Raw genomic sequence first — 57671 nt, 5'->3', positions numbered from 1 at the left:
CGACAAAGATAGGTCTGACAGGCACCATCGCAGCACTCACGCATAACAAGACAAGTAAACAGATTGATCACTAGCCAAACCAAGCCCATCATGCCGACAGAAACACAAATCGAGCAACACCGTGTCGTCCAGGCTGCCGCCAAGGCAGTACTGGAACGTCTGGCAGGCATGATCACCGCCAAAGATACCGAGCAAAGCATCGCCGATAAAGCCTATGCCATGTTGTGTGAATGCGGCTATGCAGACACCTGGTACCACCAGTGCCCGGCCCTGGTGCTACTGGGGTCACGCAGTTGCGTTTCGATTTCTGGCCGCGATTATCAGCCCGGCACTGAACCGGTCGGCAGCGCCAATCTGATTACGGTTGATCTTAGTCCCACCAATGAACAATACTGGGGTGATTGCGCCCGCTCCTTCCCCGTCGAAGGTGGCAAGGTCACGCATGCACCGCAGATGCTGGAATTTCGCAACGGGCTGAGCTTTCTGAATCACCTGCATGCGCAAATGCCAGAGATGGTGACGCCAAAAACCACTTTCGGCCAGTTATTTGACTGGGCCAACCTGCGCATACGCCAAAACGGCTTCGTGAATCTGGATTACCGCAATAATGTCGGCCACAGCATCGTCACCAACAAGGACGACCGAGAATACATACAGTCAGACAACAAGATAGAACTGGGCGAAGTCCCGTTTTTCAGCTTCGAGCCCTTCATACGCCTGAAAGGCGGCAAATGGGGCTTCAAGCATGAAGGCATTTTCTATTTCAACGCCCAGGGCCGCCTGGAAGAATTGTAAGCTGCCCATCTTCTACCCCAGCTTAACACTGACGCTGCACACTGACACTGCATACAGACACACTCTTCTCACAGCTTTTCGCTGCTCCATAAAAAAATACAGCCATGCATATGCATGGCTGTATTTCGTTTACTTCTACACTTCATTTGCCTGCACAGATGCAGGCAAATGCCGCATCAGCTCTTGGCGCAAGTCACCGTGATATTGGCAGCAGCGGCAGCATTATTGAAATCAATAATACCGGTGCCATTGGCAACCTTACAGGTCTGGCCGCTAGGCTGGGTATCCACTGCGGCGACATACGACACGCCATTGAGCAGACTCCAGTTAAAGCCATATGTACCATCCAGCGTGACCGAGAACTTGTCGGCATAGGCATTGGCTGTATTGACCATGGTCAGTATCGTGCCCGCCGTCAGGCCTGTCACGGTAAACTTGACCGGCACCGCAGGCACACAGGTCACCACCGATGTCAGAGCAGCTGCCGTGTTGAGGATGTTGGCCGTACCTGTGCCATTGGCAACCGTACAGTATTGTGCTGCTGGCGGAATACCTACAGCAATCGTATAAGCACTACCGTTGACAACATAATTACCGAACAGGAAAGTACCATTGGACGATACAGTCGTTGACAAGCCAGTATTATTATTCACCAATACCAGCGAAGTGCTGTCTGCCAGGCCAGACAAGGTACCGCCGATAGGTACATTTGGAACGCAAGTCACGATAATATTCTTGACAGCTGCTTCGCTGCTCATCTTGCCCGTGCCATTGACTACGGTACAGTTCACTGTATTTGGTTGTGTCAGGACACTGATCGCATAGCTACCATTACTGGCAACGTTGAAAGAAAACGTGCCATCAGCAGTCAGGGTCTGGGTGTAATTGGCGTCATTACGCAATACAAGGGTATCACCCGAAGTGAGTCCCGTTACAGTACCACCCACTGTGGTATACACAAAGCCACCACAACCAGCAAGGATAAGTACCAGGCAAGTTATAATTCCTAAAAGTTTCGATTTATTCAAGATATTCGTCCGGATTGATAGAATTTTTCCAAAAGCAGCGCCCCACTAATACAGAGCGCACTATAATGCGCCCACTATTATACGAGCTAGCGTTGCCAAAGGAGACAATTCTTCATTGTGATTACATTCTGTTACGGCGCATATTACCATTAAACCAATGTTCATTCTGCATGGCGCAGGTAAATCGGGGTAAATGCGCACAGGACTATCACGACGAACTTTGCATGCGGCAGAATTTGTGGGCTTCGTCACAGTTTGCTAGCATTACAGCTTTTTGGCCATGTTTGGCTGTGTTTGGCCATGTTTGGCCATGTTTGACTATAGCAGCCTCCCTTTAACCAGATTTGCCCTGAACAATTCAGACTACCCCCGACTATCCAGCATGTCTCCAGACGAATATTGCCAGCAAAAAGCTGCACAAAGTGGTTCCAGCTTTTATTACAGTTTCCTGTTTTTGCCAGTTGCAAGGCGCCGCGCCATTACTGCGCTGTACGCCTTTTGCCGCGAGGTCGATGACGTGGTGGACGAAAGCACAGATGACATGGTGGCACGCAGCAAGCTGGGCTGGTGGCGCAAGGAAATCCAGGCCATGCTGGCGCAGCAACCCACCCACCCGGTGACCAAGGCATTGTTGCCGCACATGGCAGAGTATCAGCTGGACGGCGCGCACCTGCAAGCCATCATTGATGGCATGGAAATGGATTTGAATCAGACCCGTTATCTGGATTTTGCAGCCCTGCAAAAATACTGCTGGCATGTGGCCGGCGTGGTCGGCATCTTGTCTGCCAGTATTTTTGGCATCAAAAATCCACAAACGCGTGAATTTGCCGAAAAACTCGGCCTGGCTTTTCAGATGACCAATATCATTCGCGATGTCGGCGAAGATGCGCGCAAAGGCCGCATCTACCTGCCAGTGAATGAGTTACAGCAGTTTGCCGTCACCGCAGCCGACATTTTGAACGCCCGCCACAGTAACCAGTTTGAAAGCCTGATGCAATTCCAGTACGAACGTGCGCAGCGTCTGTACGATGAAGCCTTTGCCCTGCTGCCACCGGAAGACCGCAAGGCGCAAAGAACGGGCCTGATCATGGCAGCCATTTATCGCGCCCTGCTGGTAGAGATACAGCACGACGGTTTCCATGTTCTCAACCAGCGCATTTCACTGACGCCTATACGCAAGCTGTGGCTGGCCTGGAAAACCTACGTCCGTGGCTAAGTTGACCAGCACCCCGGCCAAATCAGTCGCCATCATCGGTGCCGGCTGGGCCGGTTGCGCCGCCGCTGTTGAACTGGCACAAGCCGGTGCCCGCATCACTCTGATAGAAGCAGGACGCCAGCTTGGCGGTCGCGCCCGTGGCGTCAGGCTGCATGGACATCAGCTAGACAATGGCCAGCACATCTTGCTGGGCGCGTATAGCGAAAGCCTGCGCCTGATGCGCAAGGCTGGTGTCGACCTGGACCAGGCATTATTGAAATTGCCGCTGCAAATGGTCTACCCCCAGCATGAAGATGGCATGTCTTTCATTGCCCCCAGGTTACCAGCGCCCCTGCATATGCTGGTGGCATTATGGAAAACCACAGGATTGAGTTTTGCCGACAAACAGGCTTTGGCGCGTTTTTCTACCACGGCACGCTGGATGAGCTGGCGGCTGCATGAAGATTGCAGCGTCACCGAATTGCTGGAACGTTTTGACCAGACAGAACGGCTATGCCGACTGATGTGGAACCCACTCTGCATCGCTGCCCTGAACACCCCGCCAGAACGCGCATCGGCCCAGGTATTCCTGAACGTGCTGCGCGATAGTCTGGGTGCCAGCCGCGCCGCCTCTGATATGCTGTTGCCACGCGTGGACCTGTCTGCACTGTTCCCCGACAAAGCCGCTGCTTTGGTGAGCAAACATGGCGGCCAGGTCTTGATGGGGCATACTGTCCAGGCCCTGCATCAGAATGCAGATGGCAAATGGCAGCTGGACATCAAACACAGCGAAGCCAACACTACCGACATGGCACCATTTGACAGCGTCATACTGGCCAGCGATTTCGCCAATGCAGGACGGCTGATGCAGCCATTGCCAGACCATACCGGCAACATGCCCGCCTTCGCCTACGAATCCATCACCACCTGCTATCTGCAATATGAGCAGACCGTACGCTTGCCGCGCCCCATGCTGGCCCTGCTGGACGACCCGGCACACAGCAAATGGGGGCAATATGTATTTGACCGTGGTCAACTGCATGACACGCAGGCGGGCCTGCTGGCAGTGGTGGTCAGCGCATCTGAACAGGCATGCGCGCTGGATCAGCAGCAACTGGCGCAAGAGATAGCAGCACAATTGGCCCACAGCCTGGGCATGCCCACCGTGCTGCAACCGCTATGGCATAAATGTATTTCAGAAAAACGTGCCACCTTCAGTTGCACACCCGCGTTGGAAAGGCCAGACAATCAAACGTCCAGCCCCGGCCTGTTTCTGGCAGGTGATTACACCAAAGGCGATTATCCGGCGACGCTGGAAGGTGCAGTGCGCAGTGGCGTTGCTGCCAGCAAGGCGGCGCTGGCATTTTTAAAAGCCAAATAAGGTTTCTTAACTGGCATCATCCACCTCACGTATCTTGGTCAACGCTTCTTCGATACGGTCCACACCAATAATGGTCAAGCCTTCGATTTTCTGTTTGGGCGCATTCGACTTGGGAATCATGGCGATGGAAAAGCCCAGCTTGGCTGCTTCACGCAAACGTTCCTGCCCGCGTGGTGCGGGCCGTATCTCTCCAGCCAGACCAACCTCGCCAAACACCACCAGCCCGCGCGGCAAGGGTTTGTTGCGCATGGAAGAATTAATCGCCAGCAACACCGCCAGATCGGCAGCAGGCTCGGCAATCTTGACACCACCCACGGCATTGATGAAGACATCCTGATCAAATGCTGCCACACCCGCATGGCGATGCAATACCGCCAGCAACATGGCCAGACGATTTTGCTCCAGCCCGACGGACAGGCGGCGCGCATTCGGCGCATGCGAGCTGTCAACCAGGGCCTGAATTTCAACCAGCAAGGGCCGCGTGCCTTCTTGCGTAACCATGACACAAGAGCCGGCGACCTGGGTATCATGTTGCGATAAAAACAGGGCCGAAGGATTCGATACCCCCTTCAGGCCTTTTTCTGTCATGGCAAACACGCCCAGCTCATTGACGGCACCAAAACGGTTCTTGATGGCCCGCACCAGGCGGAAGCTGGAATGCGTATCACCCTCAAAATACAAGACCGTATCCACAATATGTTCCAGCACCCTTGGCCCGGCCAGCGCCCCCTCTTTGGTGACATGGCCGACCAGTATCATGGTGATGTCCATGGTCTTGGCAACACGGGTCAGTTGCGCTGCACATTCACGCACCTGGGCAACGGAACCCGGTGCCGAACTCAGCGCATCCGAATACATGGTTTGTATGGAATCAATGACCACCACCTGCGGCTTGTGTTCTGCCAGGGTATTGAGGATTTTTTCCAACTGTATCTCGGCCTGTAATTGCAGGTCTTTGGCATCCAGCGACAGGCGTTTGGCACGTAGCGCAATTTGCGCACCGGATTCTTCGCCGCTGACATACAGCACTTTTTTGATACGCGCCATATTTGCCAGCGCCTGCAACAGCAGCGTTGATTTACCGATGCCGGGGTCACCACCGATCAACACCACGCCCCCCGGCACCAGGCCACCGCCCAGCACCCGGTCAAATTCATCAATGCCGGTACCAAAGCGCGGCACATCAATGGCTTCAATTTCAGCCAGGTTCAATACTGGCGCAGATTGCGCCAGGCCCTGTGGCTTGACAGAAAAACGATTGCCGACAGATTCGACGATGGTTTCAACCAGGGTATTCCACTGCCCGCAGGCCGGGCACTGACCAGCCCATTTATTGACGACCCCACCACATTCGGTGCAGGTGAAATTGGTTTTTGCTTTTGCCATTTTGCGCGCTAAAAAGTTGTGTGAATGCCATATCAGCATGACAGGTGAAACCTGCTGTTGACATTTGCTGCCTGAAAACATGTCAACGCAAACACTGATATTTTAACCAGTATTCATGATTTAGCTTGCCCTATTTCACAAATTCGCCGCAATTTTCATGGTATAAAGCATGCCAGTGACATTTTGTAGCAGGTAAATATCAAGCATGAATAAAGCATGAAGAGCGGTTTTTACACCATCATGGCGGCACAGTTTTTTTCATCACTGGCCGACAATGCCTTACTGATAGCCGCAATGGCACTGCTGGCGTCCATGCATTCGCCAACCTGGATGCCGCCGCTGTTGAAGTTATTCTTTGTTTTGTCTTACGTTTTGCTGGCCGCTTTCGTTGGTGCCTTTGCTGATTCGCTGCCCAAGGGCAAAGTCATGCTGATGACCAACATGATCAAGGTCGGGGGCTGCGCGCTGATGTTCTTCAACGTCCATCCTTTACTTGCGTATGCGGTAGTGGGCTTTGGCGCTGCTGCCTATTCACCAGCAAAATACGGCATATTGACTGAATTGCTGCCACCAGAAAAACTGGTTGCTGCCAATGGCTGGATAGAAGGCCTGACAGTCTCATCCATCATCCTGGGTACAGTATTGGGCGGCGCACTGGTGAACCCGCAGATATCCAGTGCCTTGCTGAACTTTGATTTCCCTGTACTTGATTTCAATATCACGACACCATCTGAAGCTGCATTGTGCGTTATCACCGCCTGTTATGGACTGGCAGCCCTGTTCAATATGCGGATTCCCGATACCGGTGCACGCTACGAACACCAGCAACGCAACCCCATCAAGCTGATCGTCGATTTTGCTGGCTGCTTTACAGTCTTGTGGAAAGACAAACTGGGCCAGATTTCTCTGTCAGTCACCACACTGTTCTGGGGTGCCGGTGCAACCTTGCAATTTATCGTCCTGAAATGGGCAGAAAAATCCCTGAACATGCAACTCGACCGGGCTGCCATCCTGCAAGGCGTGGTAGCAGTTGGCATTGCCCTTGGTGCGGTAGCTGCAGCCCGTTTTGTGCCCCTGAAAAAATCATTGAGCGTCATGCCGCTGGGTATCGCCATGGGCCTGGTCGTGACCACTATGGTGTTTGTACATAATGTTTGGATTGCTTACCCATTGCTGATACTGGTAGGTGCGCTGGCGGGTTATTTTGTGGTGCCAATGAATGCATTGTTGCAACATCGCGGCCATGTACTGATGAGCGCGGGCCACTCCATCGCCGTACAAAACTTCAATGAAAACCTGTCGGTCCTGACCATGCTGGCGCTGTATGCGCTGATGGTGTCACTGAACCTGGATATTCTGGTCGTCATCGTACTGTTTGGCATGTTCGTTGCCAGCACCATGTATCTGGTCATGCGCAAGCATGCAGCCAATCAGCGCGAATTTGATTCGCTGGCGCTGATAGGTGAACACAAACACTGAGCACAAACACTGAACACAAGCACTGATCTCAGTTACCAAGACGCGCCTGAGCGGCGCGTCAACTTCAAGTCCGCTTGATCTCCGCAGCACGCATGAACCAGTCAGCAGGCACGACCATACCGCGTCGGTATTCCTGCATCAAGCCCTCATTTTCCTGCATCAGAGCCAGCATGACCGGGGTTCCGGTCACATCAAAACTGGCCGCTATGGCCGCCATTACCTGGGCATTGCCCTGTGTCTGACCGGGCAATGCCTGCGCCGGCGCCAGCCAATCCAGCCTGTCGAGTATCAGCGCCTGGTCAATATCCAGCGACTGCAGGTCTTCCTGCGTCCAGATCAAGCCAAGGCAATGGCTGGCGTTCAATCCTGGCAAACCAGGCAGGTCAGACAGTTGCAGCGGCAAATCCTGCTCACGATAAAACAGCCAGCCCAGCACCAGCGCCTGTGCGGCACTTACTGCCTGTGGCAACAAGGGCTGAGCCAGCGGATGGCGTGACAACTGTAATTGCTGATCAATAATCTTGCTGATTTTTGCACCCAGGCTATCCGCCAGGTTAGGCCCCAAAAAATCATACAGAACGGCAGGCTCACCCGCTGCCACGGCAAGTTCAGTCCTGTGAAACAGATAAAACTTGGTTGCCAGTTCCAGATGTTGCAAGCTGCCATCCCTCTGCAGCAAAAAATCAAATTCACCTATGGTATTGGCCCCCTTGTTATTTACCTGCAAGCCATGGGCATGCAGCAGGCCGTGGGCTTGCAGATAAAATTCAAACAGGGTTTCGGCATACAGGCCAAGACGGCGATGTGCATGCCGTCCCAGCAATGTCAGCAAAGCAGCCGGATCATGATCCAGCGCTTGCAGCCAAGGTCGTAAAGCTGCTACATCGCTGACCGGTGGCCGGGCGATGGCCGCATGCCATAAGGGTGATTGTGCATCCAGCAAACCCGGCGCAGTCAGCATCCATGCCAGCGCACGCACATGGGGGTTGTGCAGATGTTGCCACTGCTGATGGAAATCAGCCTGACAAGCATCTACATTTTGCCTGCGTGACACGTGTGATATCCCTGGCATGTAATCAGGTAACAGGCATGGCCTGCATGGCCATGCACAAATCCACCCATGCCTTGCTTTTATCTGCCGGTTTGCGCAGCAGGTAAGCCGGATGGTAGGTCACCACCAGCGGGATATCATTGAAGTGATGCAAACGCCCCCTGAGCTGCCCTACCGGAGTTTCCAGATCCATGCCCAGCAGCGATACTGCCGCCGTCTTGCCCAGGGCAACAATCACCTGCGGCTGTATCAGCGCAATCTGTCTGTGCAGATACGGCAGGCAGGTAGCGATTTCATCGGCAGTAGGTGGTCTATCCTTGCCGTTTTCATCGGTAGGACGGCATTTGACGATGTTGGCAATATACGTCTGATCACCACGCGCCAGACCCAGGGCTTTCAGCATATTGTCGAGCAATTGTCCGGCAGCCCCGACAAAAGGCAGACCTTGCAAATTCTCGTTGTAGCCAGGGCCTTCGCCCACAAACAGCCATTTGGCGCGCTGATCGCCGGTACCAAACACTGATTTTGATCTACCCTTGCACAGGCCACAGGCACGACAGTTTTCTACCAATGGCTGCAATACTTCCCACGACATGCCGGATATTGGCGATGCGTCGGCATTTGTTTCTGTCTCTGCTTTTAACTGTATTACTGGCTTCGCTTCTGCCTGCGTTGCAACTTGTGGCGGCATGGCCTCTTCTTGCGACAATACTTGCGGGCGCAGTGACGGCATTTCGGGCTTGGTGACATCGACTTGTGGCTGTGACGGTGGATGTGCACGCTGCTCGCTGATCACAGGTTCTGCAAGCTTCGCGACCGGTGATGCATTCAATTCAACCGCTGCTATTTGCTGTGCTTGCACGTCAACAACATTAACCGGTGCATGCGCCACAACAGGCACCGGTGCTTCGGCTGGCATATCGGCACGGTGTCGCAATTGCCAGACCGGACCTATACCCAGTTCCTGCAACATGTGATGGCGATGTTGATCAAATGTAGACATCAGCAAGCCCTCCGCATGACAATGGCATCTTCGCGCTGTTCATCATGCGCGGGGTAATAGCCCTTGCGTACGCCAATGGCAGCAAAGCCCGCGCTTTCATACACGGCGATGGCACGCGCATTGCTGCGCCGGACTTCCAGCAAGATGGATACATAAAGGCGTTCATTCGCATAATCGAACAATTTATCGAGTAATAACTTACCCTTGCCCTGCCCCTGATGCGGCAAGTCCACAGCAAAATTCAAGAGATGCAATTCATCCAGAATCGGCATCACCACAAAATAGGCGAACAGCTCTTGCTCCGCATCGCACAAGCCATAAGCTTCATAGCCACTTAACAGCGAATCGGTAAAATTACCCCGCGTCCACGGATGGGTGTACACCCGTTCTTCTATCGTCAATATTCTGTCTATGTCGGCATAGCCAAGCTTGCACAAATCAGGCAATCCTGCCTGGACGGGCAAGCTGGATAAGGTAGGCGTCAAATTCATCACTCTCAACAATCTTTTAAACCAGTGCTTTTGCCTGTTCCCGCTCGGCCGTGGTCAGTGCAATTTTGTTGCGCAAATACAGAGGCTGCGCCTGCTCGGGCGGCAATTGCAAGCCAGCCTGCAATCCAACAAGACCCAGTGTTACCACCTGCGCCGCATGCGGCATGCACGCCAAACTGTCTGCACTGGCCGCAATCGCTTCCGGCAAGACGACACCATGGCCCAATACATAGGTGGGCGTCACAAAACCGACCAGCGGAAAGACATCATCAAGACGCGCCAGCGCTGGTGCCGATACCACTTCCCAGGCATTGCCGATAAAGCGATACTGCGCCCAATAGACTTCATTCATGCGTGCATCCAGTATGCAGACAAATTCGGCCAGATTTTTCTCACCCCTGGCAGACTCTGCCATTGCCTGCAAGCTCACCACAGGCAAAACTGGCAGGTCTGCGCCATAAGCCAACCCCTGCACAATGCCGCAAGCCGTGCGTATTCCTGTGAATGCGCCTGGCCCACAACCAAAGGCTATGGCAGCGCAATCCTGCAAGGCAACGCCAGCTTCTTTCAACAGCGCCTGAATAGCAGGCAAAATCCCTTGGGAATGCGTTTGCACGCCAGAAAGCTCACGCAGATACAGGCGCCCGTCCACCAGCACGGCTGCCGTCGCCAGTTCGGTAGAAGTTTCAATTGCTAATAAAATAGTCATGCCCGTATTTTACCGTGTTCCATTCAATTCAATGCTGGCTTTTGCCAGTCGCACCCGGTCGCCCAGTTCGGTTAAAATTGTCATATGAATGCAATCACGAATACCGAACACATCCCCTCCATCAAGGCAGAACTGGCAAACAAGGACTGGCTCATCGCCTGCCTGTGCGCCGCATGGTGCGACACCTGCAATGCTTATCGCACGGCGTTTGATAGCCTGGTACAACAGCACACCGACAAATGCTTTGCCTGGATAGACATCGAAGACCAGGCCTATCTGGTGGATGAAGTGGATATTCAGGACTTCCCTACCATCCTGATTCAATACCGTGACCAGGTCATCTTCCTGGGCACCGTACTGCCAGATCAGATGCAATTGCAAAGATTAGTCGCATCCATGACAGAACACACACCAGGCCCTGACATCAAACGCAGCGCAGTGAATCAGGATGCCCCGCAAGGCTGGAATATACGACAACTGATCCTGGCAAGCTGACAAAGCAGCCACAAGGCCGATAACTATGACCAACGGCCACAAGCCACACCATAGACAATAGCCATTTCGAAGGATGTTTCGACGCTGGAAAGACAAAAGGGACTAGATTTTCATCTAGTCCCTTTAAATCTGGTGCGGCTGGCAGGAATCGAACCCACGACCCCTTGGTTCGTAGCCAAGTACTCTATCCAGCTGAGCTACAGCCGCGAAAAACGAGAGTATAGCACGGGTAATCTGGAAATAAAAAGCCCTTTGGGCGAAATATTTTGGAAATTTGTAGGCCAAACGCTGGCCCCGAAGCTTCATGCCTCTCGATTATCGTCGAAACAGAAGCCAAATCTCAACGACATTTCTGCCATTATCCGAACCCATTCGAAGTGTCCAATATCCCCTAATTGAGACGAGAGACGAAATAAATACGAACCATCGAACGCTAAACAGCCTGGCCAGCCTTAGCTTTTAATTCTGAACGCAACCCCAACTAAAGTTGCGACCAAATAAGATATCGCAATAGCGGCACCCCCATACAAAACCACATCCCAAGTATTCGATATTAAGGTGCCAATGCCAAAAAATAACGAAATAGCAATTAAAGAAAACCAGATTACAAGCTCAACTCCCAATCCCATAGAAATAGCGTGCGCTTCGGTATACTCATTTGCCTCGGAACTATGCAAGGTACTCTCCGAAATATAAACTATTGCCACATTCCACAGTAATTTAAGACAAAATAAGCTCATCAAAATAAATAAAATAAAATTAAGAATCACTATTTACCTCGGCGGAAAAATCGTTTCTATTTTTTTAATATTTCTATCATCGTCGCCACAATTCTATTCAGCTTTGTGGAGTACTGCCCCCTGCCACTCAATCCAATTATTTCGTCAACCGTCCAGTCGCCAATAAATAATTCTTCCTGGCTTTTCGCCTAAGGTCTAATGGAGCTCGCTCAAGCTTTTGGTAAAGTTCGGCAGCCTCCTTAAACCTTCTTTGATCAAATAATGCGTTAGCCAGATTAAACAACACCCGGCATGCTTGCTCTTCGTCTGATTCACTCAAATCAAGGGCACGTCTGAAATAGCGCTCTGCAAGCTTTGGTCTTTTCAATTCGTCGTAGCAATTTCCGATCGCCATTAAGGCCTCCACATCATCAGGGTGGGTTCGCAAGGATTTTTGAAATGCAGATATTGCCTCTTGAAATTTATGCTGCCTGAAGAAAATGTCGCCCGCTGTGTACCAAGCGTGATTTCTATCACTTAAAAATTTTTCATTGATTTGACCAGTCTCAGGACTATACAAAAGATTCAATGCAGCAGATAAACTACCTCCTCGCAACAGGTTATGGATTTTTACAAATGGATTTTTAGTCGCCTCATTCATATGAAGTTTATTTATTGCACAGGCATCACAAATCCGGATGAACAATCAACGGCAAATCGAGCGCATCCGCAATTGCCCGCCCAAGCGCGAGCAGCCAACTACTATCACAAAGCAAATCCACGTCAACAATGTGATCAATCATCACTAGAAAAGTAATTATCCAAAAACAGCGGCACACCAAAATCAGCAAGCTTTCTAAACAGATCAGGTGAAAATCTTGGCCCTCCGTCAAAGCTTTGTTGAAAATGACCACACCACCAATATTTTTTACATTCCGCGAATTTAAAATCGATTAAATCTTTTTTTATAAACAGATCTCCAAGTACATGAAGGAGTCCATCTTCCAGCGAATCCCATTCAATTTGTGGTGTAGAACCGCCGTAAGACCAGAGTGAATTACGCCCATTATAATTTTCGTCCGAAGGATGCACCCAAACATGAGAAGGCTGCAAGCCCAATATGTCGCTTACCTCTGACGGGACTAAAAATCTGCCTTCAATCCTGAACGCAACGGTGTATTTATGCATTACCCACCTTTGATACAAGCAAGAACATCAGTATTCCAAGAAACTATTTGGCCGTAAAAAAAGAGCGCTTTTTACGTAGGTAAAATTTGGCACGCAATACGAAAAATACACTCAGCCCCATGGGCAGCAATACAAATAGGCAAGCGAACAGCAACGAAGAACATATGTAAAAAATGGTAGCCAATACCAAACTACTTATTGTCACCTGCCCCAAAACAAGAGCAATATTTTCATGACAAGCAAGACTTCGATTACAAGCCTTGCAACGCACCGGCAATCCAAATAAAACGGCCAGCGTTTTACCTGTTCGCGAGCAAGCGGTTCCGCCGCATTTGGGACAGGTCAATATAAACATGTTTTTGATTATCTATTGAACGTTCATCTGAACATTGATTGATTTTTCTGCCAATGACAGTGTTTACCTCGACAGCGATACGCATGCTTTAAGTACTGCTCGCGATTTTAGTCCGGCGAAAATAATTAATAAGGTGACTATATTAAGATAAAAAAACTGCAATTATTTTATTTTTTGAATTACATCAACATTTTGAATGTTCAACGCAGATCATCAGCTGTAAAGGCAGTCAAAAACCGTTTTCCCAAAGACAAAAGGGACTAGATTTTCATCTAGTCCCTTTAAATCTGGTGCGGCTGGCAGGAATCGAACCCACGACCCCTTGGTTCGTAGCCAAGTACTCTATCCAGCTGAGCTACAGCCGCGAAAGACCAAGATTATAGCATAGGCATTTTCAATTGATAAGCCCCCGCTGCCATTTTTTAGATTTCCACCTGTGAACCCACCTCAATGACACGGTTGCTGGGGATCTGATAGTAGTCGGCAGCATCACGGGCGATGCGGGACATGGCGACGAAAACGCTCTCGCGCCACATGGCCATACCGCTGCCAGGACTGGAAATAATGGTCTGGCGCGAAATGAAGTACGAAGTTTCCATTGCTTCAAAAGTCAGGCCATATTGTTCACACAATGCCAGCGCTGCCGGGATATCGGGTTCGTTCTTGAAACCGTAGAACACGTCGATCTGGAAGCAGGCATTACCCAAATCCGTCACCTTGACGCGGTTAGCGTATGGCACCCAGGGGATTTCCTTATTGTGCAATGTCAGGAAGACGACACGCTCATGCAGTATCTTGTTATGCGACAGATTATGCAGCAAGGCATGCGGTACACCGTCGGCTTCGCCACGCAGGAAGATAGCTGTGCCCGCTACCCTGACCGGTGGTGAAACGAACAGGGATTCCAGGAAATCTTCCAGCGGAATAGCATGTTTTTTAAGGTTGTCGAACACCAATTCGCGCCCACGCTTCCAGGTCATCATCAAAGTGAATATGACGATACCCAGCACGACCGGGAACCAGCCGCCATGGAAAAACTTCAGCACGTTGGCAGAGAACAGTGAGACGTCGATAAACAGGAAGAAACCGGTCGCTGCAAAACACAGCAGGGGATTGTATTTCCAACCGTAGCGAATCACAAAGAAGGTCAGCAAGGATGTTACGAGCATGGTGCCGGTAACTGCAATACCGTAGGCAGAAGCCAGGCTGGATGAAGAACCAAAGCCAATCACCGCTGCGACCACGACGGCCAGTTGCAACCAGTTCACGGCAGGGATATAAATCTGCCCGATTTCATGGGTTGAAGTATGTACGATTTCCATTCTTGGCATGATGCCCAGAGCGATGGCCTGTTTGGTCATGGAGAAGGTACCGGAGATGGTCGCCTGCGAGGCAATCACGGTTGCCACGGTAGACAAGATCACCAGCGGATATACGCTCCACGCACCCAGTTGCTGGTAGAAAGGATTGCCTACGGCTGCCGGGTTACCCAGCAGGAGTGCGCCCTGCCCCAGATAATTCAGTGCCAGCGAGGGGAAGACAATCATGAACCAGGCTGAACGGATAGGCTTGCTGCCAAAGTGGCCCATGTCTGCATACAGCGCTTCAGCCCCGGTGAATGCCAGTACCACAGCACCCAGCGCCAGGAAGGCCAGCAACTTTTGTTCAACCAGGAAACCAATGGCGTGACCAGGGTTGAGCGCCCACAAAATGCCGGGCACTTTGATGATGTTATAGATGCCCATGCCAGCCAGCACCAGAAACCAGATGACCATGATGGGACCAAACCATTTACCTATGCCGGCTGTACCCTTGTATTGCACTGAATACAATAACAACAGCACCACCAGGGTAATCGGTACGACGTAGGGGGTAAAAGCAGGCGTTGCCACTTCCAGCCCTTCAATCGCCGACAAGACTGAAATGGCGGGTGTTATAACACCATCGCCATAAAACAGTGATGCCCCGAACAAGCCCAGGACCAGCAGTGTGAAATGCCATTTGGAAGATTTACCGACCGATTCCAGCGCCAGCGCTGTCAGGGCCATGATACCGCCTTCACCGCGATTATCTGCACGCAAGATCAGGGTGACATACTTGATTGCGACAATAATCAGCAGCCCCCACAGTATCAGCGAAACTACGCCGAAAATATTCGCTTCATTGAGTGGCAGGCCATGTTCTTTTGAAAACACCTCTTTCATCGTGTAAAGAGGGCTTGTTCCTATATCGCCATATACGATGCCGACAGCAGCCAGCGTTAACCCTGTGAGGCTGCTTTTTGTGTGTTGATTAGCCAATTGTGTACCTTGTTATTATTGGTGCATTGCACAATAGGTGATTCCGTCATTATTTTCAAGTAAGTGCAACAAAAAAACGGTGCTTGACAAGCATCAAATTCAGGAGTTCTTTTTACAAAAAATTTACACGAATCAATGTCTATTTACTACTTCTCTCTACAGGATAGCCAGGCTGCGGTACCGCAATCAAACTGTGAGTGGCAAATCCAGGAAGAAACTGGTACCTGCACCTACACTGCTTTTGACGCTTAACTGACCATGCAATATAGAAGTTGCAATGTTATAGCAAATATTCAGACCCAGACCGCTACCTCCTTGCCCCAGTTTAGTCGTAAAAAAGGGATCGAAAATACGTTTTTGATTTTCTTCGGGTATGCCCGCCCCGTCGTCTGAAAAACCGATCAGTACGCGTTGCTCGTCCACTATGGATACGTCGATACGCATGTGGCCGGATTCGACGTGATCAAAGGCATGCAGGATGGAATTTTCCACCAGGTTGCTGATCACCTGGCCCAGCGACCCGGGGTAACTGTCCATATGGATGTTATAGGGCACGTTGAGCTCTATCGTATGACCTGTCTGGGTGATGCGTATGTTCAGTGTGGCAATGATATCGTGCAAGACCTGGCGCAAATCAAAGCTGCGTCTTTGCTCTGAAGTGCGGTCCACCGCCACCTGCTTGAAACTGCTGACCAGGGTGGCTGCACTGCTCAGGCCCCGCATCAGTATCTCGGAAGAGGTTTTGACTTCTTCACAAAAGTTGTTCAGGTCAGAACGACGCAGGGTCTGGCCTTGCAGCTTGCTGTGCAGGACCTTGCTGCTATCCTGCAAGGTGCTGGCGACCAGCAGGCAATTGCCTATTGGTGTATTGAGTTCATGTGCGACACCGGCTACCAGTGAGCCCAGGGCTGCCAATTTTTCTTGTGCCAGCAAATGTTCCTGGGTTTGTTTCAGGCGCAGATAGGCATCGGCATTACCCAGCGCAATTGCGCCATAGGCACACAGCGAGCGGAAAATCATTTTCTCGCGTGCGCCATACACAAGCTGGCGGGAAGACTGTATGGTCATGGCGCCCAACACACGCTCGCCGATAATCAAGGGCGCAAACAGCATGCTATGTACTTTTTCTGTACCGGGTATCAGGCCGGGCAGATCGTCTTCGCCGGCCAGCTCGATGGAAATCTCGCTTCTTTCTTTTACACAGCGCACTGAATTAGAGACTTCGCTTTGCATGTAGACGGTATCCGGTTCTATTGGCACGCCGTTTTCCACACCAAAGGCAGAAGTCATGCTTTGCTGGTCATCATTCATGAGGTAAATGACAAAGGCGGTAACATGCAGTAAATCATGCACATGACGGTTGAGTGCATCGAAGACGGCCTCGGCATCCAGGCTACCGGTAATTTCCTGCCCTATCGCGCCCAGTTTTTCCAGCACGGCGCTGGTCTGTTGCAAGACTTCGGCGCGCTCTGCCTCGGCAGCGGCCAGTTGGCGAAGGTGTTCGCTTTCTGCCTTCATGAGTTCAGTCTGCTGATTCAACTGCATGGCATTGACGCGATGTGCTGCATCCTGGTTATGAATTTTTTCTCGCGCAGCAATCGCTTCGCGATTGTATTCATAAGCTTCTTTAAAGCTGCCGACAGCAGCATAGGCATTTGCCAGTTCCTGATACAGTTCGCCCGGCACAGCAAAGCCGCCAATATGGCTGGCAATATCCATAGCCATGCCAAGATAATACAGCGGCGCGCTGGCTGCCTGCATGTCGGCAGGGGGTGGCAAAAAATGCCGTGCATGCAAAGCCGCCAGCACCCGCAAGACTTCAATATGGCGATAACTGTCCTTGCTGTGACGCACCAGCTCCAACGCATCCAGCGCGGCCAATTGCGCTTCTTGCGCCTGCCCCAGTTGCGACAAGGCCGCCGCATAACCACGGCGCGAACCTATCCTAAAATCAAGATGGTCTTTATTGTCAGCCCAAAATATCAGTTCAGAAAAACTCTTCAGCGCGACATCAAAATCACCACGATCCAGCGACAAATCGCCCAGGTAGCGCAAGGCCAATAAATGTGAGCGTGAACCGACGACATTGTTCAGAATGGGAAAGGCGCTTTCCAGCATTTCCTTGGCGCTATCAAGTCGCCCCAGACGGCGCAGAGTTTCTGACATCTGGATGAGGCAACTGGCGATACTGTTGGGCCAGCCAGCTTCGCGGGCAAGATTCAAGCCTTCCTGTATCCAGCGCAAGGCGGCCTGATGATCCCGCATGATGTTGAACGAATCCCCAACATTGCTGGCGATACTGATCATGCGTCTTTTTTGGCCGTATTGCCGGGCGAATTCAAATACCTGTATGCCACGTGCAGCCGATTGTGCAAAATCACTGCTGACGGAAGAGGTATAAATCTGGAATTCGTTGGCGTAACTGTTGACGAACGGGTCGTCCACTGCCGTCGCTGGATCATGGCTGGCGTTCCAGCGTTCGATAGCGCGTGGCAGGTTGCGCAATACCATCTGGTTGACCAGTAAAGATTCGGCCACGACTTCTCGCATGCCGTCCTGGGCCTGGCGTGCAAACAGGATGGCCCGTTCGACTTCCACCTCCATCACCTGCATCTCGCCTTTCAGCAAACCAACACAGGCCAGCAGGTAATGTGCATCTGCTGCCAACATGGCTGTGTGGCGCGTTCTTTCATGCTCAGACAGTTGCAGACTCATTTCTGTCATTTGCTGCGCATTATCAAACTCACCAAACAACCAGGCGACTTCGGCCCTGACCAGCATCAGCCTGGCAAGTATAAGGTCAGATTGAGGATTGTTTTTTGACGTGACGGCAGGCAGCGACAATTCTTGCAGCAACTGTTCTGCGGCATCCGCCAACTTTAGCGCCCTGCCCGTGTCACGCTGACGTAAATGCCAGGCCAACCTGATCATCACGTTCAGTAATTCTTGTCCCTGCAAACACGGCAACTCGCATTCCCATTGTTTTACTTCGTCATCAGTAACGAACATGTCCATGGGATAAACGCTGATCTCAAGAGGCTAAGGTGGCTGGAATAAGTCCTGTTTCAGAAATAGTATCAGATGAATGGAAAAAAGTTCACTTTATCCCATATCAGTTCAACATCATTTTAATAATGTTAACAAAAAGCTGCCATACATAAGCATGGCAAGCCTGGTGTAAGCAAGCCATGTTAATACTAAGACACAACTTCAGATCCAGACTATGCAATTGCACCGCCTTTTTTAGCAACCAATGTCAAAATGTCATAGGACGCGACCAGTTCATTATCTTGATTGGTCACTTCCACATCCCAGGCCACTACGCCCTGCCCCACGCCTTTGGCATCTTTCTTTTGTCGGTCTATCTTGCGCTTGCAAGTCAGACGCGCGCGTATGGTGTCACCTATGCCTACCGGTTTGATGAAACGCAGGGTATCGAGACCATAGTTTGCCAGGACGGGGCCAGGCGCGGGTGACACGAATAAACCGGCAGCAGCCGACAACACAAAGTAGCCATGCGCAATACGCTTGCCGAAAGGACTTTCTTTGGCAGCGATCTCATCAAAATGCATGTAGAAAAAATCGCCGGACAAACCACCAAAGCCAACAATATCAGCTTCACTGACAGTGCGTCTGTGCGTCAGCAAGGACATACCGATCTGCAAATCTTCAAAATAACGGCGGAAAGGATGAACATCGGATTCGAGCACGGCCGCGCCACGCACATGTTCTGCCGTCACTGCCGCCAACATGGAGGGGGAACCCTGTACGGCAGCTCTTTGCAAATAATGTTTGACGGCGCGGCTGCCACCCAGTTCTTCACCACCACCAGCACGGCCAGGGCCGCCATGCTTTAATTGCGGCAAGGGGGAGCCATGGCCGGTTGATTCTGGTGCAGATTCAGCATTCAAGATCATCACGCGACCATGCCGTGCCGCCATATGTGGTATCGCCATGGCCGCAATATGCGGGTCTTTGGTGACCAAGGTAGCCACCAGGCTGCCGCAACCTTTTGCGGCCAGCGTCAATGCTTCCTGCATGTCCTGATAAGGCATCAGGGTCGTCACTGGGCCAAAGGCTTCAATCTCATGCACCGCTGAATTTTCCATAGGCTGACGACAGACGATCAGGGTTGGTGAAACGAAAGCTCCCTGCTCCAGCCCGTCACCCTGCAATTGCGTGGGCACAGTGCCACCGCAGATGATTTGATTGCCTGCTGCCAGTTGTTGAATGCTGGCGAGTACATCGTGCTGCTGGGCGCGGCTGGCCAGTGGCCCCATGCGTACGCCTTCAAGACGAGGGTCACCTACAATTGTTTTCTCCAGCCTGGCGCGTATCTTTTCGGCCACGGCATCCAGTTGTGAAGCAGGCACCATGGCTCTGCGTATGGCCGTGCATTTTTGCCCTGCCTTGGCCGTCATTTCACGCACCACTTCTTTGACATACAGATCCAGTTCTTCATCACCAGCAACTACATCCGGCCCGAGTATTGCGCAATTCAGTGAATCAGCTTCGGCGTTGAAGGGGATGGAACGGCGCACGATATTTGGATGTACCTTCAATTGTGCTGCGGTGGCCGCAGAACCGGTGAAGGTGACGACATCGGTTTCTTCCAGCAAATCAAGCAGGTTGCCAGTGGAACCGATGACCAGTTGCAGGCTGCCCTCCGGCAGCAAGCCACTGGTATGAATTTGCCTGACCAGTGCCTCGGTCAGATACGATGTTGCAGTCGCCGGTTTGACGATGCATGGCATGCCCGCCAAAAAGCTGGGAGCAAATTTTTCCAGCAAACCCCAGACCGGAAAATTGAAGGCATTAATATGCACAGCCACACCCTGGCGCGGCACCAGGATATGCGTGCCGGAGAAGTGTCCCTGTTTGCCTAAAGGCATGGCCGGGCCTTCGTGCACCACATTCCCGGACGGGAATTCATTCGTGCCTATGCTGGCGTAGGCAAATACGGTACCTGCGCCACCTTCTATATCTATCCAGCTATCGCTACGCGTCGCACCGGTGTGGGATGAAATGGCGTATAGCTCTTCCTTGTGTTCAGTCAGGTATTTGGCCAGGGCGCGCAGGATGGCGGCACGCTGCTGGAAATCCAGCGCCAGCAAGTTTTTCAGGCCCACCTGTCTCGCATAAGCCAGCGCTGCGCCAAAGTCCAGGGCTTCGACATGGCTGGCGTAAATCGCGCTGCCATCAATGGCGCTATGCAGGATTTGTTGTGGCTCTGTACCTGTCCATACACCGGCTATCCAGCTTTGCAAAATTTTCATGGATTACTCTCTTAAATAATCAGATATTCAGATACGCAGATCAGGACTTGGTGCCATCAGGTCTTAGTACTATATGTTGGCAAGCCTGCTGCCAGCGCAATGCGCGGGCGATTTTCTTCGACTGCAGTCAGCGCTTCCACTTCCTGCATACTGGCGAGTGAGCGCCTGGTCAGTGCATGATATTGCGCCGTGCCTTCGGTCTTCCAGGCGATTTCTTCATCACGCAAGACACGCGCAATGCGTGCCGGTGCGCCCATGACCAGGCTGCATGGCGGTACGTCCATACCGGCTTTGACAAAGGACATGGCAGCGACGATCGACGATTCACCAATGAAAGCCTTGTCCATGACCACGGCATTCATGCCCACCATGGCATTTTTGCCTATATGACAGCCATGCAGGACAGCTCCATGACCGATATGCCCGTCCTGCTCCACCACCGTATCGCTATCGGGGAAACCGTGGATAACACAGGTATCCTGCACATTCGCGCCGTCTTCCAGAACGATACGGCCAAAATCACCACGCAGGCTGGCAGACGGGCCGATATAACAGCCAGGCCCGACGATCACATCGCCTATCAGCGTGGCACTGGGGTGTACATAGGCTGTAGGGTGCACCACCGGGATCAGGCCGTCGATTGCGTAGATAGTCATGCCATATCCTTGGCTTCAGGCACGTTCGATGATGAGGGCGATACCCTGACCTACACCTATGCACATGGTGCACAGTGCGTAACGGCCATTGATGCGCTCCAGCTGGTTCAGTGCGGTCGTTACCAGACGTGCACCAGATGCACCCAATGGATGGCCTATCGCGATTGCGCCACCATTTGGATTGACATGTGCCGCATCATCCGCCAGACCAAGATCACGCGTGACTGCCAGGCCCTGTGCAGCAAAGGCTTCGTTAAGTTCGATGACGTCCATCTGCGCCAGGCTCAAGCCAGTTTGCGCCAGCAGTTTACGGGTTGCCGGCGAAGGGCCAAACCCCATGATGCGTGGCGCCAGACCTGCCGTCGCCATACCGACGATACGGGCACGTGCTGTCAGGCCATGCTGCTTTACCGCAGCATCGGAAGCCAGCAACAAGGCGCAGGCACCGTCATTCACGCCAGATGCATTGCCAGCAGTGACTGTGCCGTCTGGCTTTACCACGCCTTTAAGGCGAGTCAGCACGGCGAGATCTGTATCGGGCCGTGGGTGTTCATCTGTACTGAACAGGATGGCTTCGCCCTTCTTTTGCGGGATACTGACGGGAATAATTTCCCCGGCAAAAAAACCGGCAGCGTTGGCGGCAGCCCAGCGTTGCTGGCTGCGCAGAGCAAAGGCATCCTGGTCAGCGCGATTAATGCCAAATTGTTCGGCAACGTTTTCTGCGGTTTCCGGCATGGAATCGATGCCGTATTTTGCCTTCATCAAGGCATTCACAAAACGCCAGCCTATGGTCGTATCTTCTATTTTTGCTGCACGTGAAAAAGCACTGTCGGCCTTGGCCATGACAAAGGGTGCACGCGTCATGCTTTCTACACCACCGGCAATGATCAGCGAGGCTTCACCCGATTTGATGGCACGCCCGCCTATGCCTATGGCATCCAGACTGGAACCGCACAGGCGGTTAATAGTGTTTGCAGGAACATCCACCGGCAAGCCTGCCAGCAGTGCCGCCATGCGACCTACATTGCGATTATCTTCGCCAGCCTGATTGGCGCATCCATAGTACACATCGTCCACCAGTTTCCAGTCGACACCGGCATTACGTTCTATCAATGCCTTGACCGGCAGGGCTGCCAGGTCATCGGTACGTATATTGGCCATGGCACCGCCGTAACGGGCGAATGGGGTTCTGACGGCATCACATATCCATGCTTCCATAATCTTTATCCTGGTCTCTTATAGGTTAGTATTTTTTCTTCATGCCTTAGGGCGCTTGTCTACGACGCGTCTGGCTTTGCCAACCAGGGTGCGTTCTATGCTGTTGGCTGGCAATATGCTGACCTTACAGCTGACACCGATAAAGGTTTTGATATGGTGTTCAAGCTGTAGGCGCAGTTGCTGAACATCCTGCTCTGACAAGGTACCAGATATTTCGGGGCGCAGTTCAGCTACGATGTCGAGCTTGTCCATGTGCCCATCACGCGCCACCACCAGTTGATATTGCGGCGCCAGTTGCGGATGTTTGAGTATCAGTTCTTCTACTTGCGTGGGAAATAAATTTACACCACGTATGATGAGCATGTCATCAGAACGCCCGGTGATTTTTCCCATGCGGCGCATGGAGCGTGAAGTCGGCGGCAGTAAGCGCGTCAGGTCGCGGGTACGGTAGCGTATGACGGGGAAAGCTTCCTTGCTCAACGAAGTAAATACCAGTTCACCCTCTTCGCCATCAGGTACCACCTCCCCGGTATCCGGGTTGATGATTTCCGGGTAAAAATGGTCTTCCCAGATCACCGGACCATCTTTGCTTTCTATACATTCACTGGCAACACCCGGACCCATCACTTCTGACAATCCATAGATATCAACGGCGTCGATACCGGCACGCATTTCGATTTCACTGCGCATGGCATCGGTCCATGGCTCGGCACCGAAGATGCCAATTCGCAGCGAGGTGTTGGCAGCATCTATACCCTGGCGCGTCATTTCTTCTATGATATTGAGCATATAAGAAGGCGTGACCATGATGATGGATGGCTGGAAATCCTGTATCAGTTGCACCTGTTTTTCTGTCTGCCCGCCAGACATGGGGATGACTGTACACCCCAGTCGCTCTGCCCCATAATGCGCACCCAGGCCACCGGTGAACAGGCCATAGCCATATGAAATCTGCACGATATCGCCTGCACGCCCACCAGCAGCGCGTATCGAACGTGCTACCAGGCTTGCCCAGGTATCAATATCTTTTTGTGTGTAACCGACTACGGTCGGTTTGCCTGTGGTACCACTGGAAGCATGCACCCTCACCACTTTTTCACGCGGTACGGCAAACATGCCGAAGGGATAGTTGTCGCGCAAATCCTTCTTGCCGGTGAATGGAAATTTCGCCAGGTCGGCCAGGGTTTTCAAATCATCGGGATGCACGCCCGCCGCATCAAAACTGGCGCGGTAATGCGCGACATTGTTGTACACATGCTGCAAGGTCCATTTCAGTCGCTGCAATTGCAGGGCCTGGAGTTCATCCTTGCTGGCGGTTTCTATTGCGTCCAGGCCTGTAGCTTTTTTTCTGTCTGTGTTGTCTGCCATGTTTTGTCTCCCGCTCACTTATCCTGATTTCGTTTCTATGATTGATGGCTAAACACAAGGTCAATTTGGAATTGCGTTTTCTTGCAATACCAGACCTGGTACAACTTCCGCGTTCAGCTTATGTGATTTGCCACGGAACAGCGCGATCAATTGGCCATGTTGATTAGTCAGGCGCGCATCGTAAATGCCGGTGCGGCCAGTCAGTGATTGCTCTGTCGCAGTCGCGGTGATGACATCACCTTCGCGCCCTGGTGACAGAAATTCTATGCTGCATCCGGCAGCGACAGTGACATGGTTGCGGCTATTGCAGGCAAAGGCAAAAGCGCTGTCAGCCAAGGTAAACAAATAACCACCGTGGCAGGTTTTATGCCCGTTCAGCATGTCAGGCCTGATCAACATGCTGAGTGTCGCCGTACCTTCGGCCACATGAGCTAACTGCATATTCAGCCCGCGCGTTGCGGCATCGCTGGCGAACATGGCGGCAGCAGTCAGTTCTGCCATGTGCTGACTGTCTTTGGCAAATTGCGTGGTTTCTGTGCTCATTTATGCTTTTCCTCGGGCAGATCAAACTTATAGAACTTACGCAAAACCGCCCCAAAGCGTTGTAGCGCCTAGTCGTACTAAAGTACTGCCTTCGTCGCTGACGGTGTAGTCGGGGTTTCAGGCAACATGTTGCCTGCCGACGAAACGAACCTCCCCTGAAAGGGAGGTTTCCTAAAAGCGATAGCCTTGTTGGGACAATTTTGCGAAAGTCCAAACTTACTTGCCAACAAACTTGGGCGTGCGCTTCTCTACAAAGGCAGCCACACCTTCGCGATAATCTTCGCTTTGCCCCAGTTCACGCATCATATTGGTTTCCAATATCAGTTGCTGTTCCAGGGTGTGCTGCGGGCTGGCGTAGATTGCCTGCTTGGTGAAGGCCAGGCCCTTGGTCGGGGCAGATGCAAAATGCGTGGCCATAGCCATGGTTTCAGCCTGCAACTGATCATCATCCACACATTTCCAGATCAGCCCCCATTGCTCTGCCTGTTCGGCACTGATTTTGCCACCCAGCATGGCTGCCCCCATGGCTCTGGCTGTGCCCAGGGCGCGTGGCAGAAAGTATGTGCCACCGGTATCCGGTATCAGGCCCAGCTTGCAAAAAACTTCAACAAAACTGGCAGAACGTGCTGCCAATACGATGTCGCAGGCCAGTGGCAGGTTGGCACCCGCACCGGCTGCCACACCATTCACAGCACAAATAACCGGGATGGGTAAAGCACGTAAGGCCAGCACCAGCGGTGCATAGTATTTTTCAACTGACGCACCCAGGTCTGGTGGCGCTGCATCGGCCGCATTATCTCCTTTCACGGCGCGATCAGATAAATCCTGGCCTGCACAAAAGCCGCGTCCGGCGCCAGTCAGCACCATGACCCGTATAGAGGCGTCGGCCCGCAAGGTGGCCAGCGCATCCTGTATTTCCAGATGCATGGCAACGTTGAAACTATTAAGCTTTTCCGGGCGGTTCAGGGTCAGGTGGGCAATGCCGTCACTGATGTGAAACAGGATGTGGGAATAGTCCATTCAATTCTCGCTATCAAAATCCAGGGTCAGGGTATCGCTGACCGGGAAGCTCTGGCAGGTCAGCACGAATCCGCGTGCCACTTCGTAATCTTCAAGGGCATAATTCCTGTCCATATCGACCTTACCCTCCACCACTTTGGAGCGGCAGGTCGAACACACGCCACCCTTGCAAGAATAACGCATATCATGCCCCAGCTTCAGGGCTGCATCCAGTACAGATTCCTTATCTTTTTCCATATCGAAATGGGTGTGATGACCATCCATGATAATCGTCACGGCGCAAGACGATTTGCCAGGCAAAGGCTTGACGCTGGCGACATGCCGGTGCGCCGGTATGCTGGCAGCAAACAACTCGACCTTGATCTGCTCTTTGGGCATGCCGCGCTGTTGCAGCGCAGCGCTGACGGCATGCATCATGTCTTCCGGCCCGCAGATGAAGGCGGCATCCATGTCGTCTATGCGTATCCATTGATCAAACAGGTTCATGCATTTTTCTGCACTGATGCGGCCATTGAACAAGTCTATATCCTGTTGCTCGCGGCTCATGATGTAGATCAGGTTCAGGCGCTGCAGGTAACTGTCTTTCAATGCTGCCAGTTCTTCCTTGAACATGACAGTCGATGATGCGCGATTGCCATATACCAGGGTAAATTTGCTGCGTGGCTCTGCTTGCAGCGTGGTTTTGATGATGGATAACAAGGGGGTGATGCCACTACCCGCTGCAAATGCCAGATAGTGTTTCTCGTGTTCAGCAGCCAGGGGAAGATTGAAATGCCCCATGGCAGGCATGACATCGATAGCCATTCCTGCACGCAGGCTGTCGTGCACCCAGTTGGAAAATACGCCGCCCTGCACGCGCTTGATGGCGACCCGCAATTGTGCATCCTGCACGGCAGAACAAATCGAGTACGAACGCCGTATATCTTCACCAGCGATTTGTGCACGCAGGGTCAGGTGTTGGCCTTCACGATAGATAAACTGTTGTTGCAAGTTGGCCGGCACGGCAAAACTCAACACTACGGCATCGCGGGTTTCTGGCCGTATCTGACTGACTGTCAGCGGATAAAATTTGCTCATGTATTGTCGTCTCCTTTTATTTTTATTATTCGCTCAGTGCGGTTTGAAGTAATCAAAAGGTTCCAGACAACCCTTACATTTATACAGGGCCTTGCAGGCAGTTGATCCAAACTGGCTGACCAGTTGAGTATCGACAGAACCACATTGTGGGCAAGCAATGGCTGGCTGCACTTCGCGATAACGTTGTATGGATGAGATATCCACCACCTGTTGCTGTGGCGGTGCGATACCATAGCCGCTTAGCTTTTGTTTGCCTGCTTCCGTCATCCAGTCTGTATTCCAGGCAGGCGACAGTTGATACACGATGCTGGGTGTGTTGATGCCGTGCGACTGTAATGCCTTGCCGATTTCCTCGGCAATCACATCCATGGCCGGGCAACCAGAATAGGTGGGCGTAATCGTGATCACACATTCTGTGCCCCGCCATTCTACCGCACGGATAATGCCCAGGTCCGTCACTGAAATAACCGGAATTTCCGGGTCACTGACTTCACCCAGCCATTGCCAGATCTGCCCTGTGCTGGCAGGCGGATAATTCACATCTGCTGTAGCGTTGCTTACCATTGCGCCCCCGGATAGGCACGCTGCAAGAACTGCATTTCTGCCAGCAGGTAACCCATGTGTTCAGTATGCACACCTTGCTTGCCACCCTTTTGCATCCAGCTATTGGCATCCGGCAGGTGCAAGGTGGCAGCATGCATGACATCAGCCAGATGAATATCCCAGGCTGACTTCAATTGTGAAGGCAAGGGAGCGATACCTGCTTCATGCATAGCGACATCAACATCATCATCCATGAACATTTCACCAGTGAAGCGCCACAATTCGTCCAGCGCCGCCTGCATCATTTTCTGACTCAATTCGGTACCATCACCAAGCCGGACCACTAGATCGCTGCTGCGGCGCAAATGGTAGGTGACTTCTTTCAGGGATTTTTCTGCAATGGCAGCGATCTGCTGATCGGTAGATAGCTGCAATGCATGCAGATAGTGGTAATGCCAGGTATCAAACAGAAATTGCCGCATCAGGGTATCGGCATAAGTGCCGTTCGGCTGTTCGAGCAACAAGAAATTATGGAAGTCGTGGGCGTCACGCAAGAATGCCAGATCGTCTTCTGTACGGCCCTTGCCTTCCAGTTCCGCTGCGTAGCTATACCAGAGCCTGGCCTGGCCTATCAGGTCAAGGGCAACATTAGTCAGTGCCATGTCTTCTTCCAGCGCTGGCCCCTTGCCACACCATTGCGACAGGCGCTGGCTCAAGATAATGGCATGATCAGCCAGGCGCAAAACATGGCTGAACTTGTCATTGTGCTTGTGATTGAACTTATCCTCTGACATCTCAATTCTCCAGAATTATTTAGCTATGATGTATAGACGCAGTTCAATCAAAGATTCTTGACTTCATCCGGCATGGGGAAGAAAGTCGGATGACGATAGACCTTGCTGTTCGATGGTTCAAACAGGGCATCCTTGTCGCCGGGGCTGCTGGCAAAGATATCGCCGGCCCGCGCCACCCAGATGCTGACGCCTTCATTGCGGCGCGTGTACACGTCGCGCGCATGGTTGATCGCCATTTCTGCATCCGGTGCATGCAGACTGCCTACATGCTTGTGCGCCAGACCGTGCTGGCTGCGGATGAATACTTCCCACAGGGGCCATTCTTTGCTCATGATCGGTCTCCAGTATTTTTATTAGGACTTACGCAAAATTGTCCCAGCAAGGCTATCGCTTTTAGGAAACCTCCCTAGCAAGGGAGGTTCGTTACGTCGGCAGACAACATGTTGTCTGAAACCCCGACTGCACCGTAGCGACGAAGACAGTACGAATAGCACGGCCAGGCGCTGCAACGCAGCTGGGGCGGTTTTGCGTAAGTCCTATTTATGCAATTTTTTTATTGTCTTGCTGCCTGTCTGCATGCGCCTGCAAGGCATCACGGAACCAGGCACCATCTTCATAAGCCTTGACACGGGTGCGCAGGCGTTCACGGTTGCAGGGGCCATTGCCTTTCAAGACCTGGTAAAACTCATCCCAGTTGATGTCACCAAAATCATAATGGCCACGTTCTTCATTCCACTTGATGGCGGGGTCGGGCAGTTGCAAGCCCAGATATTCAATTTGTGGCACGGTCTGGTCGACCATACGCTGACGCAACTCGTCATTCGAAAAAAGCTTGATACGCCATTGCGCCGATTGCGCGCTGTTCACCGATGCCGCATCTGAGGGGCCAAACATCATCAGCGCTGGCCACCAGTAACGATTCAATGCATCCTGCGCCATGGCTTTTTGTTCTGCTGTGCCACGGCACAGTGCCATCATGATGTCGTAACCCTGGCGCGCATGGAAGGATTCTTCCTTGCAGACGCGTATCATGGCGCGTGAATAAGGACCGTAAGAGCAGCGGCACAGCGGTATCTGATTGATGATGGCAGACCCGTCGACCAGCCAGCCTATGGCACCCATGTCAGCCCAGCTCAGAGTTGGGTAATTGAAAATGCTCGAATATTTGGCTTTGCCGGAATGCAGGTCAGCCAGCAGCTCATCACGTGATACCCCAAGGGTTTCAGCAGCGCTGTACAGGTACAGGCCATGCCCTGCTTCATCCTGGATTTTGGCCAGCAGGATGGCTTTGCGCTTCAGGGTAGGTGCACGGGTTACCCAGTTCCCTTCAGGCAACTGACCGACGATTTCGGAATGCGCATGCTGCGAAATTTGCCTTATAAGGGTTTTTCTATAGGCATCAGGCATCCAGTCTTTGGCTTCAATGCGGATACCGGCATCGATTCTGTCCTGGAAGGCGCGCTCTGCATCACTTAATTCTTCGGACGTGCGGACTTTTGAAAGACCTGTTTCCACTAATTGTGCATACATGACAACATCCCCTTCTGAGTACTTTGTAAAGATACAAAAACTTGATCTGCCTCAAACAAATTATATGATACAGTTTTTATTGACGTTAGTGTTTTTTTGTATCATTTAATTTAAACAGGCATTTCCCCATGACAATAGCAGGATGTAAATCTGCGTGTGCAGAGCCAGGCTTGGGTAAAATCTGTCTGACATCATCTGGGCTCTAACCTAAAAGTATCGTATGCGAAATGAAGCAAAAATCCAGGACTGGATAGAACTAAGCATCGCCAGGGATCCGCCACGCGCCAAATCATTGGTGATGACGGTGTTTGGCGATGCCATCGCGCCGCATGGCGGCAGTATCTGGCTGGGGGAGCTGATCACGCTGATGGGCCATTTCGGCATCAGTGACCGCCTGGTGCGCACCAGCGTCTTCAGACTGACTGACGAAGGTTGGCTGGAAGCGCAGCGCGATGGCCGTCGCAGCAGCTATCAACTGGCAACGGCCACTTATGCCCGCTTCCAGCATGCGTATAAAAGGGTGTACACACAGCAATCACCAGTCTGGGACAAACACTGGACGCTACTGATTGCCAGTAATAGCGATGCAGGCACCGGCAATAAAAACCAGTTGAAGAAAGAATTAAGCTGGGAAGGCTTCCGCCAGATCAATACCGGCGTCTTTGCTCACCCACAGGCAGACAGTGTGGCCTTGCAGGACATTCTGGATCGCACAGGTTACCGCAATCAATTGCTGATCTGTAGCGCCAGGGATGATGAACAGTTACTCGGCCTGCCCCTGCATTCACTGATCAAGTCACACTGGCAACTGGATGAAGTCAATGCCAGCTACCAGAAATTCATCGACAACTTTTCCCCTCTGTTGAAATTAATCAGCAACCAGGATTTGCAAGCACCTGCCGCCTTCGTCATACGCAGTCTGCTGATCCACAATTTCCGTCGCACGCAATTGCATGATCCGCACCTGCCGACAGAATTACGCCCGGCTGACTGGGCTGGCAGCAAGGCCTATCAGTTGTGCCGCGCTGTGTATCAATGCTGCTATCAACAGGCAGAACAATTGCTATCTGAAGCGCTGGACGGCAGCAGCAGCGGCAGCACCGGCCCCGCTACGCCCGATCTGCAACAGCGCTTTGCCGACTGACAGGCACAAGCGACAAAATAAAAACGCGGACCAGCTATAAACTAGTCCGCGTTTTTTAATCTGCCACTATCAGGCCAGCATTCTATTTATGATGATCAGATCTCTTCATACAAAGGCAGAGTCAAAAATTCAGCAAAATTTTCTGAAGTCGACATCTCTTCAAAAATTTGCGCTGCGCGGTCATAAGTTGCACCTGTGCCAGCGACTTCCTTGACCTTGACCAGTTCTTCCGGAATCATGGCACGCACCATGTCGGCAGTGACCTTGCGGCCGTCTTCCAGATTACCTTTGGCCGAGCGTATCCATTGCCAGACCTGGGAACGGCTGATTTCTGCCGTTGCCGCATCTTCCATCAGGTTATGGATAGGCACGCAACCATTGCCAGCCAGCCATGCCCCCAGGTAATGAATACCAACGTTGATGTTGTAACGCAGGCCTGCTTCGGTGATTGGTGTTTCTGGCTGGAAGTTCAGCAAGTCCTTGGCGCTGACTTCGATATCCGGGCGCTGTTTGGAAATCTGGTTCGGTGCGTCGCCCAGGACCTTTTTGAATTCTGTCATGGCCAGTTCAACCAGGCCTGGATGTGCAACCCAACCGCCATCGTAACCATCCGTGGCATCACGGGCTTTGTCATTACGTACACCGCCCATGGCGATTTCGTTTTTCTCAGGATCGTTCTTGATAGGGATCAGTGCTGCCATACCGCCGATGGCCGGTGCATTACGCTTGTGGCAGGTTTTCAGCAACAGCAAGGCATATGAGCGCATGAAAGGCGCCGTCATGGTGACCTTGGCACGGTCTGCCAGACAGAAATCTTTATCGTTCTTGAATTTTTTGATGCAAGAGAAAATATAATCCCAGCGACCGGCGTTCAGGCCAGAGCTATGCTCACGCAGTTCATACAGAATCTCATCCATCTCGAAAGCAGCGACGATGGTTTCGATCAGCACTGTGGCCTTGATGGTGCCTTGCGCCAGGCCGGTTTCATTTTGTGCCATGACGAAAATATCATTCCACAAACGTGCTTCCAGATGGGATTCCATCTTCGGCAGGTAGAAATAAGGGCCAGCGCCGCGCGCCAGTTGCTCTTTGGCGTTATGGAACAGGAACAGGGCAAAATCAAAGATGCCGCCAGAGATGCGCTTGCCATCAACCAGTACATGTTTTTCATCCAGATGCCAGCCGCGTGGACGCACGACCAGGGTGGCGATCTTGTCATTCAGTTTGTAGGACTTGCCGTTTTGTTCCAGGCTGATAGTGCGGCGCACGGCGTCACGCATATTGATCTGGCCGGTGATCTGATTGTCCCAGTTCGGGGTATTGGAATCTTCGAAATCTGTCATGTAACTGTCAGCGCCTGAGTTAAAGGCGTTGATGACCATCTTGCGTTCTACCGGGCCGGTGATTTCTACACGGCGGCATTCCAGTGCTTTGGGGATAGGCGCAATTTTCCAGTCGCCTTCGCGGATATGCAGGGTTTCTGGCAAAAAGTCTGGTGTCTCGCCAGCATCCAGGCGTTTGGCACGTTCCACGCGAGCAGCCAGCAATTCCTGGCGGCGCGGTTCAAATGCGCGACTCAGTTTGGCAACCAGGGCCAGTGCTTCAGGTGTCAGAATCTCGGCAAAGCCTGGCTTGATTTCGCCAGTAATTTGCATGCCTTCAGGTAAAGTCAGTTGTGTCATGATGGTCTCCAGAAAAAATAATGTAAAACGAAATCAGTGGCGGTGTTTTTCAACAAACGCGATCAGGTCTTGCAGGCTGCGCCCTTCGCCATGCGGCGTGACGCCCAACTGTTCCAGCGGCGCATTTTGCCGGTTGACCCAGAATGTGGTGTAACCAAACCAGGTGGCGCAACAGGCATCCCAGCAATTACTGGATACAAACAGGATATTCTTGGCCGGCACACCAAATACATCAGGTGCCATTTGGTAGGCTTCGGGCGCAGTCTTGAATTTTTTGACGACCTCAACCGACAGCAAATGACTGAACAGGCCCTGCATGCCAGCCGCATCAACAGCTGACTGTAGCATGTGCAGATTACCGTTCGATAAAATCGACATCTTCAAACCCTGCTTGTGCAAATCTTGCAGTACGGGCAGGTTTTCAGGGAAGGCTTGCAGGCGCGCATACTGGCCCATCAGGGTATTTTGTGCATCCAGACTCAGTTCCAGCCCCAGCTTCTGGCAACAGAAAATCAAGGCATCCTGCGTCACTTCCCAAAATGGCTTGTACATGCTGCACATGGTACGCAGACGTGTGTATTCAATCTGCTTATCACGCCATAATTCTGCCAACAGCCGCCCCTTGCCGGGAAACAGCTTGTCTGCCTGTTCACTGATGGAATACACATCGAACAGGGTACCGTAAGCGTCAAAAGCGATGGCTGATATGGGCATGATTTCAGGACTGTATGGTCAGGGTATTAAAAATGCATCAAAAGTGAGGTTTCAAAATTTTGAATTCAAATAACATGAATGCAGTATATTCAATATAAAATCACATAATCATCGAATTTCATCACTACATCTTTTCATTTTAGTTGCAAATGGAAGATTAACCAGCCAGGTTGCCATGGATCAGTTCAAACAAATCTCGACTTTTGCCGAAGTGGCAACACGCGGCAGCCTGTCAGCCGCAGCAAGGGCCGAAGGCGTCGCCCCCGCCATGATAGGCCGTCGCCTGGATGCGCTGGAAGAACGCCTGGGCGTCAAGCTCTTGCAGCGTACCACCCGCAAGCTGGCGCTGACCAATGAAGGCGAAGCCTTTCTGGAAGATTGCCAGCGCATACTGGCTGACCTGGAAGCAGCAGAGGGCGCCGTGTCTGAACGTAGCGCCCGCGCCAGCGGCACGCTGACAATTTCAGCCCCAGCAGGTTTTGGCCGGCAGCATGTGGCGCCACTGATGCCATCTTTCCTGAGCGAGCATCGCGATGTCAAACTGACGCTGAGCCTGAATGACCGTGTGGTGGACCTGATCGGTGAAGGTATAGACGTGGCGATACGCATCGCCGCCCTGACCGATTCCAACCTCATCGGCGTCAAACTGGCGGACAACAAGCGCGTGGTAGTTGCCTCACCTGCTTACATCAAGCGTCATGGCACACCACAGACGCTGGACGAACTCAGCAAGCATAACTGCCTGGCTTTCAGCGCCGATGGCAGCCAGCGTGGCTGGACCTTTCGCCAGAACGGCAAGAATGTCACGCTGAAGGTGGAAGGCAATATGGTCTGCAATGATGGCGAGGTCCTGCATGACTGGGCGCTGTCAGGCAAGGGTCTGGCCTGGCGCTCGATGTGGGAAGTGGGGGCAGAAATTGAAAGCGGCAAACTGGTCACCGTACTGGATGAATTCAATGCACCAGGCAACGATATCTACGCCATATTCGCCCAGCGCCGCCACCTGCCCCTGCGCATACGTGCCTTCATCGACTTCCTGCGGCATGCCTACAGCCAGCCGAATTACTGGAAGAAATCGTGATTCCACTTTTATTTTTCTGGCGCTAACAGCGCTCACATATTTATATCGAAACCAAGGGATTGAGTAAATTGAGTAAGCCAGATCAAGGCCATGAGAATAAGGCTAGGTGGAGACAGAATAAACCTGAAATTTTAGACCTGCTCGCGGTGAAGAAAAAGGTGATTTGATAAATATCAGTGATGGTTCTAGTTGAAGTAAAGACAAAGATCAGCACGCCGGAAGTAAATGGAAAAGATGGAGAAATAAGCGAAATAAAGACACAAAAGAGACCATGAATCATTTAGGCCAGATGGGAATTGTAGATGACAAAAAAATTTAATGAACTGTTTGACGAGGTTATTTCGCTATGGCCAGAAACTCTAGACACGTCTGAGAAAAAGCACCACAAAAATGGTGGGGCGAATATCCCTATTTTGACATCAACGCATGAGAAAATAGAACGCAAAATATTTGCCCTTGATCAAAATGATTTGCTCATTCAAGTTGACTGGGCGATTTATACTGTCTTGCATCAATTAGCGAGAAACCAGGACAGCATCGTACCAAAAGATATTGATCGCGAAGCTGTGTGTGCTATTTTTGAGAGGAATGTTTTACTGTTGCCAGCAAGCCTGTGAAAATCTGTATAAATTCTTCCGGAAAGTTTGACAGCCAATTCTTTGAACTCGGTCGTATAAGCTTTTTTGGTATCCTGTTCATCATTTATCTTTCCAAAGTTAGGTTTATTTTACGCCGCCTTTGGGGAGCTAAATTTCAGGAGAAATTCAGGTTAAAATGAATTGGGAGTTTTTGATGGAATCGAATTCGTTAGACACACGTAAAATTAAAATCGAAATGATTTTACCTAACTGGACAGGACACTTTCCTAATGATTGTCCTGATTTAGACCTAGGTGGCTATTTCGATGATCGTCGGGAACATGGGTTAGGGTTGGCTGTATGGTTTGATCTACCTGTTACCGCAAATATAAATACAGCGATTATTGAATTTTTGACGCCAATTTTAGGAAATGCGGAACTACTCCAAAGTTTTTCCCCTGTGTTACATATAATAATCTACAACTATGCATACACATGCAACATTGATATTAAATGCGTAGGGTTACTTGCAAAATTTGGACTCGAATTGAATATAAATATTTATCCGACCCAAAAGGACTGATGGGCTCATGCGCCCTCCAGATCCGAGCTCAGTCAGGTCAAGACTCAGAAAAATTATTGATCGATGCCGGTGGAGGCGTAGGTCAAACGTACCATTTTGTGAACTATAAATCATGAACGTGATTTATATCATAAACCCAGACCTTAGCCAGGTTGCCCGTTTTTGGCAGCCTGCTCACGCAGCTTGTCTTTCTTGCTTTTACGCTTGCCCTTGATACCACCTGTCGGTGCATCGGTGCTGGTTTCGGATTCTGCCTTGTCTAATGTGATTACCGCAGGTTCAAAACCGGCGATGGTTTCGCGGGGTATGCGTTTGTCCTGGCGTTTTTCTATCAGACGGAAATGCATTTCATGCTCGGCCAAGATAAAACTGATCGCCACGCCACTCGCGCCAGCGCGGCCCGTGCGGCCTATGCGGTGGAGGTAATCATCCGCCGAGCGTGGCAAATCATAATTAATAACCGCAGGCAAACCGGCAATATCGATACCACGGGCTGCCAGGTCAGTGGCAACCAGTACCTGTATGCGGTTTGCCTTGAAGTCTGTCAGCATGTGCTGGCGCGCGCCCTGACTGGCATCGCCGTTAAATGCCTCGGCCTTGATACCTGCTTTTTTCAATTTATTGCTGACTGTGTCACTCGCATATTTGGTGGCGACAAAGACCAGCACGCGTTCCCATTGCTGATCTTTGATCAGATGAACCAGCAGGCGGGTGCGCTTGTCACCATCAACTGCTATCGTCCTTTGTGCGATATCAGGCAAGTTTTCAGCCAGGTCGGCAATCGCAATGCGCCTGGGTTCATGCAGCAATGCCAGTGCCAGTTTTTTGACTGCCGGTGAGAACGTGGCTGAGAAAAACAGGTTCTGTCGTTTAGCAGGTAACTGCTCAAGGATACGTTTGATTTCATCGGCAAAGCCCAGGTCCAGCAGGCGGTCTGCTTCATCCAGCACCAGTGTGGTCACGTCTTTTAAAGACAGGGCATTGTTATCCAGCAAATCCAGCAAGCGCCCCGGCGTGCTGATGACGATATCTGCCCCACCCCGCAAATGCATCATCTGCGGGTTGATAGAGGCACCGCCATAAATCACGGCTACCTTCAACTTGTTTGGCAAATGTGCTGCCAAAGCCTCGATAGTTTGGCCTACCTGCCCGGATAATTCACGGGTAGGTACCAGCACCAGGACGTTGACTTTACGTGCCTTATTGCTGTCTTTATTGCTTTCTTCTGCCTCTTGCTGCATACGCTGTAATAACGGCAGAGCAAAGGCAGCCGTTTTACCCGAGCCAGTTTGTGCCAGTGCCATGACATCCTCGCCAGCCAATACTGCCGGAATAGCCTCAGTCTGCACCGCAGTCGGTGTCTCATACTGGCGTGCGGCAACCGCTTGCAAAAGTTCCGGGATCAGGCCTAAGGATTCAAAAGTCATGGGTAAATTGGAGAAGGAAAAAAAGAAATTCTGTATAGCGCGTTACACTCGAACTCATTTCATAAAAAATAATGAGTTTATAAGTGTCATCATGCGGGGATGTCACCCCGTCAATGCGCATTGTAGTGCAAAACTGTCCCGTATCTGTAGAACCTGCCTTTACAATAGATGTGCTTACCCAATATGGAGTCAGTGTTTTGACAACAATTACTTTCATCCGGGCAGATATTGTCCAGCACAAAGATGTGCTACTCGCCATGAATCTTGAATACATGAGCTGGGTAGCGGCACACATCCAGCAGGATTTTGGCATTGCCACTGAAGATTTACTTGGCATGCCGCTTGCAGATTATGTCGCTGGTGCGCTGGACAAAATCTGTGGCGCAGATACACTGAATGGCATGTTTTATCTGCTGGAGGCAGATGGCCAGATTGCTGCCATGGGTGGCAGGCGCGAGATACAGGCAGGCGTGGCCGAGATCAAGCGCCTGTTTGTGCTGCCAGCTTTTCGTGGACTGCACCTGGGCGATGCTCTTTTGCAACGCCTGCTCAGCGATGTAGGCAGTCAGGGCTATGAATGTGTCCGTCTGGACAGCGCCCCTTTTATGCATGCAGCCCACAGGCTTTACGAAGCTGCCGGTTTTAAGGATTGCCAGCCGTATGAAGGTGCAGAAGTACCAGCAGTACTGCACCCACGCTGGCGGTTTATGGAATTGATACTGTAAGCAGAACCCACCTTGAGGAAACCCCATGCAAATCCAGACCATCCTGGCCTTTGGCGGCCATAGCGAAGCAGCAATACAGTTTTATCAGGCAGCCATTGGCGCAGAGGTACAAGTCATGTTGCGCTGGAAAGACAGCCCCGACCCGGCCATGCGCACCTTCTCATCCGATCCGGAAAAAATCATGCATGCCTCGTTTCGCATAGGTGACACCATACTGATGGCAACTGACGGCATTGAAACCCTGGCCCAGCCTGACATCAAAGGCATCACGCTGAACCTGGAAGCCAGGGATGACAGCGAAGCCCGGCAATTGTTCGCTGCACTAAGCAATGGCGGCAACGTGCAGATGCCCTTGACCAAAACCTTCTGGACCTCGCTGTCCGGCATGCTTACAGACCGCTTTGGTGTGTCGTGGATGGTGAATGTTGCGCAGCCTGCATCATAGTTGGTTTGATATGCCAGGCAATACCAGGCAATAACAGGCAATACCAAGGAACACCATAGCGCCTTTGCAACGCATATCTAATCGATAAGCAAAAATATCTGGCGAGCGCACCGGCACTCACCAGATATTTGCAAAAAAACGCGTAAATTAAAGGTTCAATTTACAGGCTCAATTAAAACTCTTCCCAATCATCTTGCGCCGCAGACGGGGCTTTTTTGATCGTCTTTTCTGGCTTACTTGCCGGCAGTGATTTGACTGCCGGGCGCTTGGCCAGTGGATTTTCTTTTACGACTGCCCGAGCTGGGGCGATCGCTGCTGGTTTGGCAGCGGCGGCATTGTCATTGGCATCCAGCTTGAAAATACTGACCGCATGATTAAGGTTGCTGGCCTGGTCGCGCATGCTGCTGGCGGCTGCGGCGGCCTGTTCCACCAGGGCGGCATTTTGCTGCGTGGCTTCATCCATCTTGGTGATGGCCTGGCTGACTTGGTTAATGCCGTCTCTTTGTTCGGCGCTGGCAGAGGTAATTTCAGCCATGATGTCGGCCACGTTTTTAATGGATACGACAATCTCGTCCATGGTTTTGCCTGCATCATCTACCAGGCGGGAACCGATTTCCACCTTGTCGACAGAGTTGCTGATCAGTTCCTTGATTTCTTTCGCGGCATTGGCAGAGCGTTGTGCCAGGTTACGCACCTCAGTTGCCACCACGGCAAAACCACGTCCCTGCTCACCCGCACGTGCTGCTTCGACGGCGGCATTCAGGGCCAGGATATTGGTCTGGAAGGCGATGCCATCAATGACGCCGATGATGTCGACAATTTTCTTCGAGCTTTCCTTGATCGACGACATGGTGTGGACCACATCCCCCACCACCTGCCCGCCCTTGCTGGCGACTTCTGATGCGTTGGATGCCAGGGTATTGGCCTGACGTGCATTGTCGGCATTTTGCTGGACGGTGGAAGTCAGTTCTTCCATCGAAGAAGCGGTTTCCTCGAGGCTGGCTGCCTGTTGTTCAGTGCGGCTGGACAAGTCCATATTGCCGGTAGCGATTTCTTCTGAAGAGACAGCGATAGAGCCACTTGATTGACGCACCATCATCACCGTCTGCATCAGGCTTTGGCGCATGTTTTCCAATGCGGATACAAGCTGCCCCATTTCATCACGAGAAGAAGGTTTCAATTGCTGTGTCAGATCGCCATTACCGATGGCTTCAAACTGGGAAATCGCTTGCTTGAGCGGATGAGAAATAGCTGCCAGCAAGAAATAAGCCGACACAAATACAGCAACCAGTCCACCGACCACACCAATGGCATCGACCCAGACAAAGGTGTTGAATGCCTGCTCGCTTTCTTTCAATGATTCGGCTGCGCCAGTGAACTGATAATCACTCAGTTTGGCAATCTTGTCCGAATAGGCGCTGTAGGCCGGCGGGACAATTTTCATGTTCAGATTGTCTGCCTCATCCTTGTTGCCGGCCTTGATGGCATTCAGCATGGGTGCATGGGCATCCTTGATGTATTTATCTCTTAAGGCAGAGACTTCGTCCGAGATTTTCTTTTCTTCAGCATCTTGCGGCAACGAGAGGTATTTCTTCCAATAGACATCTGACTGGCTCAGAAATTCCTCCGATTTTTTGATCGTTTCAGCTGTATCAGAGGCCTCAGGGTGGGCAATGGCGCGGTCAAGAGAGGTGCGTGCACGCAGGATAAGGACCCGGGATTGACCTAAAGCTTCAACCGAAGGCAGTTGATTAGTGAATATTTCCTTGATGACGGCGTTGCTGCTCCTGACGCCATAAACCCCCATCAAACCACCTATGACCAGCATGACTGCCATGAAGGCCATTGCACCTATCAGTCTTAATCTGATTGTCAGATTGAACATTGTGACTTCTCCCTTTTTTACTTCCAGATTCAGTTGAGCACAAGAATACAAAGATTCTCATTTCGAATGTTGATAAGGGACAACTTTAGCGCATACATCGCTGTTCGAGTATAAATAAGTTTACAACTTGTGCGCGACTTTTTTGTGCGTGGACAAAACTTTTGCAAAATTTGACGAAAAAAAAATCCCCGACGAATCGGGGATCTTTTATCGCAAAACTAAACTAACATTTCAGCAATTAGATTGCCTGGATGTTGGAAGCTTGCTTGCCTTTAGGGCCTGTAGTTACTTCGAAAGAAACGCGTTGGTTTTCTTTCAAAGATTTGAAGCCGTTAGATTGGATAGCGGAGAAATGAGCAAACAGATCTTCACCGCCTTCATCTGGAGTGATGAAGCCGAAACCTTTTGAATCATTGAACCATTTAACAATACCTGTTGCCATTACAATTTCCTATTTCAGTTAATGTGGGCATATGCCCGATAGATCGTTTCAACCAAGTAAGAAATGACAGACTGATACTGCACTACCACTTTGAATCTCAACGACCGAATGATTATACGCAGAATTTCATGAAAAAGTAAAATAAAACACGTAGTCATGACGGAAACTTCAATTTTTTATGCTGCGCCACAGAAAATCAGTGGTTTTAAGCACAGTTTTCTGCTTTGACCTTGGCTTTCACGGCCTGCACTTCCAACTACCTCTCAAATTGCTGCTTAATTTAGCTTGCTGCCAAAATGTGCCGCACGCTTACCCAAAAATGCAGAAACGCCTTCGGCAAAGTCTGGGGTCATGGTCACCGAGGCAAATGCTTCAATTTCATCCGTGACCTGCTGTTCCAGCGAGGTTGATTCTGACTGGTAAATCAGGCGCTTCATACGGGCATAGGTTTCATGTGGGCCACGCAATAGACGCAGCGCCAGTTTTTCTGTCACGTCTTTCAATTGTTCAGGTGGCACCACCAGATTGATGAGCCCAAATGCCAGCGCTTCATCGGCATCAAAATTTTCTGAAAACAGCAACCATTCAAGCGCTTTGCGGTTGCCCACCAGCCGTGGCAAAAACCAGGTGTTACCCACATCGGGGCTGGCACCGATTTTTGCATAGGCCATATTGAAACGCGTACCCTTGGCAGCCACCACCAGGTCAGCCGCGTTCATGGTTCCCATGCTGCCACCAGCGATGGCGCCATGAACGGAAGCAATCACGATGGCTGGTAATTTGTGCAGTCGCAAAATGGCCTGATTCAATTCAGCACCAATTTCGCGTATGGTTTCTGGCGAAGCCGGATCGCCAGGGCGAAAACTGGAAATATCGCCCCCTGCCCCAAACACCTTGCCTTCGGCACGGATAATGACGACGCGTATACTGTGGTCGTCTGCCAGATCTTCCGTCAGCCGGTTCAGGCTGCGTATCTCGCTGACGCCCATCACATTCATGCTATCCGGATTGTCGAATATCATGGTCGCCAATCCATTGGCTTTTTCCAGACGTATGCTCATGTCAACCTCCACTGGTGTTTTATATTCTGGCTGCTCCTTTCATCGTAGTAAGAATGTCGCAGAAAGGCAATCAGGCGCGACCATGTAGCATGAAGGCTGCGGCACCAGTAGCGATGCGCTCGCCTTTTTCGTTGCGTAAATCCATCAATACATTGGCGACGCGCTTACCCAGACGGGTGACTTCGGCTGTGGCAACAAAGCGTTTGCCGCGCCCCGGTTGCAGATAATCGATGCGCAGGTCTATGGTACTCATCTTGCCAAATTCCCTGATTTGCGCGGGCACATCATCCTGCGGGCTTAATTGCGCCATTTTCAGCAGGATGGCAAAGCCTGCCACGCTGTCCAGCACAGAAGCAATCACACCGCCATGCAACATGCCCTGGGCAAAGTTGCCCAGCAATTGCTCACGCATGTCTATGCCCAGTTGCGGCGCATCGGGATCGAAACTGTCAAGCTTCATGCCCAGCAAATGACAAAATGGGATTTTTTCTTCAATGACAATTTTCAGCATGTCTTGAAATTCAGGCTTAGCCAGAATGTTTTGCGTCATGGTTATCCAGTCCTGTGAGATTTTCTTGAACGGCGTACTACGAATCAATGCACCGCACTGAGCTTACAAGCTGATAAAAATTGCCGTGCGGCATCAATTCCATCTTCATAGTCTTAAAATTAATTTAATCAAGCATTTGATTTAATAATTGTATCATCCTACACTTCATGCCAAGAAAAACCGGACACGTCCCACCTACAACGGAGAATGAAATGACTGAAGCCTATCTTTTTGATGCCCCGCGTACCCCACGCGGCAAAGGAAAAAAGGATGGTTCGCTGCACAGCGTCAAACCCGTATCCCTGTTATCCGGACTGATGCAGGACATGCAGCAGCGTCTGGCGCTGGACACGGCACTGATCGACGATGTGGTGCTTGGCTGCGTAACACCCATCGGTGACCAGGGTGCGGATATTGCCAAGACCGCCGCCCTGGCTGCGGGCTGGGATTGGCAGGTGGCCGGCGTGCAGCTAAACCGCTTTTGCGCGTCGGGCCTGGAAGCAGTTAACCTGGCTGCACAAAAAGTACGTTCTGGTTGGGAAGACCTGGTGGTCGCAGGTGGTGTCGAATCCATGTCGCGCGTGCCTATGGGCTCGGATGGCGGCGCCTTGGCGGCAGACCCGCAGACCAGCCTGCAAACCGATTTTTTGCCGCAAGGCATAGGGGCCGACCTGATCGCCACGCTAGAGGGCTTCAGTCGTGATGATGTGGATGCCTTTGCCTTGCGCTCGCAACAAAAAGCCGCAACTGCCAGAGCAGCAGGACGCTTCACATCGCTGCGTCCGGTGCGTGACCTGAATGGCCTGGTGATTCTGGCGGAAGATGAATTCATCAAACCGCAATCCAGCATGGCCGCACTGGCAGCACTGAAACCTTCTTTCGAGATGCCGGGCAAGATGGGGTTTGACAGCGTGGCCATACGCAAATATCCGCAAGTTCAACGCATACAGCATGTACACACGGCGGGCAATTCTTCCGGCATCGTCGATGGTGCAGCACTGGCACTGATAGGCAGTGAGAGCATGGGTAAACGCCTGGGTCTGCCACCACGTGCACGCATAGTAGCCACAGCTGTCACTGGCACTGACCCGACCATCATGCTGACGGGCCCCGGCCCTGCCACCTTAAAAGCACTGACCAAAGCTGGCCTGCGCATAGAAGATATCGATTTGTTCGAAGTCAATGAAGCCTTTGCCGCCGTCGTCATGAAGTTCATGAAAGATCTGCATGTGCCGGAAGAAAAGGTTAATGTGAATGGCGGTTCGATCGCCCTGGGCCACCCTCTGGGAGCAACTGGTTGTATGTTGCTGGGGAATCTGATCGATGAACTGGAGGCACGTCGCTTGAAGCGCGGACTCATCACGCTATGTGTTGGCGGCGGCATGGGCATTGCCACCATCATAGAACGCCTCTAACCATCCTGAAAAAGCAACCATCATGATCAATTACAGCAAAGATGCGAATCAGATCGTCACGCTCTGGATCGACATGGCTGATCTGTCAGTCAACACCATGAATGCCGCCTTCCGGGCATCACTGGCGTCCGCAGTAACACGGCTGGAAGAAGAAAAAGAACAGATCACGGGCGTTATCATCAGTTCTGGCAAGGACAGTTTCTTTGCCGGTGGCGATTTGCGTGAACTCATCCGCATACAAGATGCGGCATCCTGTTTTGCCATGCTTGAACAAAACCATGCCGTACTGCGCCGCCTTGAAAAACTGGGCAAGCCTGTGGTAGCGGCCATCAATGGCAGTGCGCTGGGCGGAGGCCTTGAACTGGCACTGGCCTGCCATTACCGCATTGCGCTGGACAATCCCAAGGCAAAAATCGGCTTCCCTGAAGTGACACTGGGCTTGCTGCCCGGTGCTGGCGGGGTCGTGCGCAGCGTGCGTATGCTGGGCTTGCAGGCAGCCATGCCATATCTGCTGGAAGGCAAACAGGTTTCCCCGGCAGGTGCGCTGAAGGCCGGTTTTGTACATGCTCTCGCCAGCAGCCAGGCAGACATGCTGCAACAGGCACATGCATGGATACTGGCCAACCCGCAAACCCAACAAATCTGGGATGGCCCCGCTTATAAAATACCGGGCGGCACACCCAACTCCCCTGCACTAGTGCCCATGATCATGGTGGCCCCGGCCATGTTGCGCGAAAAAACCCGTGGCAATTATCCTGCGCCAGAAGCCATACTTGCTGCCATGGTGGAAGGTGCACAAGTCGACATGGAGAATGCACTGAAAATAGAGGCACGTTACTTCACCCACCTGGTGACCGGCCAGGTTTCCAGGAATATGATAGGCACTCTGTTCTTTCAGATGCAGGACATCGCCAGCGGCAAAAGCCGTCCGCCAGATATACCCAAAGCAAAAATCAAGCGACTGGGCATCATTGGTGCCGGCATGATGGGTGCAGGCATTGCCTCTGTCAGTGCGGCACGTGGCATACAGGTGGTGCTGAAAGACCAGACGGCCGACAAGGCGCAGCAAGGCAAGGCAGCTATCGCCGACAAACTTGGCAAGAAAGTCAGCCAGGGCGGCTTATCCGCAGAGCAGGCCCAAGCACAACTCGGACGCATACAGACTACTGATCAGGCCAGTCAATTTGCTGGCTGCGAACTGATCATCGAAGCCGTCTTTGAAAACCGCGAACTGAAGGCCAGCGTCAGCAGCGAAGCAGAAACCTGGCTGACCAACAGCGGCGTCCTGGCAAGCAACACCTCTACCCTGCCTATCTCAGGTCTGGCCACGGCGATACGCCACCCAGAGCGGTTTATCGGCCTGCATTTCTTTTCACCGGTTGAGAAAATGCAACTGGTCGAAATCATCAAAGGCAAGCAGACCAATGCCGCAACGCTGGCGCTGGCCTATGATTACGCGCTACAGATCGGCAAGACACCCATTGTTGTGAATGATGCCCGGGGCTTTTTCACCAGCCGTGTGTTTGCCAGTTTTGTCAACGAAGGTCTGAGCATGCTGGCAGAAGGCCTGCCTGCTGCACTGATAGAAAATGCTGCCCTGTCTGTCGGCATGCCAGTGGGGCCACTGGCGGTACAGGATGAAGTTTCGCTGAGCCTGTCGCGCCATGTCGCGCAGCAAACCAGGGCCGACATGGAAGCCGAGGGCAAGGTCTGGCAAGCACCGGCATCTTCCGCCATCATTGACATCATGCTGGATCAGCATCAGCGTGCCGGCAAGGCTGCCGGTATCGGCTTCTATGAATATCCCACTGATGGCAGCAAAAAATACCTGTGGCCAGAACTGGGAGCGCTGTTTGGCAAGCCACAAATCAAGTTACCTTACGCCGATCTGCAAGACCGCTTCCTGTACCGGCAAGCCCTGGAAACCCTGCACTGTCTGGATGAAGGCGTGCTGGAATCAAGCCGGGATGCCAATATCGGTTCTATCTTCGGCATCGGCTTCCCTGCCTGGACCGGTGGTGCCGTGCAATTCATCAATCATGTCGGGCCAGCACAGTTCGCCGTCAGGGCGGCCGAATTGCAGGCAAGATATGGCGCCGGTTTTTCGTTGCCCCCCAATTACCTGCAATATGCGCAGGACAGTCGCCAGTATTGAGTTAGCGCAACAAATCCTGATGTCAGCCTGTTACTCTTTGATCCACAAAAATCAGATTCTTTGTCTACGTTGCAAAGCAATCCCAAACCTCAACGCCTCGGATGCTGACAGGGCGCTACAGAGAGACGTAACCAAACATAATCTCAACGCGGAGGTGTATTTTGCTCAAACTGCATTTTTTAGGAGCAGCAAACACGGTAACCGGCTCGCGCTATCTGCTGACATCTGAACATAGCAATATCATGGTCGACTGCGGATTATTCCAGGGCTACAAGCAGTTACGCTTGCGCAATTGGGAAGATCCACCATTCGATCCAGCAAAAATCGACGCCATACTCCTCACGCACGCTCATCTCGATCATTCCGGCTATCTGCCGGTCGTCGTCAAACGCGGCTTTCGGGGGAAAATTTACTGCACCAAGGCGACCTTTGCGCTGTGTAAATTGTTGTTGCGCGACTCAGCCCATTTATTTGAAGAAGAAGCCGCCTACCTGAATCGCCATCACTTATCCAAACATCAGCAAGCGCTGCCACTTTATGACAGCGATGATGTCAGCGAGGCCCTGAAACATTTTCATATGGTCGATGACCATACGCGCATCAGGATTGCCGATGAAGTACATGCAAGATGGATACCGAATGGTCACATACTCGGTTCTTGCAGTATTGCGCTTCAAATGGATCACAGCACCCTGCTGTTTTCCGGCGACGTGGGCAGACCGCGCGATTACATCATGAAAGCACCGGAATTTCCGGAAAAAACCGACTACCTGATCGTTGAATCAACCTACGGTGACCGCCTGCATGCCAGCAATGCGCCGGAAGATGCATTGCGCGATGTCATCAACAGCACCGTGCAACATGGAGGATCAATCCTCATCCCCTCTTTCGCCGTCGGACGGGCGCAGACACTGCTGTACTTGCTATATCAGTTGCGCAAGAAAAAACAGATCGCCGATTTTCCGATTTACCTTGACAGCCCCATGTCAGAAAGTGCGACCAGCATTTATAGCCAGCATGCTGATGGTTTGAAATTATCCGTCAAAGATATCGAAGGCATGATCGCCATGACGACTTATGCGCGCACGCCAGAAGAGTCGCAGCGTATCAATAGTGAACGCTGGCCTAAAGTCGTTATTTCTGCCAGCGGCATGGCAACGGGAGGACGTGTATTGCATCATATGAAATACATGGCACCGGATGATCGCAACGCCATTGTGTTCTGCGGCCATCAGGCCGGGGGCACGCGTGGGGAAAGCATGATCAATGGCGCTGCCACCGTGCGCATACATGGTCAGGATGTGAGGATACGCGCCAAAGTCGTGCAAATCGACGGACTATCCGCCCACGCTGACTATGAAGAGATGTTGGGTTGGCTACAGCACCTGAAGCAGCCCCCGCTGCGCACGTTCATTACCCACGGTGAACCGGCAGCGGCTGATCATTTGCGGCAAAAGATAGAGCGGGAACTCAAATGGCAATGTGAAGTGCCAGAGCACCTGTCCGCTTACCAGATTGAAGGTAAAACACTGACATCGCTGAAAGCACAAATCTTGTAAGCATTATTGTAAGCATTAGCCAGAACTCATTTCATCAATAGGGATGGGATGAGTTCTAATCAAAAATAGTCACTGCGGCTGGCACATCCAGGGTCACATCACTACGCGCCTGGGCAACGCAGGGTAATATCCATCCGTCCTGCTTTTCTTCCAGGCTCAGCCCTGGCCATTCGACGCGATAGGCGATCTCACCAGACAGCATCTGACACAAACAGGTACGGCAAGTACCATTGCGGCAAGAATTGGGCAGGCGCACGCCTGCCAGCAGCGCGGCTTCCAGCAGACTGGTTTCTTCATCGGTTTCACATGTCCAGGCATGCGGCTGCAAGCTCAGCGTCCATGCATTCTTGGTCGACGTCATATTTGTCGTTTTCCACCTTGTTTTTGAGTCTGAATTTTACTAGATTGAAAGTCCGCCCGACCACCTTGCATGATGCCAAGCATACATCAGGGGACTGGCGCACAAAGTCATACCAGGAGCAAACCATGATGACAGCCAGTGCTATCCGCAAACCCGTTCAACAAGATATTTACTCAGAAAGGCGTAATTTACGTGCACCTGATTTTACCCTGGTGCAATTAGATCCCAGAGATGTCATAGAAGGAGTCATGATACAGGAAGGCTATCAATCCGAAGATGCACCTTCGGCAGGCAGTATGCGTGAGCATTGCCCCCATTGCAGCGGGGTGCAACTGCAATTGATATTGCGTTACAAATTCGTCAAGCGTTCGCATTTACTCTGCACCAGTTGCACTCGCTGCTACGACGCCCTGTATCCAGATGGCACATCAGCATTGGCACCAGGAGCAATGTCTTTGGTGTGAACAAAGATCGAAATTCTACGGGATAAAATTGAAAACGGCATTTCCCATCGCTCTCGCCAATGTGAAATGCCGCTTTAATAGTCCAGATCTAGTGCAGATCGTTGAAACTGCTATTCTTACGCAGTCTGCGTCAATAAATCTTAGACCACCGTTTGCAAGCGCATGGCCACACCCATGTCGCCAGATACTTTCAGTTTGCCCATCATGAAACCGTTCATCGGATTCAGTTGTCCGGTCAGCAACGCAGCCAGGTTTTCCAGTGAAATACTGATGGTGCAGGCGGCTTCCTGGTTTTCATTGCTGACGGTATTCGGTGTCGCTACGGCATCAACAAAAACCACGCCTTCGCTACCGCAATCAAATTTCAGCGTCGCATTCAAACCGCTGTTATCACCAACTTTAGCGCGTATCGCTTCTGTGCATGCTTGCAAGTCCATGAATTACTCCTGAAAAATTTAAACGACTTGCAATGTAGCACAGCTGATCTTGGAGGAACAATACTAGAACTCATTTCAAAATACAGGTCAGCATCCAGTAATAGGTATTTCTGAAGATGCGGATATCCCGCACGGCAGGGCCAAATTTCTTGCGCAGGGCACTATCTGTCGGGAAATTCTTGAGAATTTCCACACGGCTACCATCTTCCTGCTTGCGCAGCTGGAAAGTATTTCCTTCCAGATCGGTACGGGCGATGACGGTACTACTGCCTTCGACATAATTATTGTCGATCAGCACCAGTGTTGTGCCCTTGCCTGCTACTTTGCTCAAATGGGCCAGCAAGCCAGTCTGCGCTTCCCGTTTGACATGCGACCAGAAAAATCCGGCGAAGCAGGCTGAATACTGGTCTGCTGTGGCGGCGGGCAATTCATACAGATCAGCCAGTGCAAATGTCACTTTGCCATCAGGATACGATTTGGCCTGCGCCAGGTCGAGCATGCTTTGGTTGTAATCGGTTGCTGCGACGGATATTGCCTGGGCGGCATAACGTTCGGTCCAGTAGCCGGTTCCGCAAGCCAGTTCCAGCACGCGCTGGTTTTGCAGCACGTCCTGCACACGGGTTTCGATTTCGCGCAGGTCTTGCTGGCGCTCAGGCTTCTGATACACCTTCTCCAGCGTCTGCGCTCTTTGCGCATAGTAATCGCGCATGGTATTTTCACTCATCTTTATCTTTCAACAGAAAATCAATCAGCTCGACAAAACCGGCACCATATTCAGCATTGCAGACATAGCACGGGTGAGCTTCAAACCGGTCCAGGAATTTTCGCACATTCGCGACCCCAACCGACAGGGGGTAATGGGCAAACATGCTGGCATCATTCGCAGAATCGCCAATAAACACATGGGTACGACAGGCTTCTGCATCGTCTACACCATACACTTCATGCAATAAGCGCTGGCTCATGCTCTGCTTGGAAAACGGCAGCACAGAGGCATGCGCATGGATGCTGCTGGTAGTGACATACAGGCCATGTTCATGTATCAGGGCCACAACCTCATTCAATTGCGTCATGGGTATGGCCGGGATGTTTTCGGCGATATCAAAAGCCAGGTCGCCAATGCGTTGCGGCGCATCTGCAGCCGGCAAGATAGCGGGAAAATGGCGGCGCATGACATGGGCAAAGGCTTCCAGTTGCTGCCGATGCTGCTGACGTGTCGCAGCGTCGGCATAATACAGTGCCTGCTGTTGGCCCTGCCCGTCCAGCCAGAAGGCGCTGGCACCATTCTCGGCAATGACGGCATCAAAATCACATAACTTCAATAACGGCAGTGTCCAGTATGTCGGCCTGCCAGTGACTGCTATACGTCTTAAACCTGCCGTTTTGGCCCTGTCCAGCGCATCCAGGCTGGCCACAGTCAGCTTGCCATGCGTGCTCAAGGTGTCATCGATATCGGTCAGGATGCCACGCACCTGGCTGCGTTCTGCCGCTGGCCAGGTATGCAGGGCCTGCATGCTCATAAATCGTAGGTATCCTTGTTACCCTGCATGACATTGTCTATCATTTTACGGTTCAGGGTGGGGTTCAGCAATTCAATAAAGGTATAGATATAACTACGCAGATACGCCCCCTGCTTGATGGCCACACGCGAAATATTCATGCCGAACAGATGGCCGACAGGAATGGCACGCAGATTGCGGTCACGCTCGGCATCAAATGCCATACCGGCAATAATACCCACGCCCATACCCAGTTCCACATAGGTTTTGATGACGTCGGCATCAATCGCTTCCAGCAAAATATCGGGCTTCAGGTTGCGGATATGGAAAGCGTGGTCGATCTTGGTCCGTCCGGCAAAGGCGGAATCATAGGTGATCAGCGAGTAATTGGCAATTTCTTCCAGCGTGACATTTTTCAGTTTCAGCAGGGGATGCTCGACCGGTACCACCACGACATGCTCCCATTGATAGCAAGGCAGGGAAATCAGGCCGTCAAAACCGGCAATGGCTTCGGTGGCAATTGCCAGGTCAGCCTGGTCACGCATGACCATTTCGGCAATTTGCTTGGGATTACCTTGCAACAGCGACAGACGCACCTTAGGGTATTTCTGCATGAAAGCCTGCACCACCTTGGGTAAGGCATATCGGGCCTGGGTATGGGTAGTGGCAATGGTGAAGCTGCCACTGTCTTGCGCAGCAAATTCCTTGCCTATGCGTTTCAGCCCATCGATCTCCTGCATCACCAGTTCAACCGACTTCAGCACCGCCCTGCCCGGCTCGGTCAGGCCGCGAATACGCTTGCCGTGACGGGTAAAGATATCGACCCCCAATTCCTCTTCCAGCTCAATAATTGCCTTGGAAACACCAGGTTGCGAGGTAAACAAGGCCTTGGCTGCCTCAGTCAGATTAAAATTCTGTCTCACAGCTTCACGTACAAAACGCAATTGATGTAGGTTCATAGGTTTTTTGGTAAGGACGATAAAAATCTCGCAGAACCTGTTTGCGATCTGTAGCGAGCGTGCGTCAGCGAGGTTAAAGGTAACAAAAACGCAGCGCAAAAAGCGGAATGTACTCTGGTACATGAGCATTTTGAGCAGCACATGAGCCTCGATCACGTACGCGCAGTAAGATCACAAATAGGTTCTTATGCAATTAAACATAGGTTAACATGATTTAATATGCACCCATTAGTATATAGACCCTGAGCCCAGAATTCCATGTTTCCACACTGTCTGACATGTATAAACCACTTTTACTGCTAATTTTGAGCTTCACAAGTTGCTTGTTGACATCAAATTATGTCCATGCAGAAAGCCTGACCGTACAGCCGCCACAGCCAAGAAATCCCCGCATATGTCTGGCCCTGTCGGGTGGCGGCGCGCGTGGCTTTGCCCATGTTGGTGTGCTGAAGGTGCTGGAAGAATTGCGTATTCCCATCGACTGTATCGCTGGCACCAGCATGGGGGCGGTGGTCGGTGGCCTGTATGCTGCCGGCCTCTCAGCCAGTGAAATCGAAAGCCGCCTGGATGCTCTGAAACTCAATGACATTGCCCTGGACCGTGTAGAAAGACGCCTGCTGCCGCAATCTGTGCGCGAGGAAGATGAACAATATCCGCTGGGGGCAACTCTGGGTCTGAGCGCGAATGGCGTGCGCCTGCCAGCCGGTGTGGTACAGGCATCCCAGTTTCAGGAATTATTGCAGAACTGGACTGCCCATCTGCAACCAGACATCGATTTTGACCGCCTTCCCATCCCCTTCCGTACGGTTGCCACGGATATGGAAACCGGAAAAATGGTGATCTTCAGCAAAGGGCCACTGCACAAAGCCATACGCGCAAGCATGGCCGCACCCGGCGTTTTCGCTCCCATAGAAATTGATGGCCGCCTGTTGTCAGATGGTGGCCTGGTCAGGAACCTGCCCGTGGATATTGCCCGCAAGATGGGGGCCGACATCGTGATTGCCGTCAACATCGGCACACCGCTATTGCCCCGGGATCAATTACTGACACTGTTCAATGTCAGTCAGCAGATGGTCAACATTCTCACTGAGCAGAATGTCGAAGCCCAGAAAGCCTTGCTGAACGCGAATGATATTTTGATAGAACCCAATCTGGGCAATATCAGTTTTATGGATTTTGGCCGGTCCAAAGAAGCCGTGGTCATCGGCGAAAAAATCACACGCGAGCTGGAATCAAGGCTGCAGGCCTATAGTCTGTCACCACAGGTGTATGCAATACGCCACCAGATACGCCTGAACCCGCAATTGCCGAAGATCGATATCCAGTTCGTCGATATTGCCACCAATGGCGCCGTACCTGAAAGCGATATACGACGCCAGTTGAACATACACCTTGGCACCGAGTACAAGGCTGAAGATGTCAACCGCAAACTGTCCATACTCAACAGTGCGCGTGACTTTGACAGCATCAGCCATGATCTGGTGGAACGCGACGGCGAGTACGGAATCCGTGTGAATGCCAACGGTCGCAACTGGGGACCGCATTTCCTGCGCTTTGGACTGGCACTGTCCAGCGGTTTTGAAGGTACGGGCGGCTTCAAACTGCAGGTTGGCCATCGCCGCCCCTGGCTGACTGAAGGTGGGCTGGAATGGCGCAATGATCTGGAGTTTGGCAACAGTCTCAAGCTGCATACCGAACTGCGTCAGCCCCTGTTTGAACGCGAGGGCATGTATCTGTCGCCTTTTGCAGAAGTCGGTCAGAACACCAGGAATCTATATAGCGGCAATACCCGTGTCGCCGAATACAACTTCCGCAGCGACAAGATAGGACTAGATCTGGGCATGCGGCTGGGTGATCAGGGCATACTGGGTGAAGCCAAGCTGGGCCTGAACTTCAACAGTTATCGTGTGCGCCCGAAAATAGGTGGTTTTCTGTATCTGAACCCGGATGGCAGTCTGGGCACAGACCCCCTGCCCAGCGCCGACCTGCATCAATTGGGCGTGAAGGCGGCACTGGTGATTGACCAGCTCAGCGATGCCAGCTTCCCGCGCTATGGATACAAGTTCGACAGCAATGTTTTTTTGGGTACGGACCGGTCACACAATAATTACCAGGAACTGAGCATGAATACGACCTGGGCAAATAGCTGGAACAACCACAGCATCAACCTGAAGCTGAATGGTGCAGGTTTATTCCAGAGTGATACCGAAATACGCGGCATCGGTTCTACCCTGGGTGGTTTCCAGCAATTGTCAGCCTATCAGCCAGATCAGTTCACCGGCAACTACATGCTGTATGGCAGCCTGACGTACTTGCTGCGCGCCGTCAAATTTGACCTCGCGGGGCAAAGCCTGTTCCTTGGCACTTCACTGGAAGTTGGCAATGTCTGGAACAAGCGCAGTGAAATCTCCACTGCCTCACTACGCAAGAGCGCCAGTCTGTTTGCCGGGTTCAACAGCTTCATCGGCCCGATTTATCTGGGCTTTGCGGTCGGTCCGGCGGGTGCCAAGAATGTCTTCTTCCAGATGGGACGGCAATAATAGGACGCAGGCAGCTTAACCACCATAGGCATACACAAACTTGCCCGCCTGGATCTTGCCCATGACGCGTGAGCGCTGGTCCAGGCCCACATGGTCAGTCGGACTCATCGTGATGACACCCTGCGGCACCACCAGCTCTTTGGTATTTTCGAGCGCATTACGCAAAGCCTGCCGGAAAGCTTTGGTACCAGGCTGTGCGACCTTCAATGCGACGGGAATCGCATTCGCCATCAGCATGTAGGCACCCCAGGCATCACCGGCAAACTGGGTTACAGTGCCCGGTCCATAAGCAGTTTCATACTTCTGGGCGAAATCGACAGAGACTTTTCTGACCGGATTTTTTTCCGGTAATTGACGGGCCACCACTGCCGGGCCGGTAGGAAACAGCGTACCTTCGACATCCTTGCCGCCCAGTTTCAAAAATTCCAGGCTGGCGATGCCGTGGGTCTGATAAATCTGTGACTTATAACCACGCTCTATCAGCGTCCTTTGCGGCAACACCGCTGGTGTGCCTGAGCCTGCAATCAACACCGCATCCGGTTTGGCAGACATCATCTTCAATACCTGGCCGGTGACACTGGTATCTGTCCTGGCAAAGCGTTCATTCGCCACGATCTTGATATGGCGCAGTTCAGCCAGTTTGGAAAATTCACGCCACCAGCCTTCACCATAGGCATCGGCAAAACCGATAAAGGCGACGGTCTTGATGCCATGATCCGCCATATGCTGGGTCAGGATGGTCGTCATATGGGTATCGTTTTGCGGCATCTTGAACACCCAGGCTCGCCTGACATCCATAGGTTCAACAATGCTGGCAGAGGCGGCGAGCGTAAGCATAGGCGTCTCGTTTTCTGCCACCACATCCAGCAAGGCCAGGGCGTTCGGTGTGGTATTGGGGCCGATGATGATATCGACTTTTTCTTCCGCGATCAGCTTCCTGACATTCTTGACTGCATTGCCCGGGTCGGTGGCATCATCCAGCAAAATGTATTCGACCTTCTTGCCTGCGATTTCTTTTGGCCACAGCAGGATGGCGTTTTTGGACGAAGAACCGATGGCCGCCGCCGGGCCTGTCGTCGACAGATTGACACCCACCTTGATCTGGGCCGCAGCGGACAGGCTGACCAGGCTTACGGCAGCCAACACGGCAGCACGCAAGGTGCAGGAAAAAACAGGCAACATACACTACTCCACTAAAAAAGAGGGATTGGCATTTTCTGGCTGTCAGGCAGAGGAATAACAGGTCAGCCGTGTTGCTCAACCACGCTTTGTTCTATCGCACCGAAAATCGATTTGCCATTTTTATCCAGCATCTCTATCTTGATGCTATCACCAAACTTCATATACGGCGTAACTGGCTCGCCAACGGCGATCATTTCCAGCGCACGTTTTTCTGCGATGCAGCTATAGCCCTTGGCTGCATCCTTATTGGATACTGTACCCGAACCGACGATGGTGCCGGCACGGGCATTTCTGGTCTTGCACAAATGGGTAATCAGCTGTGGGAAAGAAAACACCATGTCCACGCCTGCATTCGGCTGTCCAACCAGCATATTATTCAGGCTGGAACGCAAGGGCAAATGTACTTTACCGTCTTTCCAGGCATCACCCAGCTCATCCGGCGTCACCGCTACCGGGGAAAAACTGGAAGCTGGCTTGGACTGAAAAAAGCCAAAACCTTTGGCCAGTTCAGCCGGTATCAGATTGCGCAGCGACACATCGTTGACCAGCATCAGCAGGCGTATATGTTCAGCAGCGTTCTGCACCTTGACACCCATGGGTACATCACCGGTGATCACCGCGATTTCACTTTCGAAATCGATACCCCATTCTTCCGACGCCATGACGATATCATCCTGCGGCCCAATAAAATCATCACTGCCACCTTGGTACATCAGCGGGTCATGCCAGAAGCTGTCGGGCATGTCGGCATTTCTGGCCTTGCGTACCAGTTCTACATGATTGACATAGGAAGAGCCATCTGCCCATTGAAAAGCCCGCGGCAACGGCGCCATGCACTTGCTGGCATCAAAATCAAAGCTGTTGGCCGCCCGCCCGGCATTTAGCCTTGCATACAATTCATCCAGCTGGGGAGCCATGAAATTCCAGTCGTCCAGCGCGCGTTGCAAGGTCGGTGCCATACCATCGGCAATACAGGCCGTCTTCAAATCACGGGACACGACCAGCAACTGACCATCGCGGGAACCATCCTTAAGTGTTGCAAGCTTCATAAATCCTCTGTTTTTATCATCATATTCCTGATTTTACATGATCAAAAACCGGAAACTGTCAGGAAACCGACATGCCGTACGACTAATCACACATTTAGCTAGCGCTACAGGCCAATTTTGGTATGCTCGATACGCTATCTTCAGTGCAATTCAATTCCCTACAAGCGGATAAAGCACTGTGAGCAGACGGCAAAATTGCTTTGTAGCTTCCTAACTCATTGTTTTATATAGGAATCACTATCATGAACTTCAGCAATCTCAAGATCAGGGTACGCCTCAGTTTTGGTTTTGGCCTTACCCTGCTGACCATGCTGCTAATGGTCAGTATCAGCGTTGTGCGGCTTAATGAAATTGCTACGCGCAATAAGCAGATACTGGAAAACGATGCCGTTGGCTTCACCAGCGCGCTGGACATTTCTGCCATCATCCAGGAAAACGGTAGCCGCACGCTGGAATTGTTCATCACACCAGATCAAAACGCACGCACTCAGCAATATGGCGCCATCGATGCCAATAAAAAGAAAATCACGTCCTTGCTGGACACCCTCAAGAAGCTGGCACAAACCCCAAAAGAGAAAGATGCCGTTGACAAACTGGTGGCTTCCAATGCAGCGTTCGTCACCGCCTTCAGCAAGACCGGGGACTTGATAGAACTGGATCAAAAAGACGAAGCCGTGGCAATGATGGGCAAGATCACCTTCCCTGCCCTGAAGCAATCGCTGACCGACATCCAGACCCTGAGCGACATCAAAAAATCCGACATGGCAGCGAACGGTGAAGAAATCAAGAACATCATCATGTTCTCGCGCAACCTGATGGTCGTCCTTGGTATCATCGCCCTCATCCTCAGCGCCGCCGTTGCCACCTGGATTGCACGTTCAATTACCGGACCGCTGGATGCAGCCGTCAAAGTTGCAACCCGGGTCGCCAATGGTGACCTGACCGGCAAGATAGAAGTCCGTTCCCGCGATGAAACCGGTCAATTGCTGAGTGCACTGGCCGACATGAACAATAGCCTGGTGATGACCATCAGCCAGGTACATAGCAGTACCGAAATGATCTCTACCGCCTCCAGCGAAATCGCCTCCGGCAATGCCGACCTGTCGGGCCGCACCGAATCACAGGCCAGTTCGCTGGAAGAAACGGCGTCATCGATGGAAGAACTGACATCGACCGTCAAACAAAATGCCGACAATGCCCGTCAAGCCAATCAACTGGCGATATCGGCGTCTGAAGTCGCCACCAAGGGCGGCCATATTGTTGGTCAGGTGGTCAACACCATGGGTTCGATCAAGGATAGTTCGGGCAAGATTGTCGATATTATCGGTGTGATAGACAGCATTGCCTTCCAGACCAATATCCTGGCCCTGAATGCCGCTGTCGAAGCAGCACGTGCCGGTGAACAGGGACGCGGCTTTGCCGTTGTGGCCGCCGAAGTCAGGAACCTGGCACAGCGTAGCGCCAGCGCCGCCAAAGAGATCAAAACCCTGATTGACGATTCTGTAGAAAAGGTCAACCTCGGCAACAAACTGGTCGATGAAGCCGGCATGACCATGGATGAAATTGTGACCTCGATCAAGCATGTGGCCGACATCATGAGTGAAATCACTGCCGCCAGCCAGGAACAAAGTGCGGGCATAGAACAGGTCAACCTCGCCATTTCACACATGGATGAAATGACGACGCAAAACGCCGCGCTGGTGGAACAGGCATCGGCTGCGGCCGAAAGCATGCAGGAACAGGCCGGCGCACTGGCGCAAGCAGTCAGCGTATTTAAGCTGGATGTCGCACAAAAAACTCCTGCACCGGCCGCACTCAGCAAGCCGCTCACTGCCAGCAAAGCGGCCCGCGCGCCGTTAAAGTTAGGCAAGACGCCAGACAAATCTCCAGCATCAGTCAAACCGGCAATGAAGCAATCCGCAGTAGAAAAACCGACCGCTGGTGCAAATACAGATTGGGAAGAATTTTAGAAAAAGTCTGGAACACACAAACAAAAACAGCTCCATGTCTGAAGTGACCCCATTAAGTTGGACGTTAATTATCTAAGTAGCCAAGGACTGATTTCTGTATTGCACAGGACTCAGTCCTTTTAGTTTGACCTTGATCCGGTCGTGATTATAGTAGTGAATATAAT

General features: G+C 51.8%; 55 protein-coding genes and 2 tRNA genes (1 of these 57 running past the window's edge). 18 read left to right on the top strand and 39 right to left on the bottom strand.

Features of this window, described 5'->3' with window-relative positions:
- Window positions 1–46 carry the 3' portion of a hypothetical protein gene (locus ACO0LK_RS04410; protein WP_422972572.1) on the top strand. The gene continues 248 nt to the left of window position 1, outside the view, so only the last 46 of its 294 coding nucleotides appear in the window; the start codon falls outside the window, past its left edge; its stop codon occupies window positions 44–46.
- A 17-nt stretch (window positions 47–63) separates the two neighbouring features.
- Window positions 64–795: a M24 family metallopeptidase gene (locus tag ACO0LK_RS04405; RefSeq protein ID WP_422972570.1), complete on the top strand. Its 732-nt coding sequence runs from the start codon at window positions 64–66 to the stop codon at window positions 793–795.
- Window positions 796–971: 176 nt separating this feature from the next.
- Here ACO0LK_RS04405 and ACO0LK_RS04400 read toward each other — a convergent pair whose 3' ends face one another.
- Window positions 972–1754: a hypothetical protein gene (locus ACO0LK_RS04400; RefSeq protein ID WP_422972568.1), complete on the bottom strand. Its 783-nt coding sequence runs from the start codon at window positions 1752–1754 to the stop codon at window positions 972–974.
- A gap of 451 nt (window positions 1755–2205) precedes the next feature.
- On the opposite strand from ACO0LK_RS04400, the gene hpnD reads away from it, so the two are divergent.
- Together hpnD and hpnE are read left to right on the top strand one after the other, a co-directional pair.
- Window positions 2206–3039, top strand: coding sequence for a presqualene diphosphate synthase HpnD (hpnD, locus tag ACO0LK_RS04395; protein ID WP_422972566.1), 834 nt, complete (start codon window positions 2206–2208; stop codon window positions 3037–3039).
- Window positions 3032–4399: a hydroxysqualene dehydroxylase HpnE gene (gene hpnE, locus ACO0LK_RS04390; RefSeq protein ID WP_422972564.1), complete on the top strand. Its 1368-nt coding sequence runs from the start codon at window positions 3032–3034 to the stop codon at window positions 4397–4399. The genes hpnD and hpnE overlap by 8 nt, the downstream gene beginning before the upstream one ends.
- 6 nt (window positions 4400–4405) lie before the next feature.
- Here hpnE and radA read toward each other — a convergent pair whose 3' ends face one another.
- Window positions 4406–5785: a DNA repair protein RadA gene (radA, locus tag ACO0LK_RS04385; protein WP_422972562.1), complete on the bottom strand. Its 1380-nt coding sequence runs from the start codon at window positions 5783–5785 to the stop codon at window positions 4406–4408.
- 216 nt (window positions 5786–6001) lie between these two features.
- Here radA and lplT point away from each other — a divergent pair, with 216 nt between their 5' ends.
- The gene (lplT, locus tag ACO0LK_RS04380; RefSeq protein WP_422972560.1) at window positions 6002–7264 is read left to right on the top strand and encodes a lysophospholipid transporter LplT; all 1263 of its coding nucleotides are present in this window, start codon (window positions 6002–6004) and stop codon (window positions 7262–7264) included.
- A 64-nt stretch (window positions 7265–7328) separates the two neighbouring features.
- On the opposite strand, the gene ACO0LK_RS04375 is transcribed toward lplT, so the two are convergent.
- The 4 genes from ACO0LK_RS04375 to tsaB are packed head-to-tail and all read right to left on the bottom strand — an operon-like array spanning window position 7329 to window position 10518.
- A complete protein-coding gene (locus ACO0LK_RS04375) occupies window positions 7329–8318 on the bottom strand; it encodes a DUF1853 family protein (protein WP_422972558.1) in 990 nt (329 codons plus the stop codon).
- 22 nt (window positions 8319–8340) lie between these two features.
- Window positions 8341–9318, bottom strand: coding sequence for a uracil-DNA glycosylase family protein (locus tag ACO0LK_RS04370; RefSeq protein WP_422972556.1), 978 nt, complete (start codon window positions 9316–9318; stop codon window positions 8341–8343).
- Window positions 9318–9809, bottom strand: coding sequence for a ribosomal protein S18-alanine N-acetyltransferase (gene rimI, locus ACO0LK_RS04365; protein WP_422972554.1), 492 nt, complete (start codon window positions 9807–9809; stop codon window positions 9318–9320). The genes ACO0LK_RS04370 and rimI overlap by 1 nt, the downstream gene beginning before the upstream one ends.
- A 16-nt stretch (window positions 9810–9825) precedes the next feature.
- On the bottom strand, window positions 9826–10518 hold the full coding sequence (gene tsaB, locus ACO0LK_RS04360) for a tRNA (adenosine(37)-N6)-threonylcarbamoyltransferase complex dimerization subunit type 1 TsaB (RefSeq protein WP_422972552.1): 693 nt from the start codon (window positions 10516–10518) through the stop codon (window positions 9826–9828).
- Window positions 10519–10602: 84 nt separating this feature from the next.
- Here tsaB and ACO0LK_RS04355 point away from each other — a divergent pair, with 84 nt between their 5' ends.
- Window positions 10603–11013 (top strand): thioredoxin family protein, encoded by a 411-nt coding sequence (locus ACO0LK_RS04355; protein WP_422972550.1) that lies wholly within the window; start codon window positions 10603–10605, stop codon window positions 11011–11013.
- Between the two features lie 130 nt (window positions 11014–11143).
- Here the strand turns inward: ACO0LK_RS04355 and ACO0LK_RS04350 are convergent.
- The 18 genes from ACO0LK_RS04350 to paaA all read right to left on the bottom strand — a co-directional run bounded on the left by ACO0LK_RS04350 (window position 11144) and on the right by paaA (window position 29600).
- A tRNA-Arg gene (locus ACO0LK_RS04350) sits at window positions 11144–11220 on the bottom strand.
- A 245-nt stretch (window positions 11221–11465) separates the two neighbouring features.
- A complete protein-coding gene (locus ACO0LK_RS04345; protein ID WP_422972548.1) occupies window positions 11466–11690 on the bottom strand; it encodes a hypothetical protein in 225 nt (74 codons plus the stop codon).
- A gap of 199 nt (window positions 11691–11889) precedes the next feature.
- Entirely contained in the window at window positions 11890–12393 is a 504-nt protein-coding gene (locus ACO0LK_RS04340) for a tetratricopeptide repeat protein (RefSeq protein ID WP_422972546.1), read from the bottom strand.
- A gap of 134 nt (window positions 12394–12527) precedes the next feature.
- Window positions 12528–12920, bottom strand: coding sequence for a hypothetical protein (locus ACO0LK_RS04335; RefSeq protein ID WP_422972544.1), 393 nt, complete (start codon window positions 12918–12920; stop codon window positions 12528–12530).
- Window positions 12921–13563: 643 nt separating this feature from the next.
- Window positions 13564–13640: transfer RNA gene (locus ACO0LK_RS04330), tRNA-Arg, on the bottom strand.
- 57 nt (window positions 13641–13697) lie between these two features.
- Window positions 13698–15575, bottom strand: a complete 1878-nt coding sequence (locus ACO0LK_RS04325; protein ID WP_422972542.1) for a potassium transporter Kup — start codon at window positions 15573–15575, stop codon at window positions 13698–13700.
- A gap of 186 nt (window positions 15576–15761) precedes the next feature.
- Entirely contained in the window at window positions 15762–18590 is a 2829-nt protein-coding gene (locus tag ACO0LK_RS04320) for an ATP-binding protein (protein ID WP_422972540.1), read from the bottom strand.
- 206 nt (window positions 18591–18796) lie between these two features.
- Entirely contained in the window at window positions 18797–20851 is a 2055-nt protein-coding gene (gene paaZ, locus ACO0LK_RS04315; RefSeq protein WP_422972538.1) for a phenylacetic acid degradation bifunctional protein PaaZ, read from the bottom strand.
- Window positions 20852–20907: 56 nt separating this feature from the next.
- Window positions 20908–21507, bottom strand: coding sequence for a phenylacetic acid degradation protein PaaY (locus tag ACO0LK_RS04310; protein WP_422972536.1), 600 nt, complete (start codon window positions 21505–21507; stop codon window positions 20908–20910).
- 15 nt (window positions 21508–21522) lie between these two features.
- Window positions 21523–22725 (bottom strand): 3-oxoadipyl-CoA thiolase, encoded by a 1203-nt coding sequence (gene pcaF / locus ACO0LK_RS04305; RefSeq protein ID WP_422972534.1) that lies wholly within the window; start codon window positions 22723–22725, stop codon window positions 21523–21525.
- 39 nt (window positions 22726–22764) lie between these two features.
- Window positions 22765–24093, bottom strand: a complete 1329-nt coding sequence (gene paaK, locus ACO0LK_RS04300) for a phenylacetate--CoA ligase PaaK (RefSeq protein ID WP_422972532.1) — start codon at window positions 24091–24093, stop codon at window positions 22765–22767.
- A 60-nt stretch (window positions 24094–24153) separates the two neighbouring features.
- Window positions 24154–24636, bottom strand: coding sequence for a hydroxyphenylacetyl-CoA thioesterase PaaI (gene paaI / locus ACO0LK_RS04295; protein WP_422972530.1), 483 nt, complete (start codon window positions 24634–24636; stop codon window positions 24154–24156).
- Between the two features lie 216 nt (window positions 24637–24852).
- Window positions 24853–25656 (bottom strand): 2-(1,2-epoxy-1,2-dihydrophenyl)acetyl-CoA isomerase PaaG, encoded by an 804-nt coding sequence (gene paaG, locus ACO0LK_RS04290; protein ID WP_422972529.1) that lies wholly within the window; start codon window positions 25654–25656, stop codon window positions 24853–24855.
- Window positions 25657–26733, bottom strand: coding sequence for a 1,2-phenylacetyl-CoA epoxidase subunit PaaE (gene paaE, locus ACO0LK_RS04285; RefSeq protein WP_422972527.1), 1077 nt, complete (start codon window positions 26731–26733; stop codon window positions 25657–25659).
- Between the two features lie 33 nt (window positions 26734–26766).
- The gene (gene paaD / locus ACO0LK_RS04280) at window positions 26767–27297 is read right to left on the bottom strand and encodes a 1,2-phenylacetyl-CoA epoxidase subunit PaaD (protein WP_422972525.1); all 531 of its coding nucleotides are present in this window, start codon (window positions 27295–27297) and stop codon (window positions 26767–26769) included.
- Entirely contained in the window at window positions 27291–28070 is a 780-nt protein-coding gene (paaC, locus tag ACO0LK_RS04275; RefSeq protein ID WP_422972523.1) for a 1,2-phenylacetyl-CoA epoxidase subunit PaaC, read from the bottom strand. The genes paaD and paaC overlap by 7 nt, the downstream gene beginning before the upstream one ends.
- A 47-nt stretch (window positions 28071–28117) precedes the next feature.
- On the bottom strand, window positions 28118–28402 hold the full coding sequence (paaB, locus tag ACO0LK_RS04270) for a 1,2-phenylacetyl-CoA epoxidase subunit PaaB (RefSeq protein ID WP_422972521.1): 285 nt from the start codon (window positions 28400–28402) through the stop codon (window positions 28118–28120).
- Window positions 28403–28610: 208 nt separating this feature from the next.
- On the bottom strand, window positions 28611–29600 hold the full coding sequence (paaA, locus tag ACO0LK_RS04265; RefSeq protein WP_422972519.1) for a 1,2-phenylacetyl-CoA epoxidase subunit PaaA: 990 nt from the start codon (window positions 29598–29600) through the stop codon (window positions 28611–28613).
- Window positions 29601–29820: 220 nt separating this feature from the next.
- Here paaA and paaX point away from each other — a divergent pair, with 220 nt between their 5' ends.
- Window positions 29821–30744: a phenylacetic acid degradation operon negative regulatory protein PaaX gene (paaX, locus tag ACO0LK_RS04260; protein ID WP_422972517.1), complete on the top strand. Its 924-nt coding sequence runs from the start codon at window positions 29821–29823 to the stop codon at window positions 30742–30744.
- A gap of 95 nt (window positions 30745–30839) precedes the next feature.
- Here the strand turns inward: paaX and aceB are convergent, their stop codons facing one another.
- Both aceB and ACO0LK_RS04250 read right to left on the bottom strand, forming a co-directional pair.
- A complete protein-coding gene (aceB, locus tag ACO0LK_RS04255) occupies window positions 30840–32426 on the bottom strand; it encodes a malate synthase A (RefSeq protein ID WP_422972515.1) in 1587 nt (528 codons plus the stop codon).
- Between the two features lie 33 nt (window positions 32427–32459).
- Complete coding sequence (locus ACO0LK_RS04250) at window positions 32460–33143, bottom strand: haloacid dehalogenase type II (RefSeq protein ID WP_422973028.1); 684 nt, start codon at window positions 33141–33143, stop codon at window positions 32460–32462.
- 172 nt (window positions 33144–33315) lie between these two features.
- On the opposite strand from ACO0LK_RS04250, the gene ACO0LK_RS04245 reads away from it, so the two are divergent.
- The 3 genes from ACO0LK_RS04245 (at window position 33316) to ACO0LK_RS04235 (ending at window position 35382) form a co-directional block, all read left to right on the top strand.
- Window positions 33316–34221, top strand: coding sequence for a LysR family transcriptional regulator (locus tag ACO0LK_RS04245; protein WP_422972513.1), 906 nt, complete (start codon window positions 33316–33318; stop codon window positions 34219–34221).
- Between the two features lie 302 nt (window positions 34222–34523).
- A complete protein-coding gene (locus ACO0LK_RS04240) occupies window positions 34524–34838 on the top strand; it encodes a hypothetical protein (protein WP_422972512.1) in 315 nt (104 codons plus the stop codon).
- 175 nt (window positions 34839–35013) lie between these two features.
- A complete protein-coding gene (locus tag ACO0LK_RS04235) occupies window positions 35014–35382 on the top strand; it encodes a hypothetical protein (RefSeq protein WP_422972510.1) in 369 nt (122 codons plus the stop codon).
- Between the two features lie 143 nt (window positions 35383–35525).
- Here ACO0LK_RS04235 and ACO0LK_RS04230 read toward each other — a convergent pair whose 3' ends face one another.
- Complete coding sequence (locus tag ACO0LK_RS04230; protein ID WP_422972508.1) at window positions 35526–36809, bottom strand: DEAD/DEAH box helicase; 1284 nt, start codon at window positions 36807–36809, stop codon at window positions 35526–35528.
- A 197-nt stretch (window positions 36810–37006) separates the two neighbouring features.
- On the opposite strand from ACO0LK_RS04230, the gene ACO0LK_RS04225 reads away from it, so the two are divergent.
- Complete coding sequence (locus ACO0LK_RS04225; protein WP_422972506.1) at window positions 37007–37534, top strand: GNAT family N-acetyltransferase; 528 nt, start codon at window positions 37007–37009, stop codon at window positions 37532–37534.
- 25 nt (window positions 37535–37559) lie between these two features.
- Window positions 37560–37979 (top strand): VOC family protein, encoded by a 420-nt coding sequence (locus tag ACO0LK_RS04220; RefSeq protein WP_422972504.1) that lies wholly within the window; start codon window positions 37560–37562, stop codon window positions 37977–37979.
- A 172-nt stretch (window positions 37980–38151) separates the two neighbouring features.
- On the opposite strand, the gene ACO0LK_RS04215 is transcribed toward ACO0LK_RS04220, so the two are convergent.
- The 4 genes from ACO0LK_RS04215 to ACO0LK_RS04200 all read right to left on the bottom strand — a co-directional run bounded on the left by ACO0LK_RS04215 (window position 38152) and on the right by ACO0LK_RS04200 (window position 41917).
- The gene (locus ACO0LK_RS04215) at window positions 38152–39864 is read right to left on the bottom strand and encodes a methyl-accepting chemotaxis protein (protein WP_422972502.1); all 1713 of its coding nucleotides are present in this window, start codon (window positions 39862–39864) and stop codon (window positions 38152–38154) included.
- Window positions 39865–40102: 238 nt separating this feature from the next.
- Window positions 40103–40306, bottom strand: a complete 204-nt coding sequence (locus ACO0LK_RS04210) for a cold-shock protein (RefSeq protein ID WP_007878889.1) — start codon at window positions 40304–40306, stop codon at window positions 40103–40105.
- Between the two features lie 275 nt (window positions 40307–40581).
- Window positions 40582–41367 (bottom strand): enoyl-CoA hydratase/isomerase family protein, encoded by a 786-nt coding sequence (locus tag ACO0LK_RS04205; protein ID WP_422972499.1) that lies wholly within the window; start codon window positions 41365–41367, stop codon window positions 40582–40584.
- A gap of 70 nt (window positions 41368–41437) precedes the next feature.
- Window positions 41438–41917, bottom strand: coding sequence for a thioesterase family protein (locus tag ACO0LK_RS04200; protein ID WP_422972497.1), 480 nt, complete (start codon window positions 41915–41917; stop codon window positions 41438–41440).
- A 212-nt stretch (window positions 41918–42129) separates the two neighbouring features.
- Between ACO0LK_RS04200 and ACO0LK_RS04195 the strand changes: the two genes are divergently transcribed.
- From ACO0LK_RS04195 to ACO0LK_RS04185, 3 genes are all read left to right on the top strand, one after another.
- The gene (locus ACO0LK_RS04195; RefSeq protein ID WP_422972495.1) at window positions 42130–43332 is read left to right on the top strand and encodes an acetyl-CoA C-acetyltransferase; all 1203 of its coding nucleotides are present in this window, start codon (window positions 42130–42132) and stop codon (window positions 43330–43332) included.
- A 22-nt stretch (window positions 43333–43354) separates the two neighbouring features.
- A complete protein-coding gene (locus ACO0LK_RS04190) occupies window positions 43355–45487 on the top strand; it encodes a 3-hydroxyacyl-CoA dehydrogenase NAD-binding domain-containing protein (protein WP_422972493.1) in 2133 nt (710 codons plus the stop codon).
- Window positions 45488–45648: 161 nt separating this feature from the next.
- Entirely contained in the window at window positions 45649–47046 is a 1398-nt protein-coding gene (locus tag ACO0LK_RS04185) for an MBL fold metallo-hydrolase RNA specificity domain-containing protein (protein ID WP_422972491.1), read from the top strand.
- Window positions 47047–47101: 55 nt separating this feature from the next.
- Here ACO0LK_RS04185 and ACO0LK_RS04180 read toward each other — a convergent pair whose 3' ends face one another.
- Complete coding sequence (locus ACO0LK_RS04180) at window positions 47102–47407, bottom strand: 2Fe-2S iron-sulfur cluster-binding protein (protein ID WP_422972489.1); 306 nt, start codon at window positions 47405–47407, stop codon at window positions 47102–47104.
- A 125-nt stretch (window positions 47408–47532) separates the two neighbouring features.
- On the opposite strand from ACO0LK_RS04180, the gene ACO0LK_RS04175 reads away from it, so the two are divergent.
- Complete coding sequence (locus ACO0LK_RS04175) at window positions 47533–47871, top strand: hypothetical protein (protein WP_422972487.1); 339 nt, start codon at window positions 47533–47535, stop codon at window positions 47869–47871.
- A gap of 140 nt (window positions 47872–48011) precedes the next feature.
- Here the strand turns inward: ACO0LK_RS04175 and ACO0LK_RS04170 are convergent, their stop codons facing one another.
- The 4 genes from ACO0LK_RS04170 to ACO0LK_RS04155 all read right to left on the bottom strand — a co-directional run bounded on the left by ACO0LK_RS04170 (window position 48012) and on the right by ACO0LK_RS04155 (window position 50766).
- Window positions 48012–48308, bottom strand: coding sequence for an SCP2 sterol-binding domain-containing protein (locus ACO0LK_RS04170; protein WP_422972485.1), 297 nt, complete (start codon window positions 48306–48308; stop codon window positions 48012–48014).
- A 70-nt stretch (window positions 48309–48378) separates the two neighbouring features.
- Window positions 48379–49032 carry a class I SAM-dependent methyltransferase gene (locus ACO0LK_RS04165; RefSeq protein ID WP_422972483.1) on the bottom strand — a complete coding sequence of 218 codons (654 nt, stop codon included), beginning with the start codon at window positions 49030–49032 and terminating at the stop codon, window positions 48379–48381.
- The gene (locus ACO0LK_RS04160) at window positions 49025–49828 is read right to left on the bottom strand and encodes an HAD family hydrolase (RefSeq protein ID WP_422972481.1); all 804 of its coding nucleotides are present in this window, start codon (window positions 49826–49828) and stop codon (window positions 49025–49027) included. The genes ACO0LK_RS04165 and ACO0LK_RS04160 overlap by 8 nt, the downstream gene beginning before the upstream one ends.
- Window positions 49825–50766: a CysB family HTH-type transcriptional regulator gene (locus ACO0LK_RS04155; protein WP_422972479.1), complete on the bottom strand. Its 942-nt coding sequence runs from the start codon at window positions 50764–50766 to the stop codon at window positions 49825–49827. Before ACO0LK_RS04155 ends, ACO0LK_RS04160 begins: the two co-directional genes overlap by 4 nt.
- Window positions 50767–51089: 323 nt before the next feature.
- Between ACO0LK_RS04155 and ACO0LK_RS04150 the strand changes: the two genes are divergently transcribed.
- On the top strand, window positions 51090–53306 hold the full coding sequence (locus ACO0LK_RS04150) for a patatin-like phospholipase family protein (protein ID WP_422972477.1): 2217 nt from the start codon (window positions 51090–51092) through the stop codon (window positions 53304–53306).
- Between the two features lie 15 nt (window positions 53307–53321).
- Here ACO0LK_RS04150 and ACO0LK_RS04145 read toward each other — a convergent pair whose 3' ends face one another.
- Both ACO0LK_RS04145 and ACO0LK_RS04140 read right to left on the bottom strand, forming a co-directional pair.
- Complete coding sequence (locus ACO0LK_RS04145; protein WP_422972475.1) at window positions 53322–54488, bottom strand: ABC transporter substrate-binding protein; 1167 nt, start codon at window positions 54486–54488, stop codon at window positions 53322–53324.
- A 62-nt stretch (window positions 54489–54550) separates the two neighbouring features.
- Window positions 54551–55537: a fumarylacetoacetate hydrolase family protein gene (locus tag ACO0LK_RS04140; RefSeq protein ID WP_422972473.1), complete on the bottom strand. Its 987-nt coding sequence runs from the start codon at window positions 55535–55537 to the stop codon at window positions 54551–54553.
- 242 nt (window positions 55538–55779) lie between these two features.
- Between ACO0LK_RS04140 and ACO0LK_RS04135 the strand changes: the two genes are divergently transcribed.
- A complete protein-coding gene (locus ACO0LK_RS04135; protein ID WP_422972471.1) occupies window positions 55780–57507 on the top strand; it encodes a methyl-accepting chemotaxis protein in 1728 nt (575 codons plus the stop codon).
- Between the two features lie 72 nt (window positions 57508–57579).
- Here ACO0LK_RS04135 and ACO0LK_RS04130 read toward each other — a convergent pair.
- Window positions 57580–57671: IS3 family transposase (locus ACO0LK_RS04130; RefSeq protein WP_422973026.1), on the bottom strand; the 92-nt coding region annotated here is incomplete at its 5' end.

It is taken from the genome of Undibacterium sp. Ji49W, assembly GCF_049340205.1.
Taxonomy (GTDB): domain Bacteria; phylum Pseudomonadota; class Gammaproteobacteria; order Burkholderiales; family Burkholderiaceae_D; genus Undibacterium.
The sequence above is the reverse complement of the archived record's forward strand: the minus strand, read 5'-3'. Positions and strand labels throughout refer to the sequence as shown.

Excerpts from the sequence above, each read along its gene's own strand:
- hpnD (WP_422972566.1), top strand. The coding sequence starts at position 2,206 with ATGTCTCCAGACGAATATTGCCAGCAAAAAGCTGCACAAAGTGGTTCC.
- radA (WP_422972562.1), bottom strand. The coding sequence starts at position 5,785 with ATGGCAAAAGCAAAAACCAATTTCACCTGCACCGAATGTGGTGGGGTC.
- lplT (WP_422972560.1), top strand. The coding sequence starts at position 6,002 with ATGAAGAGCGGTTTTTACACCATCATGGCGGCACAGTTTTTTTCATCA.
- ACO0LK_RS04370 (WP_422972556.1), bottom strand. The coding sequence starts at position 9,318 with ATGTCTACATTTGATCAACATCGCCATCACATGTTGCAGGAACTGGGT.
- rimI (WP_422972554.1), bottom strand. The coding sequence starts at position 9,809 with ATGAATTTGACGCCTACCTTATCCAGCTTGCCCGTCCAGGCAGGATTG.
- tsaB (WP_422972552.1), bottom strand. The coding sequence starts at position 10,518 with ATGACTATTTTATTAGCAATTGAAACTTCTACCGAACTGGCGACGGCA.
- ACO0LK_RS04355 (WP_422972550.1), top strand. The coding sequence starts at position 10,603 with ATGAATGCAATCACGAATACCGAACACATCCCCTCCATCAAGGCAGAA.
- ACO0LK_RS04340 (WP_422972546.1), bottom strand. The coding sequence starts at position 12,393 with ATGAATGAGGCGACTAAAAATCCATTTGTAAAAATCCATAACCTGTTG.
- ACO0LK_RS04335 (WP_422972544.1), bottom strand. The coding sequence starts at position 12,920 with ATGCATAAATACACCGTTGCGTTCAGGATTGAAGGCAGATTTTTAGTC.
- ACO0LK_RS04320 (WP_422972540.1), bottom strand. The coding sequence starts at position 18,590 with ATGGACATGTTCGTTACTGATGACGAAGTAAAACAATGGGAATGCGAG.
- paaZ (WP_422972538.1), bottom strand. The coding sequence starts at position 20,851 with ATGAAAATTTTGCAAAGCTGGATAGCCGGTGTATGGACAGGTACAGAG.
- ACO0LK_RS04310 (WP_422972536.1), bottom strand. The coding sequence starts at position 21,507 with ATGACTATCTACGCAATCGACGGCCTGATCCCGGTGGTGCACCCTACA.
- pcaF (WP_422972534.1), bottom strand. The coding sequence starts at position 22,725 with ATGGAAGCATGGATATGTGATGCCGTCAGAACCCCATTCGCCCGTTAC.
- paaK (WP_422972532.1), bottom strand. The coding sequence starts at position 24,093 with ATGGCAGACAACACAGACAGAAAAAAAGCTACAGGCCTGGACGCAATA.
- paaI (WP_422972530.1), bottom strand. The coding sequence starts at position 24,636 with ATGAGCACAGAAACCACGCAATTTGCCAAAGACAGTCAGCACATGGCA.
- paaG (WP_422972529.1), bottom strand. The coding sequence starts at position 25,656 with ATGGACTATTCCCACATCCTGTTTCACATCAGTGACGGCATTGCCCAC.
- paaE (WP_422972527.1), bottom strand. The coding sequence starts at position 26,733 with ATGAGCAAATTTTATCCGCTGACAGTCAGTCAGATACGGCCAGAAACC.
- paaD (WP_422972525.1), bottom strand. The coding sequence starts at position 27,297 with ATGGTAAGCAACGCTACAGCAGATGTGAATTATCCGCCTGCCAGCACA.
- paaC (WP_422972523.1), bottom strand. The coding sequence starts at position 28,070 with ATGTCAGAGGATAAGTTCAATCACAAGCACAATGACAAGTTCAGCCAT.
- paaB (WP_422972521.1), bottom strand. The coding sequence starts at position 28,402 with ATGAGCAAAGAATGGCCCCTGTGGGAAGTATTCATCCGCAGCCAGCAC.
- paaA (WP_422972519.1), bottom strand. The coding sequence starts at position 29,600 with ATGTATGCACAATTAGTGGAAACAGGTCTTTCAAAAGTCCGCACGTCC.
- paaX (WP_422972517.1), top strand. The coding sequence starts at position 29,821 with ATGCGAAATGAAGCAAAAATCCAGGACTGGATAGAACTAAGCATCGCC.
- aceB (WP_422972515.1), bottom strand. The coding sequence starts at position 32,426 with ATGACACAACTGACTTTACCTGAAGGCATGCAAATTACTGGCGAAATC.
- ACO0LK_RS04245 (WP_422972513.1), top strand. The coding sequence starts at position 33,316 with ATGGATCAGTTCAAACAAATCTCGACTTTTGCCGAAGTGGCAACACGC.
- ACO0LK_RS04240 (WP_422972512.1), top strand. The coding sequence starts at position 34,524 with ATGACAAAAAAATTTAATGAACTGTTTGACGAGGTTATTTCGCTATGG.
- ACO0LK_RS04235 (WP_422972510.1), top strand. The coding sequence starts at position 35,014 with ATGGAATCGAATTCGTTAGACACACGTAAAATTAAAATCGAAATGATT.
- ACO0LK_RS04230 (WP_422972508.1), bottom strand. The coding sequence starts at position 36,809 with ATGACTTTTGAATCCTTAGGCCTGATCCCGGAACTTTTGCAAGCGGTT.
- ACO0LK_RS04220 (WP_422972504.1), top strand. The coding sequence starts at position 37,560 with ATGCAAATCCAGACCATCCTGGCCTTTGGCGGCCATAGCGAAGCAGCA.
- ACO0LK_RS04215 (WP_422972502.1), bottom strand. The coding sequence starts at position 39,864 with ATGTTCAATCTGACAATCAGATTAAGACTGATAGGTGCAATGGCCTTC.
- ACO0LK_RS04210 (WP_007878889.1), bottom strand. The coding sequence starts at position 40,306 with ATGGCAACAGGTATTGTTAAATGGTTCAATGATTCAAAAGGTTTCGGC.
- ACO0LK_RS04205 (WP_422972499.1), bottom strand. The coding sequence starts at position 41,367 with ATGAGCATACGTCTGGAAAAAGCCAATGGATTGGCGACCATGATATTC.
- ACO0LK_RS04200 (WP_422972497.1), bottom strand. The coding sequence starts at position 41,917 with ATGACGCAAAACATTCTGGCTAAGCCTGAATTTCAAGACATGCTGAAA.
- ACO0LK_RS04195 (WP_422972495.1), top strand. The coding sequence starts at position 42,130 with ATGACTGAAGCCTATCTTTTTGATGCCCCGCGTACCCCACGCGGCAAA.
- ACO0LK_RS04190 (WP_422972493.1), top strand. The coding sequence starts at position 43,355 with ATGATCAATTACAGCAAAGATGCGAATCAGATCGTCACGCTCTGGATC.
- ACO0LK_RS04180 (WP_422972489.1), bottom strand. The coding sequence starts at position 47,407 with ATGACGTCGACCAAGAATGCATGGACGCTGAGCTTGCAGCCGCATGCC.
- ACO0LK_RS04175 (WP_422972487.1), top strand. The coding sequence starts at position 47,533 with ATGATGACAGCCAGTGCTATCCGCAAACCCGTTCAACAAGATATTTAC.
- ACO0LK_RS04170 (WP_422972485.1), bottom strand. The coding sequence starts at position 48,308 with ATGGACTTGCAAGCATGCACAGAAGCGATACGCGCTAAAGTTGGTGAT.
- ACO0LK_RS04165 (WP_422972483.1), bottom strand. The coding sequence starts at position 49,032 with ATGAGTGAAAATACCATGCGCGATTACTATGCGCAAAGAGCGCAGACG.
- ACO0LK_RS04160 (WP_422972481.1), bottom strand. The coding sequence starts at position 49,828 with ATGAGCATGCAGGCCCTGCATACCTGGCCAGCGGCAGAACGCAGCCAG.
- ACO0LK_RS04155 (WP_422972479.1), bottom strand. The coding sequence starts at position 50,766 with ATGAACCTACATCAATTGCGTTTTGTACGTGAAGCTGTGAGACAGAAT.
- ACO0LK_RS04145 (WP_422972475.1), bottom strand. The coding sequence starts at position 54,488 with ATGTTGCCTGTTTTTTCCTGCACCTTGCGTGCTGCCGTGTTGGCTGCC.
- ACO0LK_RS04140 (WP_422972473.1), bottom strand. The coding sequence starts at position 55,537 with ATGAAGCTTGCAACACTTAAGGATGGTTCCCGCGATGGTCAGTTGCTG.
- ACO0LK_RS04135 (WP_422972471.1), top strand. The coding sequence starts at position 55,780 with ATGAACTTCAGCAATCTCAAGATCAGGGTACGCCTCAGTTTTGGTTTT.